At 37.5% G+C, this 42,329-nt stretch carries 39 protein-coding genes, 1 tRNA gene and 1 other annotated feature; of the genes, 5 read left to right on the top strand and 35 right to left on the bottom strand.

Annotation, left to right across the window (positions count from 1 at the left end; translation table 11 throughout):
• Positions 1-148 precede the first annotated feature (148 nt).
• Both STRDD10_RS00815 and gyrA read right to left on the bottom strand, forming a co-directional pair.
• Positions 149-883, bottom strand: coding sequence for a class A sortase (locus STRDD10_RS00815; RefSeq protein WP_067192279.1), 735 nt, complete (start codon positions 881-883; stop codon positions 149-151).
• 2 nt (positions 884-885) lie between these two features.
• Positions 886-3,354, bottom strand: coding sequence for a DNA gyrase subunit A (gyrA, locus tag STRDD10_RS00810; RefSeq protein ID WP_067192996.1), 2,469 nt, complete (start codon positions 3,352-3,354; stop codon positions 886-888).
• Between the two features lie 198 nt (positions 3,355-3,552).
• Here gyrA and STRDD10_RS00805 point away from each other — a divergent pair, with 198 nt between their 5' ends.
• The gene (locus STRDD10_RS00805) at positions 3,553-4,539 is read left to right on the top strand and encodes an L-lactate dehydrogenase (protein ID WP_067192276.1); all 987 of its coding nucleotides are present in this window, start codon (positions 3,553-3,555) and stop codon (positions 4,537-4,539) included.
• A gap of 260 nt (positions 4,540-4,799) precedes the next feature.
• Here the strand turns inward: STRDD10_RS00805 and alaS are convergent, their stop codons facing one another.
• From alaS to queG, 8 genes are all read right to left on the bottom strand, one after another.
• The gene (alaS, locus tag STRDD10_RS00800) at positions 4,800-7,418 is read right to left on the bottom strand and encodes an alanine--tRNA ligase (protein ID WP_067192274.1); all 2,619 of its coding nucleotides are present in this window, start codon (positions 7,416-7,418) and stop codon (positions 4,800-4,802) included.
• A gap of 20 nt (positions 7,419-7,438) precedes the next feature.
• A complete protein-coding gene (locus STRDD10_RS00795) occupies positions 7,439-7,924 on the bottom strand; it encodes an LURP-one-related/scramblase family protein (RefSeq protein ID WP_067192272.1) in 486 nt (161 codons plus the stop codon).
• Positions 7,925-8,210: 286 nt separating this feature from the next.
• Complete coding sequence (locus tag STRDD10_RS00790; RefSeq protein ID WP_067192269.1) at positions 8,211-9,167, bottom strand: diacylglycerol kinase family lipid kinase; 957 nt, start codon at positions 9,165-9,167, stop codon at positions 8,211-8,213.
• 7 nt (positions 9,168-9,174) lie between these two features.
• On the bottom strand, positions 9,175-11,133 hold the full coding sequence (gene ligA / locus STRDD10_RS00785; RefSeq protein WP_067192266.1) for an NAD-dependent DNA ligase LigA: 1,959 nt from the start codon (positions 11,131-11,133) through the stop codon (positions 9,175-9,177).
• Between the two features lie 105 nt (positions 11,134-11,238).
• Positions 11,239-12,165, bottom strand: a complete 927-nt coding sequence (ftsX, locus tag STRDD10_RS00780; protein ID WP_067192264.1) for a permease-like cell division protein FtsX — start codon at positions 12,163-12,165, stop codon at positions 11,239-11,241.
• On the bottom strand, positions 12,158-12,850 hold the full coding sequence (gene ftsE, locus STRDD10_RS00775; RefSeq protein WP_067192261.1) for a cell division ATP-binding protein FtsE: 693 nt from the start codon (positions 12,848-12,850) through the stop codon (positions 12,158-12,160). The genes ftsX and ftsE overlap by 8 nt, the downstream gene beginning before the upstream one ends.
• A 50-nt stretch (positions 12,851-12,900) precedes the next feature.
• Positions 12,901-13,996 (bottom strand): peptide chain release factor 2 gene (prfB, locus tag STRDD10_RS00770; protein ID WP_156468548.1). Its coding sequence is split into 2 segments (ribosomal slippage): positions 12,901-13,923 and positions 13,925-13,996, totalling 1,095 coding nucleotides; the frame shifts between segments, so codons are not numbered across the junction.
• A 61-nt stretch (positions 13,997-14,057) separates the two neighbouring features.
• Complete coding sequence (queG, locus tag STRDD10_RS00765; protein WP_067192258.1) at positions 14,058-15,185, bottom strand: tRNA epoxyqueuosine(34) reductase QueG; 1,128 nt, start codon at positions 15,183-15,185, stop codon at positions 14,058-14,060.
• Positions 15,186-15,272: 87 nt separating this feature from the next.
• Between queG and STRDD10_RS00760 the strand changes: the two genes are divergently transcribed.
• Complete coding sequence (locus STRDD10_RS00760; protein WP_067192256.1) at positions 15,273-16,130, top strand: metallophosphoesterase; 858 nt, start codon at positions 15,273-15,275, stop codon at positions 16,128-16,130.
• Between the two features lie 117 nt (positions 16,131-16,247).
• Here STRDD10_RS00760 and STRDD10_RS00755 read toward each other — a convergent pair.
• The 3 genes from STRDD10_RS00755 to udk all read right to left on the bottom strand — a co-directional run bounded on the left by STRDD10_RS00755 (position 16,248) and on the right by udk (position 17,807).
• Positions 16,248-16,335, bottom strand: a tRNA-Ser gene (locus STRDD10_RS00755).
• Positions 16,336-16,465: 130 nt separating this feature from the next.
• A complete protein-coding gene (locus STRDD10_RS00750; protein ID WP_067192254.1) occupies positions 16,466-17,131 on the bottom strand; it encodes a YoaK family protein in 666 nt (221 codons plus the stop codon).
• Positions 17,132-17,174: 43 nt separating this feature from the next.
• A complete protein-coding gene (udk, locus tag STRDD10_RS00745; RefSeq protein WP_067192251.1) occupies positions 17,175-17,807 on the bottom strand; it encodes a uridine kinase in 633 nt (210 codons plus the stop codon).
• A gap of 195 nt (positions 17,808-18,002) precedes the next feature.
• Here udk and STRDD10_RS00740 point away from each other — a divergent pair, with 195 nt between their 5' ends.
• Both STRDD10_RS00740 and STRDD10_RS00735 read left to right on the top strand, forming a co-directional pair.
• Complete coding sequence (locus tag STRDD10_RS00740) at positions 18,003-18,992, top strand: Gfo/Idh/MocA family protein (RefSeq protein WP_067192249.1); 990 nt, start codon at positions 18,003-18,005, stop codon at positions 18,990-18,992.
• Positions 18,976-20,055, top strand: coding sequence for a DEAD/DEAH box helicase (locus tag STRDD10_RS00735; RefSeq protein ID WP_067192246.1), 1,080 nt, complete (start codon positions 18,976-18,978; stop codon positions 20,053-20,055). Before STRDD10_RS00740 ends, STRDD10_RS00735 begins: the two co-directional genes overlap by 17 nt.
• 293 nt (positions 20,056-20,348) lie before the next feature.
• Here STRDD10_RS00735 and STRDD10_RS00730 read toward each other — a convergent pair whose 3' ends face one another.
• The 7 genes from STRDD10_RS00730 to STRDD10_RS00700 form a co-directional block, all read right to left on the bottom strand.
• On the bottom strand, positions 20,349-21,734 hold the full coding sequence (locus STRDD10_RS00730) for a polysaccharide deacetylase family protein (RefSeq protein WP_067192243.1): 1,386 nt from the start codon (positions 21,732-21,734) through the stop codon (positions 20,349-20,351).
• Between the two features lie 27 nt (positions 21,735-21,761).
• Positions 21,762-22,148: a lactoylglutathione lyase gene (gene gloA / locus STRDD10_RS00725; RefSeq protein ID WP_067192241.1), complete on the bottom strand. Its 387-nt coding sequence runs from the start codon at positions 22,146-22,148 to the stop codon at positions 21,762-21,764.
• 743 nt (positions 22,149-22,891) lie between these two features.
• Complete coding sequence (rplT, locus tag STRDD10_RS00720; RefSeq protein WP_000124830.1) at positions 22,892-23,251, bottom strand: 50S ribosomal protein L20; 360 nt, start codon at positions 23,249-23,251, stop codon at positions 22,892-22,894.
• Between the two features lie 50 nt (positions 23,252-23,301).
• Positions 23,302-23,502, bottom strand: a complete 201-nt coding sequence (gene rpmI, locus STRDD10_RS00715) for a 50S ribosomal protein L35 (protein ID WP_024375714.1) — start codon at positions 23,500-23,502, stop codon at positions 23,302-23,304.
• A 32-nt stretch (positions 23,503-23,534) separates the two neighbouring features.
• Entirely contained in the window at positions 23,535-24,065 is a 531-nt protein-coding gene (gene infC, locus STRDD10_RS00710; protein ID WP_067192239.1) for a translation initiation factor IF-3, read from the bottom strand.
• Between the two features lie 15 nt (positions 24,066-24,080).
• Positions 24,081-24,206: a sequence feature (ribosomal protein L20 leader region), on the bottom strand.
• Positions 24,207-24,232: 26 nt separating this feature from the next.
• Positions 24,233-24,910: a (d)CMP kinase gene (cmk, locus tag STRDD10_RS00705; protein ID WP_067192236.1), complete on the bottom strand. Its 678-nt coding sequence runs from the start codon at positions 24,908-24,910 to the stop codon at positions 24,233-24,235.
• 9 nt (positions 24,911-24,919) lie between these two features.
• Entirely contained in the window at positions 24,920-25,435 is a 516-nt protein-coding gene (locus STRDD10_RS00700; RefSeq protein ID WP_331709774.1) for an SAG1386/EF1546 family surface-associated protein, read from the bottom strand.
• Between STRDD10_RS00700 and STRDD10_RS00695 the strand changes: the two genes are divergently transcribed.
• The gene (locus STRDD10_RS00695; RefSeq protein ID WP_067192232.1) at positions 25,381-25,575 is read left to right on the top strand and encodes a ferredoxin; all 195 of its coding nucleotides are present in this window, start codon (positions 25,381-25,383) and stop codon (positions 25,573-25,575) included. The two genes, STRDD10_RS00700 and STRDD10_RS00695, sit on opposite strands and share 55 nt — an antisense overlap.
• 4 nt (positions 25,576-25,579) lie before the next feature.
• Here STRDD10_RS00695 and STRDD10_RS00690 read toward each other — a convergent pair whose 3' ends face one another.
• The 15 genes from STRDD10_RS00690 to STRDD10_RS11375 all read right to left on the bottom strand — a co-directional run.
• Positions 25,580-26,056 (bottom strand): EbsA family protein, encoded by a 477-nt coding sequence (locus STRDD10_RS00690; RefSeq protein WP_067192229.1) that lies wholly within the window; start codon positions 26,054-26,056, stop codon positions 25,580-25,582.
• A gap of 104 nt (positions 26,057-26,160) precedes the next feature.
• Positions 26,161-28,677 carry an LTA synthase family protein gene (locus STRDD10_RS00685; protein WP_067192227.1) on the bottom strand — a complete coding sequence of 839 codons (2,517 nt, stop codon included), beginning with the start codon at positions 28,675-28,677 and terminating at the stop codon, positions 26,161-26,163.
• Positions 28,678-28,700: 23 nt separating this feature from the next.
• Entirely contained in the window at positions 28,701-30,188 is a 1,488-nt protein-coding gene (locus tag STRDD10_RS00680; protein ID WP_067192224.1) for a DUF2142 domain-containing protein, read from the bottom strand.
• Positions 30,189-30,198: 10 nt separating this feature from the next.
• Positions 30,199-31,944 (bottom strand): rhamnan synthesis F family protein, encoded by a 1,746-nt coding sequence (locus STRDD10_RS00675; RefSeq protein ID WP_067192221.1) that lies wholly within the window; start codon positions 31,942-31,944, stop codon positions 30,199-30,201.
• A 1-nt stretch (position 31,945) separates the two neighbouring features.
• On the bottom strand, positions 31,946-33,604 hold the full coding sequence (locus STRDD10_RS00670; protein WP_067192220.1) for a glycosyltransferase family 4 protein: 1,659 nt from the start codon (positions 33,602-33,604) through the stop codon (positions 31,946-31,948).
• 17 nt (positions 33,605-33,621) lie between these two features.
• Positions 33,622-34,824, bottom strand: a complete 1,203-nt coding sequence (locus STRDD10_RS00665; RefSeq protein WP_067192217.1) for an ABC transporter ATP-binding protein — start codon at positions 34,822-34,824, stop codon at positions 33,622-33,624.
• Positions 34,824-35,630 carry an ABC transporter permease gene (locus STRDD10_RS00660; protein WP_067192215.1) on the bottom strand — a complete coding sequence of 269 codons (807 nt, stop codon included), beginning with the start codon at positions 35,628-35,630 and terminating at the stop codon, positions 34,824-34,826. Before STRDD10_RS00660 ends, STRDD10_RS00665 begins: the two co-directional genes overlap by 1 nt.
• Positions 35,630-36,571 (bottom strand): glycosyltransferase family 2 protein, encoded by a 942-nt coding sequence (locus STRDD10_RS00655; protein ID WP_067192213.1) that lies wholly within the window; start codon positions 36,569-36,571, stop codon positions 35,630-35,632. Before STRDD10_RS00655 ends, STRDD10_RS00660 begins: the two co-directional genes overlap by 1 nt.
• The gene (gene cps2T, locus STRDD10_RS00650) at positions 36,568-37,716 is read right to left on the bottom strand and encodes a beta 1-4 rhamnosyltransferase Cps2T (protein ID WP_067192210.1); all 1,149 of its coding nucleotides are present in this window, start codon (positions 37,714-37,716) and stop codon (positions 36,568-36,570) included. Before cps2T ends, STRDD10_RS00655 begins: the two co-directional genes overlap by 4 nt.
• Positions 37,717-37,826: 110 nt before the next feature.
• Positions 37,827-38,603: a glycosyltransferase family 2 protein gene (locus tag STRDD10_RS00645; protein WP_067192208.1), complete on the bottom strand. Its 777-nt coding sequence runs from the start codon at positions 38,601-38,603 to the stop codon at positions 37,827-37,829.
• The gene (locus tag STRDD10_RS00640) at positions 38,593-38,949 is read right to left on the bottom strand and encodes a DUF2304 domain-containing protein (protein ID WP_067192205.1); all 357 of its coding nucleotides are present in this window, start codon (positions 38,947-38,949) and stop codon (positions 38,593-38,595) included. Before STRDD10_RS00640 ends, STRDD10_RS00645 begins: the two co-directional genes overlap by 11 nt.
• Entirely contained in the window at positions 38,949-39,665 is a 717-nt protein-coding gene (locus STRDD10_RS00635) for a glycosyltransferase family 2 protein (RefSeq protein ID WP_067192202.1), read from the bottom strand. The genes STRDD10_RS00640 and STRDD10_RS00635 overlap by 1 nt, the downstream gene beginning before the upstream one ends.
• 65 nt (positions 39,666-39,730) lie before the next feature.
• Entirely contained in the window at positions 39,731-40,717 is a 987-nt protein-coding gene (locus tag STRDD10_RS00630) for a glycosyltransferase family 2 protein (protein WP_067192200.1), read from the bottom strand.
• Position 40,718: 1 nt separating this feature from the next.
• The gene (locus STRDD10_RS00625; protein WP_197458283.1) at positions 40,719-42,005 is read right to left on the bottom strand and encodes an oligosaccharide flippase family protein; all 1,287 of its coding nucleotides are present in this window, start codon (positions 42,003-42,005) and stop codon (positions 40,719-40,721) included.
• An 88-nt stretch (positions 42,006-42,093) separates the two neighbouring features.
• A partial coding sequence (locus STRDD10_RS11375; protein ID WP_231853334.1) for a sugar nucleotide-binding protein occupies positions 42,094-42,329 on the bottom strand: 236 nt, incomplete at its 5' end.

Genomic DNA, 42,329 nt, shown 5'->3' with positions numbered 1-42,329 from the left:
CAAGTTGAAAAATTTAAAAAGTTCTGATCTTTTAAACTTCCACCTACCTCTACACAGCTTAAAATGGGACCGGAACATTAAATCACTCCGTTATACCGTTAAGTTCCATAAAAGGCTGGACACTCTGTTCCCAGCCTCTAAATATTGACTACAATTGCATTTGGTTATAGCTAGTATTAAAGGAATCAAGAACATCTTGTGGGGCTTGATCATACGCAACCTCACCATCAAAAGTTCCCTTAACAATGGTTCTGTAAGTTGCTGCTGCATCCTCACAGGTAACCAGAGTAATCTCTGTTTGTCCTTCAATATCTTCAACTACATCTACTCGATCCGGTGTTACTGTTTCAACACTTGTAATAGTGTAGGTGTATACTTTTTCTTTATCGGTTAAATAAATCTTCATCCCCGTTTTTGAACGCTCAAGGGGCGAAAAGAGCATATCATTTGCTCCTGTAATCCCAAAAACATGATGGCTTGCCAAGGCATAATTCCCTTGTCCCATCTGTTGGCCTTCCTTCATTGTACCTGCGCCATAGTATAAACCAGCATTCTCAAGTCCTTTAAAAATTGGAAGATTTAACTTGAGATCTGGAATTGAAATCCCACCAATCACAGGTAACTGCTGTGCTTCCCACTGTGCTTTTAAGACAGACTCTGTAGAAAGCGATTGAACATCTTCAAAATTATAGGTTGCTTGACTTTCTTTATTTTTGTCAATTTCTTCTTTCGAGACATTCTTAACCTGATACTTGTTCGTTGTCCAAGCCATGAGAGTATTTCGAATAGAAGTATTAAAGATTAAGCCAAGAGACAATATGAGTAGAAAACTTGCAATAACATTGCTAAGTAGGTGTTTTGATTTTTTATTTTTTTGAGACATGATTATTCACTTTCTGTTTTTTCACTTTCTGTCCCATTCTCTTCTTTTTCTTCCGCAGCAACGCTGGTGAAGGTCATAATTTTAGCTTCTTGATCAAGACGCATCACTTTAACTCCCAGAGTGGCCCGTCCTGTTTGTGAAATATTGGCGACATTCGTTCTTATCACTACTCCCGTATCAGTGATAATCATCAAATCCTCGTCACCTTTTACCATTATGAGTCCTGCAAGAGGACCATTTTTTTCGGTGATATTGGCGGTTTTCATCCCCTTACCGCCTCGACCTTTAGTTGGATACTCAGTTGCTGAAGTTCGCTTACCGTAGCCATTTTCTGTAATAATGAGTACCTCATCATCAGAATGAATCGTACTTGCTCCGACAACCGCATCTCCTTCACGTAGACTAACACCCTTAACACCAGCTGCCGAACGTCCCATATTTCGAATCAAGTCAACTTTAAATCGAACTGCGTAACCATACTTCGTGCCAATCATGACTTCTGCGTCGTCTGATGTTAAGAAAACATTTATTAATTCATCACCATCTTTAAGATTTAGAGCTTTAAGACCATTTTGTCGGATATTAGCAAATTCAGCAACACTTGTCCGCTTAACTAAACCATGACGAGTTGTAAAGAAAAGATAAGCCCCTTTGCGATTTTCTTTTTCAACATTGATAATTGTTTGAATCGTCTCCCCTTCATCTAGTTTAAGGAGATTAACCACAGGCAATCCTTTTGCAGTACGCCCGTACTCAGGGATCTCATAACCTTTCAATCGATAGACACGACCTTTATTTGTAAAAAAGAAAAGATAATCGTGGGTACTAGTTGAAACTAATTCACGCACAAAGTCATCATCTTTAACTCCCGTACCTTGTACTCCACGTCCACCACGTCTTTGAGCTGTAAATTCAGACTGATCGAGACGCTTGATATAGCCTTTATTTGAAAGTGTAATGAGAACCTTAGTTTCTTCAATCAAATCTTCATCTTCAAGAGAAAGGACTTCTCCAACCATAAGTTCTGTTCTACGACTGTCATTAAACTTACGCTTCACTTCATCTAACTCTTCTTTTATTATCGTCACAACACGCTCTGGTTTAGCTAAAATATCAGTTAAATCAGCAATCAAGGCTAGAAGTTCATCGTATTCAGACTGAATTTTATCACGTTCCAAGCCAGTCAAACGGCGTAGTCGCATATCAAGAATGGCTAAACTTTGCCGTTCTGAAAGCTTAAACTTGCTCATCAACTCTGCTTGAGCTTCTGCATCCGTCTCGCTTGCACGAATAATCCGAATAACCTCATCGATGTGATCCAATGCAATCAAGAGACCTTCTAAAATATGAGCACGAGCTTCTGCTTTTTCTTTATCAAAGAGAGTTCGTCTAGTCACAACTTCTTTTTGATGCTCAATATAGGCCTCTAAGATTTCACGCAAAGATAGAATCTTTGGAACACCATTTTGGATGGCCAACATATTAAAGCCAAAATTTGTCTGCATCTGAGTCATTTTAAAGAGATTGTTTAAAATGACATTTGCAGAAGCATCTCGCTTCACCTCGATGACAAAACGAACACCTTCACGATTGGACTCATCTCTAACAGCAGTAATTCCCTCTATACGCTTTTCATTTGCGAGTCGAACAATATGCTCATGCACCTTGGTTTTATTTACCATGTATGGAAATTCAGTAACGACAATCCGTTCACGTCCTGTTTTTGTTTCTTCAATTTCCGTTCGAGCTCGTAATACAATGGAACCTTTTCCTGTCTCATAAGCCTTATGGATACCAGACTTCCCCATAACCAAAGCACCTGTTGGAAAATCGGGTCCAGGAAGCACTTCCATAAGTTCACGAGTGGTGATGTCTGGTTTATCCATGACAAGCTTAACAGCGTCAATTGTTTCCCCTAAGTTATGTGGAGGTATATTCGTAGCCATCCCAACTGCAATTCCAGTTGCACCATTAACTAAAAGATTAGGAAATCGCGCTGGAAGAACAACTGGTTCCCGCTCACTAGCGTCATAGTTATCAGCAAAATTAACAGTATTCTTGTTAATATCTCGCAACATTTCAAGCGCAATCTTACTCATCCGAGCTTCTGTATAACGCTGTGCTGCGGCCCCATCACCATCCATTGAGCCAAAGTTCCCGTGGCCGTCAACTAACATATAACGGTAGCTCCACCACTGTGCCATTCGAACCATAGCTTCATAAATAGAAGAGTCACCGTGTGGGTGGTATTTCCCCATGACATCCCCTGTAATACGTGCTGACTTTTTATGTGGTTTATCTGGTGAAACACCTAACTCGTTCATCCCATAGAGGATCCGACGATGAACCGGCTTAAGACCATCACGAACATCTGGTAACGCCCGCGCTACGATAACACTCATGGCATAATCGATAAAGCTGGTCTTCATCTCCTTGGTCAAATTAACATTGACTAGATTTTTATCTTGCATTTTAAAAATGCCTTTCTTTTCTGGATATATCTTCATCATTATACCACATTTCCCTTTTATTTTCATCTTTAGGGATAGTATATAAAAACGTTTACATGATTAACCATATTCGTTTCTTCGTGACAAACGTTCTTAAAAGTGATAAAATTGAAATTGTATGGGGAAACCCTGAATAAATTTAAGGAGATGTTTAGACGAATGACATTAACTAAACAACACAAAAAAGTTATCCTTGTTGGTGATGGTGCCGTAGGTTCTTCTTACGCTTTCGCCCTTGTAACTCAAGGTATTGCTCAAGAGCTTGGTATCATTGAGATTCCTGCTTTATTTGAAAAAGCTGTCGGAGATGCTGAAGACCTTAGCCATGCACTTGCTTTCACTTCACCTAAAAAAATCTACGCAGCAACCTATGCTGACTGTGCGGATGCTGATCTTGTAGTCATCACTGCTGGTGCTCCTCAAAAACCAGGTGAAACTCGTCTTGACCTCGTTGGTAAAAACCTTGCTATCAACAAATCAATCGTTACTCAAGTTGTTGAGTCAGGATTTAAAGGTATCTTCCTTGTTGCTGCTAACCCAGTTGATGTTTTGACTTACTCAACATGGAAATTCTCAGGCTTCCCTAAAGAACGCGTCATCGGTTCAGGTACTTCACTTGACTCAGCACGTTTCCGTCAAGCATTGGCTGAAAAAATTGGTATCGATGCTCGTTCCGTTCACGCTTACATCATGGGTGAACATGGTGACTCTGAGTTTGCCGTTTGGTCACATGCTAACGTTGCTGGTGTGAAATTAGAACAATGGTTGCAAGCTAACCGTGACTTGAATGAAGAAGACCTTGTAGAACTCTTTATCTCTGTTCGTGATGCTGCTTACTCAATCATTAACAAAAAAGGTGCTACCTACTACGGTATTGCTGTTGCCCTTGCTCGTATCACTAAAGCAATTCTTGATGATGAAAATGCAGTACTTCCACTTTCTGTTTTCCAAGAAGGTCAATACGGAGTTGAAGATGTCTTTATCGGACAACCTGCAATCGTTGGGGCACATGGTATTGTTCGTCCGGTTAATATCCCATTAAACGATGCTGAAACTCAAAAAATGCAAGCATCTGCTGCTGAATTGAAAGCAATTATTGACGAAGCATGGAAAAATCCAGATTTCCAAGAAGCTTCTAAACAATAATTCATTCTTTTAATTACTGACTACTTATTTTATTTAAGTCATTAACTAACCTCTATTTCTTGAAAATCTTTCAGGAAACGGGGGTTTTAGTATTTTCAACAAACCATATCAAAATGAATAACTGGATTTCTATTGATTTAACTACCCAAAAAGAGGTTAGGATTTTTTCCTAACCTCTTTTTGTACTGATTACACTTGAAAACTTGGAATCATCAAAACAAGTTTAATCGCTGATTTTCTTCCTACCATCATAAGAATAACTAAAGTTTAGTTGCAACTGCATCCAACAGCTCTTGGATTTTGGCTTGGTTGCTTCCTCCTGCCATGGCCATGTCTGGTTTACCACCACCACGTCCATCAACGATTGGAGCCAATTCTTTGACAAGGTTTCCTGCATGCACATCTTTTGTCTTGCTTGCTACAAGAACGTTCACCTTGTCACCGATAGCGGCAACTAGGACAAGAAGATCAGAGTAGTCTTTTTGTTTCCAGTTGTCCGCAAAGGTACGAAGGGCGCCTGCATCTGATACAGAAACTTGGCTAGCAATGTAACGGTGTCCGTTGACTTCCTTCACATCCTTGAAGACATCGCCTGCGGCAGCTGCTGCAACTTTTTCTTTCAACTCAGCATTTTCTTTTTGGAGCTGACGAAGTTGTTCTTGAAGTCCTTCAACCTTATGAGGTACTTCCTTGAGTTGGGGGGCTTTCAAGGTTGCTGCGACAGCTTTCAAAGCGTCTTCTTGTTCACGATAAGCTTCAAAGGCTTCCTTACCAGTCACTGCCAAGATACGACGAGTTCCTGATCCAATCCCTTCTTCTTTGACAATCTTGAAGAGGCCAATCTCAGAAGTGTTGCCAACGTGGGTACCACCACAAAGTTCGATAGAGTAATCACCGATCGTCACAACACGGACTTCTTTACCGTATTTCTCACCAAAGAGAGCCATGGCTCCCATTTCTTTAGCAGTATCAATGTCTGTCTCAACGGTCTTAACCGCAAGAGCTTCCCAGATTTTCTCATTGACTTGCTCTTCAATCGCGCGCAATTCTTCAGGAGTTACGGCTTGGAAGTGTGTGAAGTCAAAGCGAAGGAATTCGACTTCGTTAAGTGATCCTGCTTGTGTTGCGTGGTGTCCAAGGATATTGTGAAGGGCCGCGTGAAGCAAGTGAGTCGCAGTGTGGTTTTTCATGACCCGGTGACGACGATTTGTATCGATTGCCAGCGTATATTCTTGGTTTAAGGCAAGCGGTGCAAGGACGTCAACAGTGTGAAGAGCTTGTCCGTTTGGAGCTTTTTGAACATTTGTCACAGTAGCCATGACCTTACCTGACTCATCCAAGATTTGTCCGTGGTCAGCTACCTGTCCACCCATTTCAGCGTAGAATGGAGTCTCTGCAAAGATAAGAGAGGCAGTTCCTTCAGATACAGCTTCTACTTCAGCATTGTCCGCTACGATAGCCACCAACTTAGAAGGCAATTGGCTGGCATTGTAGTTGAAGACACTTTCCACAGTGATGTTTTGAAGGGTTTCATTCTGCATGCCCATAGAGCCACCCTTGACAGCTGATGCACGCGCCCGCTCTTGCTGTTCCTTCATGGCTGCTTCAAAACCTTCACGATCTACCGTCATGCCCGCTTCTTCAGCGATTTCTTCCGTCAATTCCACTGGGAATCCATAAGTATCATAGAGTTTGAAGACATCTGAACCAGCAATGACAGATTGACCTTTTTCTTTCAAGTCTGCTACGATACCTTGGGCAAAATGTTGACCTGAGTGTAAGGTACGAGCAAAGGATTCCTCCTCGCTCTTGATAATTTTTTCGATAAAGTCCCGTTTTTCAAGCACTTCTGGGTAGTAGCTTTCCATGATTTTTCCAACCGTTGGAACGAGTTTGTAAAGGAAAGGCTCGTTGATGCCCAATTTTTGACCATGCATAGAAGCACGACGGAGCAAACGACGAAGAACATAACCACGACCTTCATTTCCAGGAAGGGCACCATCACCGATGGCAAATGAAAGAGAACGGATGTGGTCTGCGATGACCTTAAAGCTCATGTTGTCGCCATCTGGATCGTAGACCTTACCAGACAATTTCTCCACTTCACGAATGATCGGCATGAAGAGGTCCGTTTCAAAGTTTGTCTTAGCTCCTTGAATCACCGCCACCAAACGCTCCAAACCAGCGCCCGTATCAATATTTTTGTGTGGCAATTCTTTGTACTCACTACGAGGAACCGCAGGATCAGCGTTAAATTGTGACAAAACGATGTTCCAGATTTCGATGTAACGGTCGTTTTCAATATCTTCTGCAAGCAGGCGAATACCGATATTTTCTGGGTCAAAGGCTTCTCCACGGTCAAAGAAGATTTCAGTATCTGGTCCAGAAGGTCCCGCACCGATTTCCCAGAAGTTGTCCTCGATTGGAATCAAGTGACTTGGATCTACTCCTACTTCAATCCAGCGGTTGTAAGAATCTTTATCGTCAGGATAGTAGGTCATGTACAGTTTTTCAGCTGGGAAATCAAACCACTCAGGACTGGTCAAGAGCTCATAAGCCCAAGTGATGGCTTCATCACGGAAGTAATCCCCGATAGAGAAGTTCCCCAACATTTCAAACATGGTATGGTGACGTGCAGTCTTCCCTACATTTTCGATGTCGTTAGTACGAATCGCTTTTTGCGAGTTAGTAATCCGAGGATTTTCTGGAATGACAGTTCCATCGAAATATTTTTTAAGAGTCGCAACCCCTGAGTTGATCCACAAAAGAGTTGGGTCGTTTACTGGAACCAAGCTAACAGATGGTTCTACAGCGTGGCCTTTGCTGGCCCAGAAGTCTAACCATAGTTGGCGTACTTGTGCACTAGATAGTTGTTTCATGAGTTCTCCTTATTTTTTGTTTAATTCGATCCGCTTTCCAGCATTTCTACATAGTCAATGGCGACACAGAGGGAAATGACTAGATCTGCATAAGTATCCTCAAGGACAGTAACGGTGTAAGTCGAGGTGAGGTGAAAGAGTTCTTTCTTAATCTCCGCAATGAGTTGGTCACGGTCATCCAATAGTTTGAAATCCAAATCCCAGATATTGCCCTCGATACGAAGACCCAGATTATCAAAGGTATACTTATCTCGCCAGAAGGTCAACTTCTTACGAATGACAAAATTTGAACCGTCCCGTAGCTGAATAGTAAAGCGAGGAAGTAGTGTCCAAATCTCCTTACTTATCTCACTGACTTGATGACCAGCCACATCATAGATGGTAAAGGTTTTAGGAATCTTAAAAAAGGATCCCTCTACCTGATAAGCGATTTCTCCCCTGTCATCCTTGATAGCGAAGCGTTCGCCACCGAGACGAAACTTTTGTTTCACGAGAAAGGTCTTCATAAACACCTCCAAAAATCAAAAGACAAGCTCATATCACGAAGGGCGAAAAACCGCGGTACCACCTTCATTCAATGAACTTGTCATTCTCTCATTCTTATGCATTTGTGACATCGAGTAGCATGACTTCCAAACTTAGATGGCTCGCAGCACCGCCATTTCTCTGGACTAAGATAACTGAAAATCAATTCTCAACTGTTCTATTATACTCTTTTTCCCAACTTTCGTCAACGAAATGCCTATAGATAGTTCAGCACGTTTTTCAAATGATAGGCTTAAAACATGAAAGCTATTTGTTCCCTTGATGTAAATTTCCATTATTTATTTCATCCATATTTACAAAAAATTCTAGATGATTTGGTAAAACCTGCAGTTCGACTGGTGTATCTCCACCGTATTCACCGTCAAGATTTAACATAAACGGTTCAGCCTTATCTAAAACTTCTAGTTTAATTTTACTAGTTTTCAAATATTCTACATTGGCATCATTAACATGATTTCCACCATTAACAGCTTGAATTAAGAGGCTCAACATTTCAAAAAGGCGATCCGTTTTGACTAAAATAAGACTAAAGTTCCCATCGTCTAGCTTAGTATCAGGAGCCAGTTGTTCGAAACCTCCAATTGAATTGGTAAGAGCTACAAAAATTAGTGAGACGCTTCCCTTAAATACACCACCGTCATGCTCAATTCGAACCATTCTCCCCTTGCTTTTCGGAAACATTTCTACGCCTTTTGCTACATACGCAAGGTAGCCAAGCCGTGATTTGACCTCACTTGGGACACTATAAGTCAACTCCGTTAGGGTACCCGCAGCAGCGATATTGATAAAGTATTTATCATCATAAGCACGTCCAATATCCATTTTTATCGTTTGGTTCTTTTCAATAATTCTGGCTGCAGCAACTGGATCACCCATTGGAATTTTGAGAGCCCGTGCATAGTCATTGGTTGTTCCGGTTGGGATAAAAGCCATCTTAGGACGCTTATCTAAACCTGCCACTCCATTGACAACTTCATTTATCGTTCCGTCACCACCTGCTGCAATAATCAAATCAAAACCTGCAAGTGCTGCTCTTTCTGCTTCCTTTTGTGCTGAAAGGGGATCTGGTGTCGTCTGGTAAGCACTCGTTTCATAACCAACATCTTCCAACACATCCAGAACTTCAGCGATATTCTTTTTAATAATTTCCTGACCCGAAGTAGGGTTGTATATCAGTCGTGCTTTTTTTATCACATTTGTCATTTTTTACCTACAAACTCTCTAACCAGCCTTCATCACGAATGTCAATTCCTAATTCTTGGGCTTTTGCTAGTTTATTACCCGCATCAACTCCTGCCACTACTAGACTTGTCTTTTTAGAGACAGAACCTGTTACTTTAGCTCCCAAACTTTCGAGTTTAGCCTTTGCTTCTGATCGTTTGAGACGTTCTAATTTTCCAGTCAGAACAACCGTCATACCAGAGAGAGCTGCATTTGTTGCAATTTTTTGTCCAAGATAGTTTAAGTTTACACCAGCTTCCTTAAGTTCCTCTAAAAGTTGCTTAGTTCCTTCCATAGAAAAATAACTGGCTATGCTGTTAGCTATAACACTTCCCATACTGTCAATATTGGCAATCTCATCTGGATTGGCTTTAGCTAAATTATCAATTGAATGAAAGTGTTGCAACAGGAGTTGACTGACCTTGCTCCCAACATGACGAATTCCAAGCCCAAACAAAAGTTTTTCAGCAGAATTTCCCTTTGAAGTCTGGATGGCTTGGTATAATTTTTGAGCAGACTTGTCTTTAATTCCCTCTAGGAGAAGAAAATCCGTCTCGTTTAAACGATAAATGTCTGCTACATCCCTGACTAAATCAGCTACAAAGAGCTTTTCAACAACAGAAGGTCCTAGTCCTGTAATATTCATAGCATCTCGTGAGGCAAAATGAATCAACCCCTCTTTTATTTGAGCAGGACAAAGAGGATTGATGCAGCGCAGAGCAACCTCATCTTCAAAGTGAAGCAATTGACTTTCACAGCTTGGACAGGTATCAGGAATCATCAATTTTTCGTCTGAAACTCGTTTATTCTCAACAACTCGTAAAACTGCGGGAATGATATCTCCTGCCTTATAAACAACCACCGTATCAGACTGACGAATATCTTTTTCAGCAATATAATCCACATTATGGAGTGTAGCCCGACTAACCGTTGTACCTGCTAATTGAACTGGAGTGAGGTTTGCAGTAGGGGTCACCACACCAGTTCGCCCAACAGTCCAATCAACAGATAAAAGCTGAGCCTCTTTTTCTTCTGCTGGAAATTTATAAGCCACCGCCCACTTTGGTGCTTTGACTGTGAAACCTAGTTCGTCTTGAATTGCTAAGTCATTGACTTTTATAACGATTCCATCAATATCATAAGGTAGTTCGTCACGTTTCACTGCAATTTTTTGGATGAAATTCCATACTTGATCCATCGTTTCAGTCACAATACGTTCTGAATTGACTACAAATCCTAACTGTGCCAAATGATTTAAAACATCATTTTGAGTGACTTGATTACTTGGACTTGCTTCTTGGTATAGAAAAGTAGCAAGATTACGTTTTGCAACAACTCTAGTATCTAGCTGTCTCAAAGTACCTGCAGCAGCATTGCGAGGATTGGCAAAATCACTCTCCCCGTTTTCTTGACGGACACGGTTAACCTCATCAAAAGAAGCACGTGGCATATAACACTCACCCCGAACCGTGATTGTAAGTGGTTCAGATAAACTTAATGGAATATCTCGGACCCTCTTTAGATTTTCTGTGATATTTTCTCCAATAGAGCCATCTCCACGAGTCGCACCTGTTATCAATTTTCCATCTTCATAAGAGAGAGAGATAGAGAGCCCGTCAATTTTTAATTCACAAATATAGCTAACGTTTGGAAATTCTTTTCTAATGCGCTCATCAAAAACATCCAATTCTTCACGCGAAAAGGCATCCTGCAAACTGTACAGTGGATATTGGTGTTGATACTTTTCAAATCCATCTAACACCTGTCCACCAACACGTTGAGTCGGACTATCATTTTCTATTAAGTCAGGATAGGCTGCTTCTAATTCGACCAACTTACGGTAGAGTTGGTCATATTCAGCATCTGATACTGAAGGAGTATCGCTTGTATAATACTCAGTAGCATATTGATTGAGCTTTGCAACTAAATCTTTCATTGTTTCTTTCATATCTTTTATTTTACCATATTTCTTTCCGTGATGAGTATTTTCTTCACTTGAAGGAATAAAAAGAAAGCAGTTTCCTACTTTCTTCTATTTCTATAAAGTTATAGTCTATACTTTCAAATAACGTCTCATGGAAATCCGTGCTCCAATAGAACCGATAATCATCCCCAAAACAAATAAGGAACCAATCATAATTGGAATAAACAGGTCAGGGGTTATCATAGAAAGATTTTGACCAACCAAACCAGGGTTAAATTGACGATAAGACATGTCATAGACAAAGTAAACCAACAGTGATGGTAAAATCGCACCAATTAAACCAATCCAGGCACCTTCAAATAAGAACGGTCCACGAATATAACTACTCTTCGCACCAACCAATCTCATGATTTGAATCTCGCGGCTACGAGAAATAATGGTAATACGTATCGTATTTGAAATCAGAAAGATAGCAATAAAAAATAGAAGTCCTACTCCAATCAAGCCCCATGTTTGAATAAGATTTGTTAGTGAAAGAAGACGTTGTGTATTAGCCCCACCATAATTCACCTCTGTTACACCTTCAATTGTCTTTGCTGCTTCCGAAACTGCCACTACCTCAGAAGGTGATGTCGCATCAACAATATAAGCATCATATAAGGGATTGGCATCACCAGAATATAAATTCCAGTCATCTCCCATTGTCTCAATCAATTTATTGAGCTGTTCATTCTTATCTGAGAAAGTTACTGACTTAACATTTGATAACCCTTGAAGTTGGTCATAAATTTTATGGAAATTTTCGTTACTTCTTTCTTGACCTTCAACTGTGATAACTTCACTGTTATCATGAGTATCAACTTGCAAATATACTGTAATGCGTACATTATTTTCAATATCTCGTGTAAGTTTTGCCGCATTAAGGATAACCGAAGCAAAAATTGCTAGTAAAGTTAAGGTTATGGTTACTATCCCAGTAGCAGCCACTGTCATCCAGCCGTTTCGTTTTAAACTTTTAATGGACTCCCATAGATGGCGGAAAAATCTTCTAATCATCGTATCCGTACTCTCCTTCCGCTTCATCACGCACCACACGACCATTTTCAATAGCGATAACGCGGTGACGTAACGTATTTACAATCTGACTATTATGAGTTGCCATTAAGACAGTTGTTCCTTGTAAATTAATGCGTTCCAATAAATTCATAATTTCCCAAGAATTATCTGGGTCTAGATTTCCTGTTGGCTCATCTGCGATCAAAACCTTAGGATTGTTTACAATAGCACGAGCAATAGCAATCCGCTGTTGTTCTCCACCAGATAGTTCATTTGGAAATGAGCGTACTTTATGCTTCAACCCCACTAAATCAAGAACTTCCATTACTCGCTTTTTAATATCACGACGTTTAGCTCCAATAACTTCCATCGCATAAGCAATATTCTCATAAACAGTCTTTTTAGGTAACAGTTTATAGTCTTGGAAAACAACTCCGACATTTCGCCGAAGTAAAGGTACATCGCGCTTCTTAATTTTTTTTAAATCAAAATCTGCAACTTGTAAATCTCCCTTATCCAACTGGACCTCACGGTAAAGTAGTCGGATAAAGGTAGATTTCCCAGCTCCCGATGGACCAACAATATAAGCAAACTCACCCGGTTCTATCTTAATGGTCACACCACGAAGAGCTGTTGTCCCGTTGTCGTATTTTTTGACAACATCTCTCATATCAATGATTGACACTTTCTCGTTCCTTTCAACTATTTTTATTATGACAAGTAATTTTACTAAAATCAGCTAATTCGCCACTTAAGATAGGCATCGATAAAGCCATCCAAGTCACCGTCCATAACCTTATCTACTTGTGCTACCTCAAAACTAGTTCGATGATCTTTCACCATTGTATACGGTGTAAAAACATAAGAACGTATCTGACTGCCCCAGGTAATTTCTTTCTTTTCTCCCTTGAGCGAATCTACCTCTGCAGCCTTTTTTTCTCGCTCTATTTGATAAAGTTTTGCTTGTAGCAACTTCATTGCACGATCTCGGTTACCATACTGGGTTCTATCTACTGTAGACTGTACAACAGTTCCAGTTGGAATATGAGTTAATCGTACCCCAGTTGAAACTTTATTGACGTTTTGTCCACCAGCTCCGCCTGAACGGAAGGTATCCATTTTTATATCATCATCACGGATATCCACTTCAATCGAATCATCTAGTTCAGGCATGACTTCTACAGATGTAAAAGAAGTATGACGTCGCTTAGCCGAGTCAAACGGCGAAATCCGCACCAACCGATGCACACCCATTTCTGACTTAAGTAGACCGTAAGCGTTTGGCCCTTCAAAGGAAAGAGTAACCGACTTGATACCAGCTTCATCACCTGCCTGATAATCTAAAACATCCACTTTAAATCCCTTAGCATTACCATAACGGGTATACATACGAAGTAACATATCGCCCCAATCTTGAGCCTCCGTACCACCTGAACCTGGATGAATCTCAAGAATAGCATTATTGTGATCATACGGTTCTGACAAAAGAAGTGTCATTTCATAACTGGTCATCATTTTATCTAACTCAGCTAATTGCTCCACTAATTCATCTTGTACAGACTCATCTTCTGCCAAGAAATCTAGTAGAATTTCAACCTCATCCTGCAACTCTTCCATTTTACGAAAAGTGTTATAAGTTGTTTTTACTTCATTTAACTCTTGCGACGTTTTTTGAGCCGCAATATTATCGTTCCAAAAATCAGGCTCTGTCATCTTGTTTTCCAAGATAGCAATCTCCTCTTCTAACCCTTCGAGGTCAAAGAGACCCCCTGAAAGAAGCTAATTTTTCACGATTGGCGTCAATTTTTTGACGAATTTCTGAAATGTCCATATGTACTCCTTTTCTGTCTATCATTTCATTATACCATATAGATCTGTAATTTGCTGATTTTTTATACTAAATCAGTCGCATACTTCCTTAAAAAACGCTCCTGCTCTTGTTGAATTTCAGGTGTTGGATTTTTCACCTGCATAACCAGCTCAAGCATTTCATCAGACGGTTCTTTCACAATTTCACCCAAAGCCCAGATAGCTGTTGCAATATGGATGTTGTTTTGTGATGTATCAATTATCTGCAATATTTTAGGAATGGCTGAACGGTCTCGACTGTTAGCAAGAGCGATAATTGCATTTCGTTGTAAGATATTTTTTCCCCTCCAAGAGCCCGCAACCATACCAAATTTTTCTTTAAATTGACCATTCGACAACTCTAAAAAAGGGAGCAACTCAGGATGTGCTAAATCTGGATCGATATCCGTCGCTAGTGGATTATCTAGACCTTTATTATAGGGACAACAAATCTGGCAAATATCACATCCATAAATAACCGTCTTTATTTTCTTTCGAAATTCTAAATCCATCATTCCTTTGTCTTGCGTCTGAAAAGACAAACAGCGCTTAGCATTCATCGTCCCATCTCCGATTAGGCACGATGTTGGACAAGACACCACACAACGATTGCAGTCACCACAACCATAATCAACAGGCTGATCCGGTTCAATTTCCAAATTGGTGATTAATTCACCTAAAAACATATAAGAGCCATATTCTTTAGAGATAACTAATCCATTCTTACCAATAAATCCAATCCCAGCCCTTCTTGCGACAGCCGTATCAACAAGCGCTCCTGTATCAACCATCCCCTTGTATTCAAAGTTAACAGTCATCTCTTCGATACCCCGAGCCAACTTTTCTAGCTTATCCTGTAAGACATAGTGGTAATCTAAACCCCAGGAATTGGGAGTAAATTTTCCTCGCTTGTACTGAGTTTTCTGTGGTTGTTGTTTTAACTTATGAGGATAGGCGACTGCGATTGAAATAATGGTCTTAGCTGATGCTAAACTCAACTTCGGCTTTATTCTTTCTTCTATATTTTTGTGTTCAAAACCAGAATTTCGTCCCTCCTCTACAGCAAGTCGGAGGGATTTTTCCAAATAAGAAAAATCATCTGCTGTCGTAAACCCAATTTTTGAAATGCCAATTTCTTTGGCCAAATTCCTAATCTCTTCTTTGATGTCCATCTTCTACATTATAACATGAAAAGCTGAAAAATTTCTTATACAGGCTTTATTTCAGTTTTTCTAGCTTTTTTATGCTATTCTATTCTCATGACAAAACTAGCATTTATGAGCGATTTGCACATCGATTCGAACCAGTTTGGCGCCTTTGAGATTGAAACTCTGATTCAAACCTTGCAGGATGAAAATATTGACCACCTCCATATTGCTGGGGATATTTCCAATGATTTTAAAAATATCAGCCAGCCATTCATAAACCAATTATGCCACCATTTTCCAGTCAGTTATAACTTAGGGAATCATGACATGTTGGGCATGAGCGAGGAAGAAATCAGACAGAGAGAGATTCAAATCCAACAGTTTGGGGATAGACAGCTGGTCAGTCTATCTGGCTGGTATGACTATAGTTTTGTACCTGAAAAATCTGAAGAAGAACACCTAAAAAACAAGCTCCTTTACTGGTTTGACCGTAGGTTAGAGAGAACCGAGAGTGACCCTACTATTACAAATCACATCTTAAGCCAGCTGGAGTCGGTTTTACAGCAGACGACTAGCCCTATCCTCCTTTCCCTCCACTTCGTTCCCCATGATGATTTTATTCTGCATCATCCCTATTTTGAACGCTTTAACGCCTTTCTGGGGAGCCGTCACTTCCATACAGTTTTTAAAAAATACCCCATCACTGATGTGATTTTTGGCCATACTCACCATCGCTTTGGCAGTAGGATGGTTGAAGGTATCCGTTACCATGCACGCCCGTTAGGCTATGTCCGTGAGTGGGAACTTTGCAAAGATTTTTTAAAAACTTTCCCGTCCTATCGCTTTAAAGAAGATTACCACCCCTACAAACGTTATAGAAAAATCCAACACGTACCCGAGTTTATAGAATTTAAGAAAAAGCAACTAAAAAAAGAGTTTCAAGATGCCCTAACAATTCTAGATTTATAATATTTTACTTAATCTTTTTCCTCCTAAACGATCTTCTGATTGTTTAGGTAGCTTCTGGTTGGAATATTATTTCAACCAGTTTTTTGCTACAAAAAAAGTACCCTAAGGTACCGACAACGGAAGACATGGGATTCGAACCCACGCACGCTATTACACGCCTACCGCGTTTCCAACACGGCCTCTTAAGCCTCTTGAGTAATCTTCCAAAATTAACAGGAGACGTTTTCATACGTCGCTTGCTAATCTAGTATACCATATTTTAAGAAATCTTCAAATAGTTTTTTTAAAAAAGAAAAATTTATTTGAAAACAATTCCAAAGTCAGTGAAAATAATATTAATTTTTTAGTCTTCTGTTAATAAAGAGTTCTGCCAGGAGAATCACGATAAGAAGTATCGCCACTAACCAAATCGTTTCTATTCGATAAATACTTGTCAGTTTCGCTGAAATGATTGCTCCTATAACAAAACTGAGAACCAACCGTGATAAAAAGAGAGCCTCACTTAACTGCGTTTTATCTCTACCACTAATATATTCTCCTAAAGCCATCATCATACGTTTAAGGTTTCCTGTCATAAAGGCATTATTATAAAATCGTCCACGCACTTCTGTAAAAGCTGTTGTAACCACCCCCATACAGAACCCCAGTGGTGGAACAATCAGCATATTCCAGCTATTTTTAGGCTGAAACCCTGCCCAGATACAAAGTATTATTAAAGGAACAAGGGTAATGAGTCTTCTTCTACTGGTGGTTAATTTGGGCCGAACTAAGGTAATCAGGAAAATTCCCGTCATAAAACACAATAAAGTAACAAGTTTCACCTCAATATCTCCCAAGTGGTCATGAACAATGGCAACAGATAAAAAGACGACATTCCCTGTCTGACCAGCTACTAACGTCCCTCCACGTTCTATAAAGGTATAGGCATCAATAAAACCAGCGCAAAAAGTTAATAAACAAGCTAAAAGATGACTATGAACTTCTGAATGTTTTTTTAGCATACTGACCTCAAAAAGCCTGGATTGACCAGACTTCCTTTCTTCATCACGCTTCTGCTTCTTCTAGGATTTTTGCAATCTTAGTGTTAATCAAATCAATTGCAACTGTATTTGAAACTCCCTCAGGAATGATCACATCAGCATAACGCTTTGTTGGCTCGATAAACTGATGATACATCGGCTTAACAACTCCCAAATACTGGTCAATAACGCTATCTAGACTCCGTCCACGTTCTTCCATATCCCGTTTAATCCGGCGAATAATACGCACATCATCATCTGTATCAACAAAAATCTTGATATCCATCAAATCACGTAATCTTTTATCCTCCAGAACTAAAATGCCTTCAACGATAAAAACATCTTGAGGTTCCTGACGGTAACTCTTCTGACTACGCGTATGCTCTGTATAGTCATAGGTTGGTATATCCACTGGACGACCTGCCAAAAGCTCACTCATTTGTTCAATCATCAAGTCCGTATCAAAGGCAAACGGATGGTCGTAATTCGTCTTAATTCGCTCTTCAAAGGTCAAGTGAGATTGATCCTTATAATAGGAATCATGTTCAATCATCGCTATCTTTGCATCAGGAAAATTAGATAAAATTGCTCTTGATACGCTGGTTTTTCCTCCACCAGAGCCACCTGTTACACCGATAATAATTGGTTTTTTTTGCATCTTCTACTCCATTTACTGTTATCCTTTCTATTTTACCATAAAATAGAAAAATCTAAAATAGAAATTTTATTTCAACTGACTGAATGTAAGTTCCTTAACTGATATCATCGTAACGATTTATTCCCAATGAAAACTCCCTACGAATTAAATTTTTATTTTTCATGGTATAATAGAATGAATAGAAAAGAGGTTCATATGTTTAAACTTGGAATAATCGGTACTGGAGCTATTTCCCATGACTTTATCCACGCCGCATCCCTCAGTCAAGAATATCAGTTAGCAGCTGTATACTCCAGACGTCTTGAAACTGCTGAGCAGTTTGTTAAAAATTATGAGAATATTGCTCTTTTTGATGATTTGACGTCTTTTCTTCAATCTGATTTAGATGTCGTCTACATCGCAAGTCCGAACTCTCTCCACTACCTTCAAGCAAAACTTGTTTTAGAAGCAGGAAAGAATGCTATCATTGAAAAACCGGCTGTCATTCATCCAGCCCAATGGCAAAAATTAGGAGAGTTAGCACAAAAACAACAAGTCTATGTCTTTGAAGCTGCTAGAAATTATCATGAATATTCATTTGAGAAAATTGCAACCTTTTTAAAAGACAAGACAATACTAGGCGCACAATTCACCTTTGCTAAATACTCATCTAAGATGCCAGATCTTTTAGCTGGAAAAATTCCAAATGTCTTTTCCCATCACTTTGCCGGTGGCGCTCTTATGGATCTTGGAATTTATCCCATCTACGCAGCTGTTCGCCTTTTTGGAAAACCCAATACAGCTTTTTATAAATCGCAGCAATTAGACAACACCATTGATCTCAACGGAACAGGACAACTGATCTATCCAAGTTTTCAAGTTACGATTTCTACTGGGAAAAATCTCACTAGTAACTTAGTCGCAGAAATTTATACTGAAGATGGAACGCTGACTCTCAATGGAATCGAATTCATCAAATCTGCTGTTTTCCAAAATCATAAAGGGGAAACAGTCAAACTCCCTCTTAAAAGGGCCCCTCACCAAATGCTTGAAGAGGCCGTTGCCTTTGCGACAATCATGAAAGGGGAAAATGATCACTATCCAACTCTTCTGACTGACACCCTCAGTGTCCATGAAACGATTTTCACTATGCGCCTAGATGCAGGCATCCATTTCGAGGAGGAATACCATGCTTCACTTACCTGATATTTGGAAAAAACAATTAGTACAACTTGGATTCGAAAATTTCACAGACATACAAAAGCAAGTTTTTGAGCCAATCATGAACGGAAAAAATGTTTTGGGAATCAGCCCAACAGGAACTGGTAAGACACTGTCCTATCTATTTCCTAGTCTTTTAAAACTTGAGATGAAAAAAGCCCAACAGTTACTGATTTTAGCCCCAAATACTGAACTTGCCGGACAAATTTTTGAGGTAACGAAACAATGGGCGGATCCTATCGGGTTACAAGCACAACTCTTCCTTTCAGGTTCAAGCCAAAAACGCCAAATTGAACGATTAAAAAAAGGCCCTGAAATCCTTATTGGAACACCAGGTCGCATCTTTGAATTGGTCAAGTTGAAAAAAATCAAAATGATGAGTATCAAGACGATTATTCTCGATGAATTTGATCAACTATTGAGTGACTCTCAGTATCACTTTGTCGAAAAAATCAGCAACTATGCTCCTTGCAATCATCAGATGATCTATATGAGTGCAACCAGTCAATTTGACCAAGATAAGATTAAAAATGATACCGTCAAAATTGAAATTTCCGATTTTACTTTGGATAATATTCAGCATTTTTATCTACAAGTTGAAAAGCGGAACAAGGTTGACCTACTTCGAAAACTTACTCATGTAGAAGACTTTCGTGGATTAATTTTTTTTAATAGCTTATCCGATTTGGGTAGTGCTGAAGAAAAATTACAGTACCGTCACATCAATGCAATCTCTTTAGCAAGCGACGTTAATGTCAAAATGCGCAAGGTTATCTTAGAACGCTTCAAAGAACACGAAATTACGCTACTTCTCGCTACAGACCTAGTAGCTCGTGGTATTGATATAGATAGTCTCGAATGTGTCATTAATTACGATGTGCCAAGAGATAAAGAAACATATACTCATCGCTCAGGACGAACAGGTCGGATGGGAAAAGAAGGCTATGTTATCACACTCGTTACACACCCAGAAGAATTAAAAACACTCAAAAAATACAGTTCTGTGCGTGAAATTATCCTTAAAAATCATGAACTCTATATCCTTTAATGTAAGTAAGAGTGACACTCTATCCCTTGTATCATCCATAAACCACAGCCTTGAAACTGATTGACAGCCATCCTAAACTAAAAAAGTGTGAGAACAGCAGAAAACTGAACTCACACTTTTTTAGTTTAAATACAGCATTTTCTCATTTCATCCTCTTCAAAAATCTCTTCAAACCAGGTCAGCTTCGCCTTGCCTTCCCCAAATACAGCATGTGGCTAGCTTCCTAGTTTGTTCTTTGATTTTCATTGAGTATCCGTTAGAACTTAAAAACCTATTCTATCAATGGCTTTATTTTAATTTCGACTGTAATATAGCTTATGATTTTCTAACCCTTTCCCCATCAGTTCATCAACTGTTACTAATTCAAAACCTTGATCTTTCAGATATTGAATGATGGTCGGGAGAGCATCAATTGTAGTTTGATGAATATCATGGAGGAGGATAATTGACCCGGGTTGCGTCTTTTTCACTTCTTCCATAATTGCAGCGGTATTATGCGTCTTCCAGTCCAGACTATCGATATCCCACATGATAAAAGATTGATCGACTGCACTCTGGATACTAGGACTAATCGCACCGTAAGGAGGGCGCATCAAATGTACTTCCTGTACTCCAGCTTTTTGAAGAGCAACCGTTGTAGAATTAATTTCCTCTACTGCTTGGTCCAAACTAATCTTTGTTAAAACAGGATGATTCCAAGTATGATTTCCTATTCCGTGCCCTTCCTTCAAAACTCGCTGAACGATAGCTTCATTTCCAGCAATAGCTTTCCCTACCATAAAGAAAGTAGCTTTAGCATGATATTTTTTTAGGATATCCAAAGCTTGCGGCGTCGTTGTTGCATTCGGACCATCATCAAAAGTGAGAGCTACAGCTTTTTTATGTCGTTGTTCCTCATACGCTTGGTATTTTTCCAAGTCTTGTCCTTGAAGATAAGTGCTATCAATAGTATTATAAAGCTCTGATAAAGGAACATCAATATTAAGAACTCCAGCAGTTGCATTAGGAAGTTTGATAGCAAATGTAGCATCTCTATAAGAAAATTGCCATTGCGATAGCTCTTGACTTTCTAATGCACGAATGGTCTCTTGAACTTGATCTTCTGAAAGTCCACGAAAAATCAGCTGTTGATGGATAAAATTTTCCATACTACTTTTAGCCAGTTCAGGATTTATAAATAGATTTGCTAAGGTAATTTCTTGGCCATCCGCATTCAAGTATAAACTGGAGATCGTCTCCTTTTCCGCCGAGCCAATCTTTCGATTATCAATTTTATGCAAAACCTTTTGGATACTGACCTGCTTCAGATTTACTAACTCAGAGGAACCTTCCTCACTCCCATAAAAGATGATTTCTCTTAATTCATCTGCCAGTTCAGGTTGTGCAACTTGCAAAGCCATCGTTTCGGCATCGATCCTACTTTTAACAACCTCATACTCAGTTGTTCCCATCCTAGGATAATAAGCGGTAACATACTTATCACCTATCCACCCAGCATGCTCCGTACTATTTTGAGCTATCGTCAACGTCTTTCCATCCTGAATCGCATGATGAAGCTTCAACTGATAGTTCTGTTCCTGAAATTGATAGTAGACTCTCTCTCCTAAAAAGAGAATCAAAGCGACACAGAGAAGATTAATAAATAGCAAGACTAAATTTTTTTCTAATTGAGTTTTCATTTACAGACTTTCCAGATTCACCTTCTTCTACACTGTTTTTTCCTGAATTACTTCAACCTTATAACCATCTGGATCTTTAATAAAGTAGTAATTAGGTTTATTTCCTGGAAGCCCCTTAGGTTGTGTCACCTCGTAGCCTTTTCTATCATGCTCAGCATGCAAGGCTATTAAATCCGGCGTACTTAAAGCCACATGAGCAAAACCATCCCCGATCACATAAGGGCCATGATCGTAATTGTAGGTCAATTCCAACTCATAGTCATCTCCCTCAAGGCCTAGATAGACGATAGTGAAAGCATGGTCTGGAAAATCTTTGCGACGCAATTCTTTAAATCCAAAAGCATCTTGATAAAAGGCGATAGATTTTTCTAGATTTTCAACTCGCAAACAGGTATGTAACATTTTTGAAGCCATTTTTGTACCTCTTTTCTTTTTATCTTATCATTATACCCTATTTAATTATCTTTTTCCAATTTTAAATGCGGTTATAAAACAAACAAAATACGAGAAAAAACAATTAAAATATGTCCTATAGATAAAAAAATAGAAAATTTTTCTATTTTTTTATTTCTATACTGTTTATTTACTAATTTTTTCCTAACAAGCTTCCCCAGAACACAATCATGAGATGCTAATTCTAGTCAGCGTCATTAAATATTGAAAAGAAGGAAAGAGAAAGTAAAACTCTCCAATAGTTTAGCTTCTTTCTCAACTCTAAAAAAACTAAACAAAAAGCATCCAACTTTCGATAAAGAGTAATAATAACTGCAGAACGCAGTTATTGCTTGACACCTCCTGTTCTCTTTTCATTTTTCAAAAATTCCCTAATTATCTGTTCAGATGATGGAAAACGAACTACTTTTTATTAGTCAGAATATTTTCCTACTCACCTTTATACTCAATGAAAATCAAAGAGCAAACTAGGAAGCTAGCCGCAGGTTGCTCAAAGCAATGCTTTGAGGTTGTGGATGGAACTGACGAAGTTAGCTCAAAACACTGTTTTGAGGTTGCAGATAGAGCTGACGTGGTTTGAAGAGATTTTAGAAAGAGTATTAAATGTTTATTTTTCATTAAATAGCTAGCTTATAAAGAGCAAAAAAGTTTCACTCCTACTCCTGTGGTAGAAACCACAAGAGTCAGAATGAAACAGTTTGTTATTATTTACCAAGTTTTGCTTTAGCTGCATCTGCAAGAGCTGTGAAAGCTGCTGCATCATTAACTGCTAAGTCAGCAAGCATTTTACGGTTTACTTCGATCTCAGCCAATTTCAAACCATGCATCAATTGTGAGTATGAAAGTCCGTTCAAACGAGCTGCCGCATTGATACGAGTGATCCACAATTTGCGGAAGTCGCGTTTCTTTTGACGACGGTCACGGTATGCATAGTAGTAAGAGTTCATTACTTGCTCTTTTGCAGTACGGAACAAGATGTGTTTTGCTCCATAGTAACCTTTAGCTAATTTTAAAATACGTTTACGACGTTTACGTGAAACAACGCCACCTTTAACACGTGCCATTTATTTTTCCTCCGAATAATTCTCTTAAATTCTCGTTTACTTACAACAAATTAACGCATTTGAGTAAGCATTGATTTGATACGTTTGAAGTCACCAGCATGTACCATTCCTGCTTTACGCAAGTGACGACGTTGTTTTTTAGTTTTCCCGTGGAAACGGTGTGAAGTGTAAGCACGGAAGCGTTTAAGTCCACCTGAACCTGTACGTTTGAAACGTTTAGCTGATGCACGGTGTGTTTTTTGTTTTGGCATGATATTTCTCCTCTTTCTTTCTTTTTGACAAGTTACTTCTTGTCAGAGATTGGGGCTAATTGCATGAACATTTGGCGTCCATCCATTTTAGCACGTTGCTCAATGATAGCAATATCTTGAGTTGCTTCTGCAAACTCAGCCAATACTTTGGCACCAATCTCTTTATGGGTAATCATCCGTCCTTTGAAACGAATGGATACCTTTACTTTGTTTCCTTTTTCAAGGAATTTGCGTCCATTACGAAGTTTAGTCTCAAAGTCTCCCTTATCAATAGTCGGACTCAGACGAACTTCCTTAACGGTGACAACACTCTGTTTCTTGCGTTGTTCTTTCTGCTTCTTCTGATACTCAAACTTGAACTTACCGTAGTCCATAATTTTTGCAACAGGAGGTTTGGCTTGGGGTTGAATCAAAACTAAGTCAACATTCGCCTCATCAGCAAGTGCTTGTGCCTCACTGAGGGGTTTAATACCTAGCTGTTCACCTTCAAGACCAATCAGACGAACTTCACGCACACGAATTTCATCATTGATGAACAAGTCTTGTTTTGCTATGGTTTTCACCTCTTTATATATTTTAGAGAAAAACAAGAGCGGACCTGTTTACACAAGCCCGCACGCTATGATGGTTTCATCGAAACTTTCATCCGTAGGGCCAGGCAACGCGAGTCGCAAGGCGAGAAGCTCTCACTTCTGCTTTTCTCAACTTCTCTATGATATCAAGTTTCAGTTTATTTGTCAAGGATTTTTTTAGCTTTTTCTTGAATAAATGCCACAACCTCATCAATTCCCACACCAGTCGTGTCAAAATGAATGGCATCCACTGCAGGTTTCAAAGGTGAAACCTCACGATGGCTGTCCTTGTAATCACGGTCTGCAATTTCTTGTTTCAAGGTTTCTAAATTTGTTTCAATACCTTTTTCTAGATTTTCCTTATACCGACGCTCAGCCCGCTCCTCAACTGATGCCACAAGGAAAATTTTTAGCTCTGCTTCTGGTAGCACAACTGTTCCAATGTCACGTCCATCCATAATAATCCCACCTTGGTGAGCTATCATTTGCTGCATCTCAACTAATTTCTCACGAACCAAAGGGAGTGCTGCCACTGTTGAGACATGTTGTGTCACTTGATTATCGCGAATGGGGTGTGTTACATCCACATCACCTACAAATACAAGCTGTTGTCCTTGTTCATCTCGACCAAAACTAATTGGGAATTCTACTAATTGGTGAATAATCCCACTTTCATCATCTAGATCTATCTCATTATTTAAAGCAAGATAGGTCGCTGCCCGATACATAGCTCCAGTATCTAAATAAGTGTAACCTAACTCTTTAGCTACAATTTTAGCAACCGTTGATTTTCCACTAGATGCAGGCCCATCTATAGCAATTTGAATTTCTTTCATTGCAACTCCTTATTGAATGTTAATGACATCCCCAGGATTTGCATACCACGAACCTGTTGTCATATGTTGAGGATTCAGACGTTCTAATTCAGAAATCGAGATACCCGCTCGATCAGCAATAGAAGCCTCGCCTTCTCCAGCCAAAACTGTAATAGTTTGACCATTAGCGTCTGAACTGGAAGCCGTTTCCTCCTCTGAAGCTGCTAGTTGTTCTGAAGAACTTGACGTTTGACTCGCTTGTGTATCAGTTGTATAAAAACCTTGCCGAGCTGTTTCTGCATTGCTTCCTCCGATTGAAAGATAAATCGACATTGCCGCAATAATTACTAAGACAACTACAGAAATTGAGGTTACTACAACAAATAAAATATTAATCCAATTCCCGTTAGAACTACTTCTTTTTTTCATCATTTCTCCTTTATTAGATGGTTTTTCTTGTATTTTTTTGACTTTCAGATTACAATAGAGGTATGAAAATAACCTTGAAACCTGAGCGTTGCATTGCTTGTGGACTCTGTCAAACATATACCGATATTTTTGATTATCATGATGATGGCATCGTTAAATTTAGTCATAGTGACAAACTAGTAGAAGAAATCATCGAAACACCGGAATTGCTAGAGGCAATCAAAGAATGTCCCACCCGTGCATTGCTGAAAGACTAACTTTTTATCTTCCCTTATAATATTCCTCAAAGTAATCCAGATGAATCAGATGATCTAGGAGTTCTACTTCTCCTTTAAAATAAGGATTTAAAGCTAGAGCATTCACAAAATACTTTTTAGGCCATTTCCTCATACAAAAGGTTCGGCCTTTTTCTTTTCCTTTTTGAAAAATGGTTATCGCTGTCTTGGTAACCTCTACTTTTTCAATGCTCGCAATTTCGATATCCATCTGCGTAAACGGATTGGCAGTTATAATACGTAGAGTGCCATTATCATAAATGGTAAAATACCGATGAACTCCCAGACCTAATAAGGCCATAAAAAGAAATAAGAAAAAGAGTACTAACATTGAAACACTTGAACTTTCATACATAAGAGCCAGTCCGATAAAAATTGGGATAACTGACAAAGACCAGTAAGTAACAAGCACCGAGAACTCCGGTTGCCAATGATAGCGAACCTGACCAAGTATCTTTATCATGCTCACACCTCCTCATATACTAGTTTAGCATAAAAAGCAAAAAAAGGGAGTCCGATAGCTAAAAACACAAAGATTTTCAACTGCTGACTCTCCCTTTAATGGGATTAGGTGGTTGGAATTTTAAAGAAGCCTTTAGATAGGTATCCTTTCCCACTAATCAAGTCATATTCAACCATTTTTAAATCGTCCGCAATCTCTTGTGCTTCTCCTTCTAGGGCCTTTTTATCGACACTTGCTTTCTTCAATACTTCTGTCAACAAGGCATAGTAAGGTGAAACTTTTGAATTGGTCTGTTCAAAGACCATAGCAGAGAAATCACTTGAATTGACCAAAGGATAGTTCAATTTCGGTGCATCAAAATTACTCCAAATAAAGTAGTCTGTCTGATACTGACTCTCCGGATTATTCTTAAAGGCGGACTCAGGATAAAGTCCTGGCAAGTGATCCCCATAGAATACCACTGTAATCTTCTTATCTATTTTAGAAAGACTTTCCAGGAAGGATTGGGTGGCGGTGTCAGTAAAGGTTAAAAGACGTGAATAATTCGTTAGCTTGGTATTTTCATCATCTGAAAAACCGTTGCCTGTCGCTGTTAAGTCCGAAGGTTCTCCTGCTATAAATGGAGAGTGATTTTGAATCGTAATGACAGAAAAGAACTGATTCTTTTTATCATCCATCTCTTTCAACACTGCCTTATACGTAGATTCATCACTTATATGCACTTCTTGATAACCTAAATCATAATTCTTTTTATCATCAATACTTATAAATTTATTGAATTTCAGTCTATTGTAAATTACATTTCTAGAATAATTAATTGGAGATTCGAAATGAATAACTTCTTTATTATTAAATGAATCACTGACTGAAATCAGTCTTCTCATTTTAGGAGCAATCTCTGAGTATAATACAGAAACTGTAGGATTGATATTATAAAAAGGTAACCCCGTCAATGTTTGAAACTCCATATTTGCAGTTCCACCACCATAACCATCCGATTGCATTAATCCACTTGTAACCTTGGTCTTAATTTCTTGAATTTTTGGTATAGGGTTTCTAGATAAATTTACTCCCTCTATTCTTGCTGGGTCAGCAAAACTCTCACTTAAAACATAAACAATCGTTTGATTAACAATTAACTCATTTCTATTTTTATTAATTGTTAATGCTACTTGATTGTATTTCTTCTCGATTTCCTTAATTTTTTCTTCACTATATCCTTTAGGTTCTATTATTGGATCACTTGTTATCTGATTCAACCATACATATGACAACGATCTATATCTAGCGTTTATAGAATTCCCTAACCACTTTGTATCTTGGAAATTATTTAGCAAGGTAATAATCGGAACATCATCTATAATTTTACCGTTATCTTTTCTTTTAAAAATAGAATAAACATTAATGGACAATAAGAGCATAAGTCCTAGTAAAACAAATCTTAAGATTGTTGAGCGAATAATCCTACATGGATAAATATGTCGCCTTCCAATTATATAAATTAACGTAAAAATCACTAAGGAAATACTCACAGTCATTAAAACTGAGACATCTACAAAACTAAATAAAACAGATGGTTGAAACACCCAGACCAAATCACTTGACAAAATTGGTTCCGCACGCATACTAAATTTTATAGCATTAGCAACAATAAACAGAACCCCACCAAATAAAATCAATATTGTCGTAAATAAATATCTATTAAAGATTATATATAGAAAAATAAACAGATAAGATAAACATAATATCTGAAATATTACACCTCCAGGAAATATTGAGTATCCAACCAAAGGTTCCCCATGACCTAGCCCCAATTGTATTCCTGCATTAAATAATATTGCAAGACTAATACTTGTAAATATAGCTAGCGAAAAACTAGACCTATTTTTTACTACATCAACTTGTCCTTTAACAAAAAGCAGGCCAACTAAAGTCAGGAAAATACTTAAGAATAGCAAATAAAATTCTAAAATCCAAAATTGGCTCAAGGAATACTTTCCCGCTCCTAATTTCTCAAATTTTCCAGATACATACCATGTTGTACGATACAATAGAGAAGGAATTTTAGAATCAGTAAAAATGAACGAACAAACTACGCTAGAATGAAAGACATATTCGAACAATTTCCCAATAGGTTCTAATTTTTTTCTGTTTGCTTTATTATCATATGATTTTCTAATCTGTCCCAAAACATAAGAAATCACTAACAATGTTAAAACAAAAGATAGAGAATTAAATTGCCAAAAAATATTTTTTTCAAAATGATTAATCTTATAACTAGGATTATTGATATTAAGCGAAACATCAACCGAGTAAGATAGTATTAAATAGATTACATATGAAACTAAAATCTTAAGGAAAAAAATCCATTTTAAAGTGTATTGTGAAATTAGTAAAACTAAAATTAAAAATGAAATTCCAAACCAAATACCACACTGATTAACCAGAAATAATACCGTTCCTGTCGATTTAATTTCTTTAGAAATCAAATTTTGTGTTAAGAAAGTGTTGCTTATAAAAAATAAAAGAAAGAGAGCAATACAATACTTTTGTGTTCTTGTTATTTTATTATAAATTTTAAAAAGAAAATCTCTAAAATCTAATTTCCTCTTTCTTTTCATTTTTTATCCTTCCTAAAAATTTTTTATCCCTGTAATTGAGTATATATACCAATACTTATTGTTAAAATGTTTAAATACACTAACATATACTGCAAGCTACATTCAAAGTTCGAATCTTCATTCTGAATTGTTGTTTCCATAAAACCAAATAGTTTTCTAAACCATGAACCACAAAAGAGTGGCAAGAACATCAGAATATAATAATAATATCGACCTTGAACACCACCTACAGTAATATCACCTTTATGGTATACCCTTGGATCTCCTGAAATAGCAATTACTATTAATGAAGCAATTCCTACAAGTAAGAGAAAACTAAAATATTTAAAAAATGTTGGCATTTCAAATTTATTTTTTAATACAATTACGAACATTGCAAAAAAGAAAATAACTGTTGAAACTGCAATCAAAAATGGGGAATATTCTGAAACATATTTCAATGGTTCAGAAACAAAATCATGAATAATCCCGTATGGTGCCAAAAATAAAGTTCTAATTAATGGTAATGGATGTGTTACAAAATATAATAGTCCTGGGCCTTTGCCTGACAAAGCATTTTCTGAAGCAAACAATCTAATGATTCCAACATATGTAAAGGAAATTAATAAATTAAAACCAAACAAGATTGAACTAAATTTTCTTACCGATTTATCCTGATAATACTTATTAGGCAATATTGAAAATAGACTTCCAATTAATACAAACGGAAATTTTGCAAATGAAAATAGTAATGTAGAACATTGAAATACAAAAGCATATTTTCTATCAATTTTATTTTCACCAGATAGTATATTTGTCAATATAGCAAGACTAATTAGTGTTGCTCCAAAATATAAATAATCATAATGATAACCTGCTATGATGTATAATACTGCAGGAAATGTAGCAAATAAATATATCGCTTCTCTATAAACTTTGCTGATTTTTAATGCAATAAATACTAGAATAGCAAATGCTATTACTTCGAAAATTCTACCCAAATAATAAGAAACATACACTTTTTTAGAGATTAATCTACCAATATTCCATCCAATTGCACTAGGAATGAAGGCCGGATTGTCAAATCCAACTTTTACTCCTTTAATCTTACTTTTTTTATGTTCAACATTGAACCAATAATTTTCATCTTTTTTACTAGGGTTTCTTAGTGCATCATATTTGAAAACTGAATTATAATCTTCCAATTTTTCATTAGAATATTTAAAAATAGGACTATCAGAAATACTAATTACATTTGGTAAATGAGACTCTTCATCTAATCCATATTGGACTGGTTTCACTACTGAAATTACACTACCGAAAATAATTATCAGAAAAAAAGCATTAATTGGCAATTTCTTTTTGTCTTTTGGATCAAAAAGAATAAAATAAATCACAATACTAATAATTAATAGTATGATTTTAAGATTGATAGTAAATTGAAATAAACTAGCCAAAAACACCCTTGAAAATAATACTAAAAAAATAGCGATTAAAATATTTCTAATTTTGGTCTTATCAATAACTCCCATATAATTTACTCTACTTTCTTTTTATCATTCTTTTCACTATATATTTCACAGCTCTTGCAGGTCCTATCACGATATACTTCAAGGCGCCTTTAATCCCCCCAATTTGATTAAAGTCTACAAAGGTATGGGGTTGAAGATCTTCACGATTGTTCAATTGCTTATTATCGATAAATGGTGTCAGGACATGAGGATTTTGAGAGATCCTAAAGTCATATTTTTGTTCCCAAGAAATGTAGATCAACAAACGTTCGATCGCATGCAACATCGAATTTTGAGGAAGAGGTTCTGCTGGAACATCTGCTGCTATCAAATTCAAATCAAAGAGTGGTTTCAAAGCATCGTATTTAAACCACACAAAGGTCCCATAACTCATGACAAAGGTATTCAGATTTTTGAAGTCAATCGTCTTGGTCGCTCCCATCCGTTCCCAAAGCTTGTTCATCTCTGGTGAAATAAGAGCCTCATTCCAAGCAACTACTATTCGATTGTAACGAAAGAAAGTTGGAATATCTGCGATAGTGATTCCGACTTTTGGATTGGCCTCCATATTGGCAAGGATTTGATCCGCTGGCTTAACTAGCATCTCAATCAATTCTTTGCGCCAAGATTCACCTGCCCAGAAATCTGCTTCTTTGGATTTCTTGGTATGGAAGTGGCCAACATAATCGTATTTTGAGAGTTGCTCTTTTAAGAACAGCATTGGCAATACATCCCGTCCAATGTTTCCAGTCACCACAATCGTCGCATCTTGTGTCCGATTAGAAAGAATTTGCTCAATATCCTGCTTCTTCTCTTCTACATCTGTCGTAATCCATAAGTCATAAGCGAAATGAAAGGCTTGAAAAGCATCTAGAAATTCTTCCAAAAGGTCCACATAAAAGACATGAAGATGAACCGCAACTTTTTTACCGAACTCTCCAGCTAATTCCTGGTTTTTCAAGTACTTACGAGACAAGAGATAAGGATAGTCCGGACGATCAATCATAGACATGTGGTTGAGAATCAAGTCTAATGGGTAGTTCGATACACGCTCCAACTCGTCGAAAATATAAGGCATAATTCCTTCATTGTTTGCAATGGTTTTGACTTTGATGAAAGGAACCTTATGATTGAGAATCGCTGTAGGATTGTAGTAAGAAAAGTCTGGATAGAGCATCCCTGTGGTGTCTTCATGGATGGTATCAAAGACCGTCTTATAGCGAAAACTAGCATCCAAGAAATTCGTTGTGACCTTGGTTTCATAGTTATCAATCACATCTTGAACATTGGTGAAGTCCTGAACACCTTGCCAAAATTCATGGAAGGCACTTGATGTCAGCACCTGTTTTTTAAAACTAAGATAATAACTCTGAATATGCTCGTTAAAATCCTTGTCTTTCCGGTAATTGGTCATTCCCCAGAAATCCACTTCACTATCATTTTCAAACCGCTGATAGATTGGTTCTAGATCCCAAAGTGGTCCAAAGCAGGTGTCATTCATGAGGGTGACCGAATCAAAATGAGCCAGTTGGTCAAAGCCGACTGTCTTCATTCCATCCCTCCAAGCCGCAAAGTCAAATCCACTATTTTGACGCTCTAGAATATCGTCCACCAGATGCTGTGCTACTAAATTAGACTTCACATCTTCTGGTAGTTGGCTATTGGAGATAAAGACCACCCGTGAATACAAGGGGCGAATTTTTTCTAATTGGTAAAGTACATGTCCACTAATAAAATTAAACTTATTGAAGTGGACATATAAAAGTAAACGTTGCATACTATTTCCTTATTCTTAAGAATTTCAAGATCTTTGTTGGAATCGTCCAACGGCGAGAATGGATGATGGAATTGTATTCATGAGATAATTTTTTATAATTCTCATGTAAGTTGAATAGGTGTCTACTAAATTCTTCGTCACTATCTTTTTCATAGGAGAATTGAAATTGATTACCTAAACTATTCGAAAGATCAAACAAAACATGCGGATGAGTATTAAAGAAAACTAAAACATCCTCAAAATCAATTCCATTTGAAGTTACAAGAGGAATTTCTCTCTGGTCCTCCAATGCTATCAATGACAATCCTTTATAGGAGCTAGGAAATTCTGAAAGTAATATTTTTAGACTCTTTTCATTTTCAAGCTGAAAGATAATGGAGCCCTTATTTTCCATTCTCTCTTTTGTTATTTCATGGTAGGCTGAATGGAGCCCATCATTAGAAGCTGAAATTACCACTTGAGATTTACCAATGACTTCGATATCACGATTCTTGAATTTCATCCCCAAAAATCGAGCATACTTAGAGGATAGCTTTTGGTTAACAATAGGTGTTTCTTCTTCAATGTTATCTTTAAAAACAGCATAAATTGTCTTAAGATTATATTTCTTTCGAGCGAGTTCTTGATCCAGTAATTGTTTTTCTTTATAGGCGTCAAAATGATCAATCACTGTAGCCATTTGTTGACTTAGCAGATCTCTATCTCCTAGTGGATATAAATTCCCAGATTCTAAAAATTTACTCGAAGACAAATGACCTAAATTATCAGAAATGATTGCCGGAACTCCATTGAGGACTGATTCCACAAATACTAAAGAAAATGTTTCTAATTTAGCAGGCAAGACGAGGATATCTTTATCTGTCACCAAGGACCATGGATCCGAGTGAAAACCAACAAAAGTCACACGATCTAGATGATGAGTTTGAATATAGTCATCCATCAACTTTTTGTACTGCTCATCCCATCCTCCGATGAAGACCAGTTCGATCTCCTTCCGATTTAAGTGATTATAGGCTGCAAGCAACTCAAGCTGATTTTTCCGTTCGTTAATCCCACCAATAGATACAAAGCGAAAAATGGTCGAATTCTTGAGAGGACGCTCTTGAACTTCTGTATAAGGGATGAACGGAATCAATTTGGCAGTCGTAAAATAATTCGTTAGAGTCTGGTACAATTCTCCTTCAACTACAAAAATTTTATCAGACAAATCATCAATTAAGGGAATCAGGTCCATATAATAACCGAACTCGCCAAAAGGAAATTCATGAATAATATAAAAATGTCTGACCTTTTCACATGCAGCTGCCATAGCTCCCTGAAACACATTTACTGTATTCGAAATGACCAGTTCAATCTGTTCATTCTGAATGATTTTTCTTACTTCCTCAATATTCTTTTGTTGAGAAGTTTGGATTTCTAAATCCGAAATATCTAGCGTTTTAGACTCAGGCCACCACCACTGATTCGTTTTTAACTGAAATAGTTTAATTCCAGCTGTATCCATATGACGGAGGTAGTCTTTATCACTGTGTGGAGAATTATCCGGTATCACGTTATAAACTTCGTGACCTTGCTGAACCAACAATTTCATTAAGTTCACAATCGATACTTCTGCTCCACTAAACATGGCTCCAACAGGAGAAACAAATAAAATTTTCATAGCCTACACCAAAGAAATTATTCCCACTTACCTTGACGGATCAACAAACCAGTCGAAGAATCCAATTCTGAACGATTTGTTCGATCGACTACCCGAACAATTGAAAAGACTGGAGGGTTCGTTGTCGACAATATTGCTAAGTTTTCTTGATTTTCGTCTCTTAAAAATGCTACTAATCTTAACTTCACATGATTAAAGTACGGTAGTTTACATTTATAGGTGATTTTTTTAGGTCCGACACCAGATAATGGAATATCCATGGAATTATCATTATAAAGCCCATTCCCAGTAGAAATATCAACAAATGAAAAGGCTATATGTGGATTCACAGAATCATCTAATAGATCAAATGAAAACTCAATCACCACCTCATCATCAGGAGTTACTTTCTTAGGAGAAAGCAATCTAGCTGTAAAATCTTTAACTTCCGTTGTGACCAAACCCTCGTCTTCATTTCCATGATGATGGGAACTCGATTCCAAATTGTCAAAACTATATTGGTCAGAAACGTCAAAAGGATCACCAATTGCTTTCACCAAACCATTTTCAATCAAAACGGCCTTGTTACAATATTTCTTGACAGCTCCCATATCATGGGTAACCAGGATAGTAGTTTTCCCTGATTTTTTCCGTTCTTGGAAATAATCGTTACACTTGCGCTGGAAGGCTTCATCTCCTACTGCAAGGACCTCATCCAAAATCAAGATATCGCCTTGGGCCTTAATCGCAACCGAAAAGGCTAGACGAACCTGCATGCCTGATGAGTAATTCTTAAGCTTCTGGTTCATAAATTCATGTAACTCGGCAAAGTCTACGATATCATCGTACATGGCATCAATTTCAGCTGTTGAAAAGCCAAGCATGGCGCCGTTCATATAGACATTTTCTCGGCCTGTCAGTTCTGGGTTAAAGCCTACTCCAAGCTCGATAAAGGACACCAGTTTCCCATCAATAGTGACAGTACCTTTTTCTGGAACATAGATTTCAGAAATAATTTTCAAGAGAGTCGATTTTCCAGAACCATTTCGACCGAGGATCCCGAAAAAGTCTCCTTTTTCTACTTCAAAAGAAATATCCTTAAGAACATGTTGTTCTTTGTATCCTTTAATGCCTTTGAAGCGATTGACCAGGGCAGTTCGAAGACTATTGGTTGCTTCTGTTGGCAACTTAAAGTACTTGCTGACATGGTCTACTTTTACTGCAATTTGTTTATCTGTCATTAGAGAATCTCCGCAAATTTCTTAGCATTCTTATTAAAGTAAGTAAAGCCAGCGACAAAAATAAGAACTGGTAAAACATAAGGAATCAAAACCAAGAACTTGTTTTCCACCAAAAGCCAGACAGGAGTGTTGGCCTTATCAATCAAGAAATAACGCATGTCTTGAATAATTTGAGCCAACGGATTCATCATGACCAATTTAGCAGCCCATGGATTGCGGTCTGCAATAAAGGTAATCGGGTAGATAATTGGCGTCGCATACAAGCCTGCTTGCAAGAGTACTTCCCAGACTTGTCCAAGATCGCGAAAACGAACAAAAAATGTCGCTAAGATTAAAGCGCATCCTGTCGCCATCAAGAATAACTCAAAGAACAACGGAATCACCATCAAAGCTGTCCAAGAGAATGTCACCCCATTAAAGAATGAAAAAATCAAAACCACTACAAGGTTAATGACAAAGTTGATGGCTGCTCCTGAAATCGCAGACAAGACAATGATATATTTGGAGAAGTTCAACTTCCGCAATAGGTCGCCTCGACTAACGATCGACACCATCCCCATAGATGTGGCTTCTGAAAAGAATCCCCAGATTACATTGGCCAACAAGAGGGCAACTGGGAAATGGGGCACATCACCACCCAAACGTAAAAATCGGATGAAGACAATATACATGATCGTAAAGGTCATCAAGGGCTTTAAAATCGACCAAAGATAACCAATCGCTGATCCTTGGTATCGTAATTTAAAGTCTGTTTTAATTAATTCTCGTAATAAAATTAGATTTTTCTGACTAAAAACGTCAAACATTATTTTTTACCTCGATATGCAAACTTTGTCAGAATCAAGCTGATAAACACAAAAGTGTGAAAAGCACGGTTCTTCCGATAACCATACTGACGAAGACGTCTCAGACGTTCTTTTAGTGGAACATCCATAATGGTGACAAAGTTTTCAATAATTTCTTTAGTTTGGGGACTGTTCGGAAGATCCAATAGATTTTTTGCTTGTTCTTGACTAGACTCAATGAGATTCCAATATTTAGCAAAAAGAACATGAGGGCGAACCCAGTTTTTGATCCGTTTTCTAAGGGTACGAGCCCCCAGAACATTGCTACTGTGCTGACGGTACAATTCTGTTGGCTGTTCGATATAGATGAGCCTCCCAAAGGCAGTTGCCAACAAGGCCAAATACCAATCATGCATAAGGAGTGCATGATTTTCTTGACCCGTCCATAAGTCAGCCAGGGCGTGGTTAATCATGGCTACCCCACCAGTTACTGTATTTTCCGTCAGTTCTTGAATCAGTTCTGTATTGGCATGATCAGACTGGGTGCGAATCATACTTTCATGCTGCACATTCAAGTTTTCATCAACCACTTTTAAATCTGTGTAGACCAGCAAAGGCTCTTCTTGAGGATGCTTCTCTGCTTCTGCTACCTGAAGAGCAATCTTATCTGGTAACCAGACATCATCTTGGTCACTAAAACAATAAAAATCTGCTTCTTCATATTTCAAGAGGGCATGGAAGCTCTTGATGACACCGAGATTTTCGATAGCTCCCTGGTTGATAAAGCGAATGCGCTCATCTTGGGCAACCAACTCTTGAATGATCTCCACCGTACCATCTCTTGATCCATCATCTCGGATCAGGAGTTGCCAGTCTTGATAAGTCTGGTCTTGGATACTTTTGACCTGCTCTTTTAGATACTGTTCACCATTATAGGTGGACAACAAGATATTTACTTTCATGATAAGAATAATTCCTCGTACTCACCTACAATTTTTTCCCATGTAAAGTTTTGCTTCATATTGGCCTTGGCACGTTGACCCCATTCAGATACATCTTCTAAAGGATCGACCTGGTCAATCAAATGCGCCAAATTTCCAGTTTCTTTAGTCCAATATTGAGCCGTGTCCTTAGCGACCGTTTGGTTAAAGGAGACCCCTAAAACTAAATTCAGATCCGTCTGCGCGAGAGCCTCTAGGAGACCAGGATTGGTTCCGCCCACTTCATGACCATGGATATAGGCAAAGGCTTCTTTACGGATATACTTCAAGAGGTCTTGATCATAGACCGTTCCTACAAACTTAACACGAGAATCCTGATCAAATCCAGTTCGAGTTCGAAATTCTTCAAAATAAGGATTGCCTTCATGGTTACAAATGATCACCAAATCCCTCTTGGTAGAAGAGGCCATAAATTCACGAACGGCGGTCTCATAATTATTTTCTGGGACAAAGCGGCCCAAAATTAGGTAATAGTTTTTCTCTTGAGTCTGCCACTTCTGATAGAATTCTCGGACCTTATTATCCTGACTATTTAAGCTGGTCGGAGACAAGTCCGTCCCATAGGCAATATAGGTCGTATTAGACCAAGGGTAGGCTTCCTTGATATAGGACTCAATACCAGGGTTGTCTGAAATTACCAGATCAGCATGGCGCGTCATGATCTTTTCAGAATACTTGAGATAGGCTTGGATCGGCTTAGCCCACTTGGCCCTCTTCCACTCCAGTCCATCTGGATTGATATAGAACTGCCCGCCCAATTTATGGATTTTACGCGCAAAAGGCGCCACAAAGGCTCCGATTGTATTTCCTAGTACATAAAAAATTGGCTGTTCAATTCCTTGTTTCTTAATGAACTTCAAGGCATAGTTGATAGCCATCATATCATAGGCGATGACACGTGCAGGCCCAAGCTTAGGGGCTTTAATCGTATAACAAGCGACACCCTTGTAGTCAAAATGATAATAGGCTTGATCATTAGAAAGGCAGGCAACATGGTATTGGATATCTGGAGAAACTTGATGCGAGACCAATTGGTCCACAAAAGTCTCAAAACCGCCATATTGAGCCGGAAGTCCACGACTTCCGATAATAAAAACATCTTGCATAGAGTTCCCTTTCAAATCATTCACAGTCTATCCAATTATACCATTTTCTAGGCTTTTTGCCTAATACAAACAGAAAAGCGACCCTCAAGGGCCGCCTATTATAAAAGCTATTAATTATTTGTCTTCTGACTCTTTACATATTGTTTCATAAGGATATTTGCTATCCATTTTGGCCAAAAGAGTTGGTACATATACAAATCTTCTTTACTACGAGTATTATCCGCTATAGTCTTAGATGTCTCAGATTCCTCATGAATTCGGTGACACATTAGCTTATCTGACACATAGACAAAACGTCCCTTGTATTCACTAATCTTATACCAAGCATACCAATCAAGGCTAACCTTCATTCCCTCATCAAAATAGAAATTCTTCAATTTTTCAAGATTATAGGTGACAGCTGGGCAACAAATTGGATTACCAAAAGCCATTACGCGGTTGCGCCAAAAATGACTACCAGGAAAAAGATTCATTGTTTTTAGCATCAAAGTTTTAATCTTGAGGTTTGTATTTGCAGGAATCTTAAGACCATTTTTTTCTTCAAAATAATCAGAATATCCGATTAGAACATCACTAGTTTTTTCCATCTTGGCCAATATTTTTTCTACATACCTTGGCTCATAATAGTCATCCTGATGGGCGATCGTAGCATATTTTGTTTCTACAAAAGAGATAGCATTATTCCAATCCTTGCCAATCCCCCCACCTTGTTTCGTATAAAATGGGATAGCATAACGCTGACAAAGTTCCTTAATCGAATCCAGTGGCGTTGAACTATAACAGATAATTTGAGATTGAAGAGTTTGATTTTTCAAAGATTGAATACAAGTTTCAAGATAATCACTTTCTCCATAAGCGCAAATTACCCAAGTATGATTATCCTTCATTCTTTTCCTCTTTCTCTTCTACATGACTTTTTAGAATAGATAATTCCTGAACTAGATGCTTAATCTGCTCTTTTTGTTTCGATAAAGTCATGGTTTGTAGGAAAGCGATGACCAACAAGAAAAAAATAGCAAGCGATAGCAAAAAATTCGAAGTCAGTTCAAATCCAAGTAATCCTGCAAAATAAACCGGAATAACATCAAAAATGGAAATAATAATCATTACCAGACTGATGACAATCCACATGAAAGCCTGTTCAAATAAAATATTATTCTTATTGATATTTCTAATGACTAAATAAAGGAAAAAGATAGAAGCTATCAACATCACCATAGATAAAACTGACATTATTCACTCTCCTTCATAAATGCTGCAATAACAATCGATGAACACACTTCAAGCATATATCGAATAGATTTAATTGGCGTAATAGAAGAGGCACCTCCAGTACGTTCAAACATATTTGCTGGTTGTTCAACAACTCGATATTTGCGTTTCAAAATATGAACAATAGTCTCTGGTTCTGGATACTTGATTGGATAACGTTTAGCGAATTGTTTGATAACAGATTTATCAACCAAACGGTAACCCGAAGTTGTATCTAAAACTCTTTGTCCAGTTGTCCATTTGATAAGATTGGAAATAACACTAATTCCGAAGCGTCTCATAAAAGTTGTTTGAAATTCAGACTTAACCTCACCAACAAAGCGAGAACCAATAACTAGGTCTGCTTCATTTTTTCGAATTGGTTCTAGCAAATCTGACAAGGATTCAATATCATGTTGACCATCGCCATCAAATTGAACTGCTACATCATAGTCATGCTCTAGTGCATATTTGTAGCCTGTTTGAACCGCACCACCAATCCCAAGATTCATCACGAGATTAACAGCATTAAAATGGTTCTCTTCCAGAATTTGTTTTGTCTTATCTGTTGATCCATCATTGATAACAACATAATCCAAATCAAAATCAACTTTCTTGCGGTAATTCAAGATACTTGATACCGTGTCGAAAATACTTTCCTCCTCATTGTAGGCAGGAATTATCATTAAAACTCTCAACTATTTTTTCCTTTCACATATCTTTTTAAAATATTCAATCTCTTAATAAAGTTATAAAATACAATTTATCCTCGATACTTCTTATAGAATTTTAATAAATAGGCAAATAATTTAGTTGAAACTTTCAGACCCAACATTTGACTAATCAAACCTGTTAATTTAAATTCTTTGTTAGTTAACATTCTAGAATATTTTAACAAGTAACGATACTTAAATAATAATCGTTTGATTTCTGGATTTGAAAGGTATTGATTCACATATGGCAATATTGAAATATATGAAATTGAGAAATAAACTTCCAATCCTATCTGAATATCTTTATTATACTTTTCGTAATCTATAAGGCCGAGGTGGATACTTTTTAAAATATCATGAACATTTTTTTCTTTCACAATATTTGTAATGCTCCCTAGTCTATTTTGTCTATACATATAGCACATTTCGTTCAAGACTGAATATGATTCTATATTCTTTAATACATCTGCACAATATAAACAATCTTCAGAAAGTAATCCTACAGGAAAATCCAACCCATTTTCAAACAAAGACTTCTTTACACATTTATTCCAAGCAGGTGCAGTAAAAAGTCCCGTAGAGACTATATTAGAAATATTTGTATCTATTTTTCCATAAACCTGAACTTTATCAAACTTTATTTCAATAGTTTCTGATTTCGAATAATATTTTTCATATGGAAAAATCACCACATCACTACAATATTTTTCAATATTTGAGGACAATTTTTCAAGAAAGTTCTTATTACTCCAAAAATCATCCCCATCAACAAATAATAAATAATTCCCCTTAGATTCTTTTATTCCAGCATTTCTTGCCGAGGATAAGCCACCATTTTCTTGATGAATAGTTCTAACAACTTCATGTTTAGATGATAATTCATCACAAAGTTCACTCGTTTGTCCATCTGTAGAACCATCATCAACAATAACAACTTCATATTCAGAATTAGGGAAATTTTGATCTGCAAGACTATCAACACATTCTTCTAAATACTCTGCCACATTATAGGCAGCTACCACAATTGTAAATTTCATTTTACTTATTCTTTCTAATAAAAGTATATGGATTCGTTAAAAAATAAATTACTAGGGAAGCAAGTAGCCACGCTATCATTGCACAAAGAAATGATAATGAGGCTCCAAAAATTTCAAATTTTGACACAAGAGGCTTGGCAGTTAAGATTGACACAATATAACCCACAATAAAGGAAATAACCAAAAAATGTTGCTTCCTAAATATTGTCAAAATATTATCACATACAGTTGAAAATGTACTCGCAATTCCTCCAAGCAACAAGACGACAAAACTCGTCTGATACTGTTTAAGGTTAGTCCCATATACAATATCCAAAGCTGGGATGGCTATAAAAGCACCAATTAGAAATATTAATATGCAAGTTCCAAATAAAATTTTGAAGAGATTATTCTTGTAAGTGACAAAATGAGAAATCTTCTTTTCTTCTAGAAAGACTGCAAGTTGTGTAATCATTGGTCTAAGAAACACAATCATAAGATTCATGGCAAAAATTGGTGTAAACAAAATACTAAAATCTCGCTGAACACCATTTCCAATCAAACCTTGATTATAAATATCATTCAAAGCATATTTAGGCTGATTATAAATTGAGACCAACAAAAAAGCATTAATAAACAAAGGTAAACAATCTTTTAATATATTGATGATATTACTCAACCTAACACTCTTAAGATTTAAGCAATGAAAGACTTTTGAATTAGGATAATCAAATAGAGCAATAAAAACAAATGAACTGATGGTTTGTGCGATAACAGACCACAATAGATTTTTAGAGATGACTAAAGTTAAAGCAAATACGATTGTTGAAATGGTATTTCTCAGGAAAAGTGACTTCCCTGCAATATCCAGACGTTCTTTCTGCTGAAACAATCCTTGAAAAACATCTGATAGGGCTTCACTAACTCGGAAAAAAGATACCCAAAAAATTATCCCTAGATTTGAGTGAGTATTAGTATTAAAAATTAAATACGTCACTAAAAGAAGAACCATTGCAACATTAGAAATAATTCTCGTGACGAAATAGGTGTCAAAAGAATACTTTTCTCTTATATCCGTTGCTTGAAAATCTCTAACTTGAAAACTTGCTACAATAACAAAAAGATTCGCAATTGCATAAGCAAAACTATATATATCCGCTGAAGTACTATTTAAAGCACGTGTAACAATAAAAAGAAGTATAACTGAAACTGCAGCTGAAGACATACTTCCTAAAATATTCCAGAAAAAAACCTTTTGGGCAGTTACTTTTTTCAAATATTTCACTCTCTTTCGATAACTATATTGCATTAATTATATCATATTCTAAATGAAAAACGAGAGAACAGCATTATGACACCTGTTCTCTCTTTTAACGTAAAAAGGTCATTAAGTATTCTTATTTCACTTCTTGTTTGTAAAACTCTTTCAAAGCATCTTGCCATGTTGGGATGACAAACCCTGTTGCTTTGGCTTTAGCCAAACTCATTGTTGAGTTCAGTGGACGTTTAGCTTTAGCTGGAAATTGACTTGAATCAACAGGTTTGACTTCAACATCTGTATCTTTTAGGATTTCAACCGCAAAGTCATACCAAGTTGTATCTTCTGCTGCATCATTAGACAAGTGGTAATATC

This window comes from Streptococcus sp. DD10, assembly GCF_001578805.1.
Lineage (GTDB): Bacteria > Bacillota > Bacilli > Lactobacillales > Streptococcaceae > Streptococcus.
The sequence above is the reverse complement of the archived record's forward strand: the minus strand, read 5'-3'. Positions and strand labels throughout refer to the sequence as shown.

Coding starts and splice junctions, on each gene's coding strand:
- STRDD10_RS00665 (WP_067192217.1), bottom strand. CDS start 34,824: ATGACAGATAAACAAATTGCAGTAAAAGTAGACCATGTCAGCAAGTAC.
- cps2T (WP_067192210.1), bottom strand. CDS start 37,716: ATGCAAGATGTTTTTATTATCGGAAGTCGTGGACTTCCGGCTCAATAT.
- STRDD10_RS00790 (WP_067192269.1), bottom strand. CDS start 9,167: ATGACAAATGTGATAAAAAAAGCACGACTGATATACAACCCTACTTCG.
- STRDD10_RS00700 (WP_331709774.1), bottom strand. CDS start 25,435: ATGTTTGACAGAGTCCACAAGCAATGCAACGCTCAGGTTTCAAGGTTA.
- gyrA (WP_067192996.1), bottom strand. CDS start 3,354: ATGCAAGATAAAAATCTAGTCAATGTTAATTTGACCAAGGAGATGAAG.
- STRDD10_RS00750 (WP_067192254.1), bottom strand. CDS start 17,131: ATGCTAAAAAAACATTCAGAAGTTCATAGTCATCTTTTAGCTTGTTTA.
- rplT (WP_000124830.1), bottom strand. CDS start 23,251: ATGGCACGTGTTAAAGGTGGCGTTGTTTCACGTAAACGTCGTAAACGT.
- STRDD10_RS00815 (WP_067192279.1), bottom strand. CDS start 883: ATGTCTCAAAAAAATAAAAAATCAAAACACCTACTTAGCAATGTTATT.
- STRDD10_RS00680 (WP_067192224.1), bottom strand. CDS start 30,188: ATGGGAGTTATTGATAAGACCAAAATTAGAAATATTTTAATCGCTATT.
- cmk (WP_067192236.1), bottom strand. CDS start 24,910: ATGAAAGAAATTCAAATTGCTATAGATGGGCCTGCATCTAGTGGAAAA.
- STRDD10_RS00645 (WP_067192208.1), bottom strand. CDS start 38,603: ATGAAGGATAATCATACTTGGGTAATTTGCGCTTATGGAGAAAGTGAT.
- STRDD10_RS00675 (WP_067192221.1), bottom strand. CDS start 31,944: ATGCAACGTTTACTTTTATATGTCCACTTCAATAAGTTTAATTTTATT.
- STRDD10_RS00735 (WP_067192246.1), top strand. CDS start 18,976: ATGCTTCACTTACCTGATATTTGGAAAAAACAATTAGTACAACTTGGA.
- STRDD10_RS00690 (WP_067192229.1), bottom strand. CDS start 26,056: ATGATAAAGATACTTGGTCAGGTTCGCTATCATTGGCAACCGGAGTTC.
- STRDD10_RS00655 (WP_067192213.1), bottom strand. CDS start 36,571: ATGAAAGTAAATATCTTGTTGTCCACCTATAATGGTGAACAGTATCTA.
- rpmI (WP_024375714.1), bottom strand. CDS start 23,502: ATGCCAAAACAAAAAACACACCGTGCATCAGCTAAACGTTTCAAACGT.
- alaS (WP_067192274.1), bottom strand. CDS start 7,418: ATGAAACAACTATCTAGTGCACAAGTACGCCAACTATGGTTAGACTTC.
- STRDD10_RS00805 (WP_067192276.1), top strand. CDS start 3,553: ATGACATTAACTAAACAACACAAAAAAGTTATCCTTGTTGGTGATGGT.
- ftsX (WP_067192264.1), bottom strand. CDS start 12,165: ATGATTAGAAGATTTTTCCGCCATCTATGGGAGTCCATTAAAAGTTTA.
- STRDD10_RS00630 (WP_067192200.1), bottom strand. CDS start 40,717: ATGAAATTTACAATTGTGGTAGCTGCCTATAATGTGGCAGAGTATTTA.
- STRDD10_RS00740 (WP_067192249.1), top strand. CDS start 18,003: ATGTTTAAACTTGGAATAATCGGTACTGGAGCTATTTCCCATGACTTT.
- STRDD10_RS00760 (WP_067192256.1), top strand. CDS start 15,273: ATGACAAAACTAGCATTTATGAGCGATTTGCACATCGATTCGAACCAG.
- STRDD10_RS00640 (WP_067192205.1), bottom strand. CDS start 38,949: ATGTCAGTTTTATCTATGGTGATGTTGATAGCTTCTATCTTTTTCCTT.
- queG (WP_067192258.1), bottom strand. CDS start 15,185: ATGGACATCAAAGAAGAGATTAGGAATTTGGCCAAAGAAATTGGCATT.
- STRDD10_RS00730 (WP_067192243.1), bottom strand. CDS start 21,734: ATGAAAACTCAATTAGAAAAAAATTTAGTCTTGCTATTTATTAATCTT.
- ligA (WP_067192266.1), bottom strand. CDS start 11,133: ATGAAAGAAACAATGAAAGATTTAGTTGCAAAGCTCAATCAATATGCT.
- STRDD10_RS00670 (WP_067192220.1), bottom strand. CDS start 33,604: ATGAAAATTTTATTTGTTTCTCCTGTTGGAGCCATGTTTAGTGGAGCA.
- STRDD10_RS00795 (WP_067192272.1), bottom strand. CDS start 7,924: ATGAAGACCTTTCTCGTGAAACAAAAGTTTCGTCTCGGTGGCGAACGC.
- STRDD10_RS00695 (WP_067192232.1), top strand. CDS start 25,381: ATGAAAATAACCTTGAAACCTGAGCGTTGCATTGCTTGTGGACTCTGT.
- STRDD10_RS00625 (WP_197458283.1), bottom strand. CDS start 42,005: ATGCAATATAGTTATCGAAAGAGAGTGAAATATTTGAAAAAAGTAACT.
- gloA (WP_067192241.1), bottom strand. CDS start 22,148: ATGGCTTCAAAAATGTTACATACCTGTTTGCGAGTTGAAAATCTAGAA.
- udk (WP_067192251.1), bottom strand. CDS start 17,807: ATGCAAAAAAAACCAATTATTATCGGTGTAACAGGTGGCTCTGGTGGA.
- STRDD10_RS00685 (WP_067192227.1), bottom strand. CDS start 28,677: ATGAAAAGAAAGAGGAAATTAGATTTTAGAGATTTTCTTTTTAAAATT.
- STRDD10_RS00660 (WP_067192215.1), bottom strand. CDS start 35,630: ATGTTTGACGTTTTTAGTCAGAAAAATCTAATTTTATTACGAGAATTA.